General features: G+C 63.0%; 56 protein-coding genes (2 of these 56 running past the window's edge). 25 read left to right on the forward strand and 31 right to left on the reverse strand.

Annotation, left to right across the window (positions count from 1 at the left end):
• Positions 1-1,695 carry the 5' portion of a DNA translocase FtsK gene (locus tag ASD07_RS20975; RefSeq protein ID WP_055934714.1) on the reverse strand. 696 nt of this gene lie to the left of the window's left edge, so only the first 1,695 of its 2,391 coding nucleotides appear in the window; it begins with the start codon at positions 1,693-1,695; its stop codon lies beyond the left edge, outside the window.
• Positions 1,696-1,873: 178 nt separating this feature from the next.
• Here ASD07_RS20975 and trxB point away from each other — a divergent pair, with 178 nt between their 5' ends.
• From trxB to ASD07_RS21000, 5 genes are all read left to right on the forward strand, one after another.
• Entirely contained in the window at positions 1,874-2,824 is a 951-nt protein-coding gene (gene trxB, locus ASD07_RS20980; RefSeq protein WP_055934716.1) for a thioredoxin-disulfide reductase, read from the forward strand.
• On the forward strand, positions 2,821-3,507 hold the full coding sequence (locus ASD07_RS20985) for a Smr/MutS family protein (RefSeq protein WP_055934718.1): 687 nt from the start codon (positions 2,821-2,823) through the stop codon (positions 3,505-3,507). Before trxB ends, ASD07_RS20985 begins: the two co-directional genes overlap by 4 nt.
• Positions 3,508-3,589: 82 nt before the next feature.
• Entirely contained in the window at positions 3,590-4,216 is a 627-nt protein-coding gene (locus ASD07_RS20990; RefSeq protein ID WP_055934721.1) for a trimeric intracellular cation channel family protein, read from the forward strand.
• A 142-nt stretch (positions 4,217-4,358) separates the two neighbouring features.
• Entirely contained in the window at positions 4,359-5,540 is a 1,182-nt protein-coding gene (locus ASD07_RS20995) for a GGDEF domain-containing protein (protein ID WP_055934722.1), read from the forward strand.
• The gene (locus ASD07_RS21000) at positions 5,537-6,712 is read left to right on the forward strand and encodes a GGDEF domain-containing protein (protein WP_055934724.1); all 1,176 of its coding nucleotides are present in this window, start codon (positions 5,537-5,539) and stop codon (positions 6,710-6,712) included. The genes ASD07_RS20995 and ASD07_RS21000 overlap by 4 nt, the downstream gene beginning before the upstream one ends.
• Here ASD07_RS21000 and ASD07_RS21005 read toward each other — a convergent pair whose 3' ends face one another.
• The gene (locus ASD07_RS21005; RefSeq protein ID WP_055934726.1) at positions 6,713-7,051 is read right to left on the reverse strand and encodes a P-II family nitrogen regulator; all 339 of its coding nucleotides are present in this window, start codon (positions 7,049-7,051) and stop codon (positions 6,713-6,715) included.
• A 20-nt stretch (positions 7,052-7,071) separates the two neighbouring features.
• Positions 7,072-9,126, reverse strand: a complete 2,055-nt coding sequence (locus ASD07_RS21010) for an NAD(+) synthase (RefSeq protein WP_055934728.1) — start codon at positions 9,124-9,126, stop codon at positions 7,072-7,074.
• Positions 9,127-9,227: 101 nt separating this feature from the next.
• Between ASD07_RS21010 and ASD07_RS21015 the strand changes: the two genes are divergently transcribed.
• Positions 9,228-10,361 (forward strand): GNAT family N-acetyltransferase, encoded by a 1,134-nt coding sequence (locus ASD07_RS21015; RefSeq protein WP_055934730.1) that lies wholly within the window; start codon positions 9,228-9,230, stop codon positions 10,359-10,361.
• On the opposite strand, the gene ASD07_RS21020 is transcribed toward ASD07_RS21015, so the two are convergent.
• Together ASD07_RS21020 and ASD07_RS21025 are read right to left on the reverse strand one after the other, a co-directional pair.
• Positions 10,356-10,703, reverse strand: a complete 348-nt coding sequence (locus ASD07_RS21020) for a hypothetical protein (RefSeq protein ID WP_055934732.1) — start codon at positions 10,701-10,703, stop codon at positions 10,356-10,358. The genes ASD07_RS21015 and ASD07_RS21020 overlap by 6 nt on opposite strands.
• A 20-nt stretch (positions 10,704-10,723) precedes the next feature.
• Positions 10,724-11,290 (reverse strand): hypothetical protein, encoded by a 567-nt coding sequence (locus ASD07_RS21025; protein WP_055934734.1) that lies wholly within the window; start codon positions 11,288-11,290, stop codon positions 10,724-10,726.
• 180 nt (positions 11,291-11,470) lie between these two features.
• Here ASD07_RS21025 and ASD07_RS21030 point away from each other — a divergent pair, with 180 nt between their 5' ends.
• A complete protein-coding gene (locus ASD07_RS21030; RefSeq protein WP_162246593.1) occupies positions 11,471-13,495 on the forward strand; it encodes a C1 family peptidase in 2,025 nt (674 codons plus the stop codon).
• Positions 13,496-13,555: 60 nt separating this feature from the next.
• Here the strand turns inward: ASD07_RS21030 and ppa are convergent, their stop codons facing one another.
• The 5 genes from ppa to hemC all read right to left on the reverse strand — a co-directional run bounded on the left by ppa (position 13,556) and on the right by hemC (position 18,338).
• Positions 13,556-14,092 (reverse strand): inorganic diphosphatase, encoded by a 537-nt coding sequence (gene ppa / locus ASD07_RS21035; RefSeq protein ID WP_055934738.1) that lies wholly within the window; start codon positions 14,090-14,092, stop codon positions 13,556-13,558.
• A gap of 84 nt (positions 14,093-14,176) precedes the next feature.
• On the reverse strand, positions 14,177-15,373 hold the full coding sequence (locus ASD07_RS21040) for a heme biosynthesis protein HemY (protein WP_082507482.1): 1,197 nt from the start codon (positions 15,371-15,373) through the stop codon (positions 14,177-14,179).
• Complete coding sequence (locus tag ASD07_RS21045) at positions 15,373-16,554, reverse strand: uroporphyrinogen-III C-methyltransferase (protein WP_055934740.1); 1,182 nt, start codon at positions 16,552-16,554, stop codon at positions 15,373-15,375. Before ASD07_RS21045 ends, ASD07_RS21040 begins: the two co-directional genes overlap by 1 nt.
• The gene (locus ASD07_RS21050) at positions 16,551-17,315 is read right to left on the reverse strand and encodes a uroporphyrinogen-III synthase (RefSeq protein WP_055934742.1); all 765 of its coding nucleotides are present in this window, start codon (positions 17,313-17,315) and stop codon (positions 16,551-16,553) included. The genes ASD07_RS21045 and ASD07_RS21050 overlap by 4 nt, the downstream gene beginning before the upstream one ends.
• Before the next feature lie 33 nt (positions 17,316-17,348).
• Positions 17,349-18,338 carry a hydroxymethylbilane synthase gene (hemC, locus tag ASD07_RS21055; protein ID WP_055935383.1) on the reverse strand — a complete coding sequence of 330 codons (990 nt, stop codon included), beginning with the start codon at positions 18,336-18,338 and terminating at the stop codon, positions 17,349-17,351.
• A 165-nt stretch (positions 18,339-18,503) separates the two neighbouring features.
• Here hemC and ppc point away from each other — a divergent pair, with 165 nt between their 5' ends.
• Together ppc and ASD07_RS21065 are read left to right on the forward strand one after the other, a co-directional pair.
• Positions 18,504-21,320, forward strand: a complete 2,817-nt coding sequence (ppc, locus tag ASD07_RS21060; RefSeq protein WP_055934743.1) for a phosphoenolpyruvate carboxylase — start codon at positions 18,504-18,506, stop codon at positions 21,318-21,320.
• 95 nt (positions 21,321-21,415) lie between these two features.
• Positions 21,416-22,042: a head GIN domain-containing protein gene (locus tag ASD07_RS21065; RefSeq protein WP_055934745.1), complete on the forward strand. Its 627-nt coding sequence runs from the start codon at positions 21,416-21,418 to the stop codon at positions 22,040-22,042.
• On the opposite strand, the gene ASD07_RS21070 is transcribed toward ASD07_RS21065, so the two are convergent.
• A complete protein-coding gene (locus tag ASD07_RS21070) occupies positions 22,026-22,697 on the reverse strand; it encodes a GNAT family N-acetyltransferase (RefSeq protein WP_055934747.1) in 672 nt (223 codons plus the stop codon). The genes ASD07_RS21065 and ASD07_RS21070 overlap by 17 nt on opposite strands.
• Positions 22,698-22,707: 10 nt before the next feature.
• On the opposite strand from ASD07_RS21070, the gene ASD07_RS21075 reads away from it, so the two are divergent.
• The 3 genes from ASD07_RS21075 (at position 22,708) to ASD07_RS21085 (ending at position 25,352) form a co-directional block, all read left to right on the forward strand.
• Complete coding sequence (locus ASD07_RS21075) at positions 22,708-23,049, forward strand: zinc ribbon domain-containing protein YjdM (RefSeq protein ID WP_055934749.1); 342 nt, start codon at positions 22,708-22,710, stop codon at positions 23,047-23,049.
• A gap of 78 nt (positions 23,050-23,127) precedes the next feature.
• Positions 23,128-24,237 carry an HAF repeat-containing protein gene (locus tag ASD07_RS21080; RefSeq protein ID WP_055934751.1) on the forward strand — a complete coding sequence of 370 codons (1,110 nt, stop codon included), beginning with the start codon at positions 23,128-23,130 and terminating at the stop codon, positions 24,235-24,237.
• Complete coding sequence (locus ASD07_RS21085) at positions 24,237-25,352, forward strand: hypothetical protein (protein WP_055934752.1); 1,116 nt, start codon at positions 24,237-24,239, stop codon at positions 25,350-25,352. Before ASD07_RS21080 ends, ASD07_RS21085 begins: the two co-directional genes overlap by 1 nt.
• 21 nt (positions 25,353-25,373) lie before the next feature.
• Here the strand turns inward: ASD07_RS21085 and ASD07_RS21090 are convergent, their stop codons facing one another.
• Positions 25,374-25,574: a hypothetical protein gene (locus ASD07_RS21090; protein ID WP_055934754.1), complete on the reverse strand. Its 201-nt coding sequence runs from the start codon at positions 25,572-25,574 to the stop codon at positions 25,374-25,376.
• Positions 25,575-25,699: 125 nt separating this feature from the next.
• On the reverse strand, positions 25,700-28,168 hold the full coding sequence (gene rpoD / locus ASD07_RS21095; RefSeq protein ID WP_055934756.1) for an RNA polymerase sigma factor RpoD: 2,469 nt from the start codon (positions 28,166-28,168) through the stop codon (positions 25,700-25,702).
• Positions 28,169-28,518: 350 nt separating this feature from the next.
• On the opposite strand from rpoD, the gene ASD07_RS21100 reads away from it, so the two are divergent.
• Complete coding sequence (locus ASD07_RS21100; protein ID WP_055934758.1) at positions 28,519-28,995, forward strand: ProQ/FINO family protein; 477 nt, start codon at positions 28,519-28,521, stop codon at positions 28,993-28,995.
• The gene (locus tag ASD07_RS21105; protein WP_055934760.1) at positions 28,995-29,645 is read left to right on the forward strand and encodes a 3'-5' exonuclease; all 651 of its coding nucleotides are present in this window, start codon (positions 28,995-28,997) and stop codon (positions 29,643-29,645) included. Before ASD07_RS21100 ends, ASD07_RS21105 begins: the two co-directional genes overlap by 1 nt.
• Here ASD07_RS21105 and ASD07_RS21110 read toward each other — a convergent pair.
• Positions 29,596-31,023: a PLP-dependent aminotransferase family protein gene (locus ASD07_RS21110; protein ID WP_055934762.1), complete on the reverse strand. Its 1,428-nt coding sequence runs from the start codon at positions 31,021-31,023 to the stop codon at positions 29,596-29,598. The genes ASD07_RS21105 and ASD07_RS21110 overlap by 50 nt on opposite strands.
• Before the next feature lie 91 nt (positions 31,024-31,114).
• Here ASD07_RS21110 and ASD07_RS21115 point away from each other — a divergent pair, with 91 nt between their 5' ends.
• Together ASD07_RS21115 and ASD07_RS21120 are read left to right on the forward strand one after the other, a co-directional pair.
• On the forward strand, positions 31,115-31,807 hold the full coding sequence (locus ASD07_RS21115; RefSeq protein WP_055935385.1) for a c-type cytochrome: 693 nt from the start codon (positions 31,115-31,117) through the stop codon (positions 31,805-31,807).
• 12 nt (positions 31,808-31,819) lie between these two features.
• Positions 31,820-33,103, forward strand: coding sequence for a cytochrome c (locus tag ASD07_RS21120; protein ID WP_082507483.1), 1,284 nt, complete (start codon positions 31,820-31,822; stop codon positions 33,101-33,103).
• An 86-nt stretch (positions 33,104-33,189) separates the two neighbouring features.
• On the opposite strand, the gene ASD07_RS21125 is transcribed toward ASD07_RS21120, so the two are convergent.
• Positions 33,190-34,302: a type IV pilus twitching motility protein PilT gene (locus tag ASD07_RS21125; protein ID WP_055934763.1), complete on the reverse strand. Its 1,113-nt coding sequence runs from the start codon at positions 34,300-34,302 to the stop codon at positions 33,190-33,192.
• Positions 34,303-34,380: 78 nt separating this feature from the next.
• Complete coding sequence (locus ASD07_RS21130) at positions 34,381-35,016, reverse strand: hypothetical protein (protein WP_055934765.1); 636 nt, start codon at positions 35,014-35,016, stop codon at positions 34,381-34,383.
• A gap of 147 nt (positions 35,017-35,163) precedes the next feature.
• On the opposite strand from ASD07_RS21130, the gene ASD07_RS21135 reads away from it, so the two are divergent.
• Positions 35,164-35,934 (forward strand): head GIN domain-containing protein, encoded by a 771-nt coding sequence (locus ASD07_RS21135; RefSeq protein ID WP_055934767.1) that lies wholly within the window; start codon positions 35,164-35,166, stop codon positions 35,932-35,934.
• A gap of 87 nt (positions 35,935-36,021) precedes the next feature.
• On the opposite strand, the gene ASD07_RS21140 is transcribed toward ASD07_RS21135, so the two are convergent.
• Genes ASD07_RS21140 through purU form a run of 7 tightly spaced genes read right to left on the reverse strand, consistent with a single transcriptional unit; the run spans position 36,022 to position 41,747 of the window.
• Complete coding sequence (locus ASD07_RS21140) at positions 36,022-38,256, reverse strand: TonB-dependent receptor (protein ID WP_055934769.1); 2,235 nt, start codon at positions 38,254-38,256, stop codon at positions 36,022-36,024.
• A 9-nt stretch (positions 38,257-38,265) separates the two neighbouring features.
• The gene (locus ASD07_RS21145; protein WP_055934771.1) at positions 38,266-38,652 is read right to left on the reverse strand and encodes a YcnI family protein; all 387 of its coding nucleotides are present in this window, start codon (positions 38,650-38,652) and stop codon (positions 38,266-38,268) included.
• Between the two features lie 10 nt (positions 38,653-38,662).
• Entirely contained in the window at positions 38,663-39,109 is a 447-nt protein-coding gene (locus ASD07_RS21150; RefSeq protein WP_055934773.1) for a copper chaperone PCu(A)C, read from the reverse strand.
• Positions 39,110-39,144: 35 nt separating this feature from the next.
• Positions 39,145-39,558 (reverse strand): DUF2946 domain-containing protein, encoded by a 414-nt coding sequence (locus ASD07_RS21155; protein ID WP_156398122.1) that lies wholly within the window; start codon positions 39,556-39,558, stop codon positions 39,145-39,147.
• A 21-nt stretch (positions 39,559-39,579) separates the two neighbouring features.
• Positions 39,580-40,299, reverse strand: a complete 720-nt coding sequence (locus ASD07_RS21160; protein ID WP_055934777.1) for a M48 family metalloprotease — start codon at positions 40,297-40,299, stop codon at positions 39,580-39,582.
• 31 nt (positions 40,300-40,330) lie between these two features.
• A complete protein-coding gene (locus ASD07_RS21165; protein ID WP_055934779.1) occupies positions 40,331-40,867 on the reverse strand; it encodes a YaeQ family protein in 537 nt (178 codons plus the stop codon).
• A gap of 10 nt (positions 40,868-40,877) precedes the next feature.
• Entirely contained in the window at positions 40,878-41,747 is an 870-nt protein-coding gene (purU, locus tag ASD07_RS21170) for a formyltetrahydrofolate deformylase (protein ID WP_055934781.1), read from the reverse strand.
• A gap of 103 nt (positions 41,748-41,850) precedes the next feature.
• Here purU and ASD07_RS21175 point away from each other — a divergent pair, with 103 nt between their 5' ends.
• The 3 genes from ASD07_RS21175 (at position 41,851) to ASD07_RS21185 (ending at position 43,867) form a co-directional block, all read left to right on the forward strand.
• A complete protein-coding gene (locus ASD07_RS21175; protein ID WP_055934783.1) occupies positions 41,851-42,861 on the forward strand; it encodes an NADP-dependent oxidoreductase in 1,011 nt (336 codons plus the stop codon).
• 51 nt (positions 42,862-42,912) lie between these two features.
• Positions 42,913-43,458 carry a hemerythrin domain-containing protein gene (locus ASD07_RS21180; RefSeq protein WP_055934785.1) on the forward strand — a complete coding sequence of 182 codons (546 nt, stop codon included), beginning with the start codon at positions 42,913-42,915 and terminating at the stop codon, positions 43,456-43,458.
• 121 nt (positions 43,459-43,579) lie between these two features.
• A complete protein-coding gene (locus ASD07_RS21185) occupies positions 43,580-43,867 on the forward strand; it encodes a KGG domain-containing protein (RefSeq protein ID WP_055934787.1) in 288 nt (95 codons plus the stop codon).
• A gap of 11 nt (positions 43,868-43,878) precedes the next feature.
• Here the strand turns inward: ASD07_RS21185 and ASD07_RS21190 are convergent, their stop codons facing one another.
• The 8 genes from ASD07_RS21190 to modA form a co-directional block, all read right to left on the reverse strand.
• Positions 43,879-44,877, reverse strand: coding sequence for an alpha/beta fold hydrolase (locus ASD07_RS21190; protein ID WP_055934789.1), 999 nt, complete (start codon positions 44,875-44,877; stop codon positions 43,879-43,881).
• Entirely contained in the window at positions 44,867-45,886 is a 1,020-nt protein-coding gene (locus ASD07_RS21195; RefSeq protein ID WP_055934791.1) for a hypothetical protein, read from the reverse strand. The genes ASD07_RS21190 and ASD07_RS21195 overlap by 11 nt, the downstream gene beginning before the upstream one ends.
• A 1-nt stretch (position 45,887) precedes the next feature.
• Entirely contained in the window at positions 45,888-48,086 is a 2,199-nt protein-coding gene (locus tag ASD07_RS21200) for an FAD-binding protein (protein ID WP_055934793.1), read from the reverse strand.
• 4 nt (positions 48,087-48,090) lie between these two features.
• The gene (locus tag ASD07_RS21205) at positions 48,091-48,453 is read right to left on the reverse strand and encodes a DUF805 domain-containing protein (protein ID WP_055934795.1); all 363 of its coding nucleotides are present in this window, start codon (positions 48,451-48,453) and stop codon (positions 48,091-48,093) included.
• 78 nt (positions 48,454-48,531) lie between these two features.
• The gene (locus tag ASD07_RS21210; RefSeq protein ID WP_055934798.1) at positions 48,532-49,332 is read right to left on the reverse strand and encodes a TOBE domain-containing protein; all 801 of its coding nucleotides are present in this window, start codon (positions 49,330-49,332) and stop codon (positions 48,532-48,534) included.
• Complete coding sequence (locus tag ASD07_RS21215; protein ID WP_055934800.1) at positions 49,325-50,005, reverse strand: sulfate/molybdate ABC transporter ATP-binding protein; 681 nt, start codon at positions 50,003-50,005, stop codon at positions 49,325-49,327. Before ASD07_RS21215 ends, ASD07_RS21210 begins: the two co-directional genes overlap by 8 nt.
• Positions 50,002-50,676, reverse strand: coding sequence for a molybdate ABC transporter permease subunit (gene modB, locus ASD07_RS21220; RefSeq protein ID WP_055934802.1), 675 nt, complete (start codon positions 50,674-50,676; stop codon positions 50,002-50,004). The genes ASD07_RS21215 and modB overlap by 4 nt, the downstream gene beginning before the upstream one ends.
• Before the next feature lie 3 nt (positions 50,677-50,679).
• Complete coding sequence (gene modA, locus ASD07_RS21225; protein WP_055934804.1) at positions 50,680-51,420, reverse strand: molybdate ABC transporter substrate-binding protein; 741 nt, start codon at positions 51,418-51,420, stop codon at positions 50,680-50,682.
• Positions 51,421-51,530: 110 nt separating this feature from the next.
• Between modA and ASD07_RS21230 the strand changes: the two genes are divergently transcribed.
• The 5 genes in view from ASD07_RS21230 to cydX are tightly spaced (at most 12 nt apart) and all read left to right on the forward strand, a layout consistent with a single transcriptional unit that may run on beyond the window.
• Positions 51,531-52,115: a GbsR/MarR family transcriptional regulator gene (locus ASD07_RS21230; protein ID WP_055934807.1), complete on the forward strand. Its 585-nt coding sequence runs from the start codon at positions 51,531-51,533 to the stop codon at positions 52,113-52,115.
• Positions 52,112-52,321: a cytochrome oxidase putative small subunit CydP gene (cydP, locus tag ASD07_RS21235; protein WP_055934811.1), complete on the forward strand. Its 210-nt coding sequence runs from the start codon at positions 52,112-52,114 to the stop codon at positions 52,319-52,321. Before ASD07_RS21230 ends, cydP begins: the two co-directional genes overlap by 4 nt.
• Positions 52,305-53,861 (forward strand): cytochrome ubiquinol oxidase subunit I, encoded by a 1,557-nt coding sequence (locus ASD07_RS21240; protein WP_055935389.1) that lies wholly within the window; start codon positions 52,305-52,307, stop codon positions 53,859-53,861. The genes cydP and ASD07_RS21240 overlap by 17 nt, the downstream gene beginning before the upstream one ends.
• A complete protein-coding gene (gene cydB, locus ASD07_RS21245) occupies positions 53,858-55,000 on the forward strand; it encodes a cytochrome d ubiquinol oxidase subunit II (protein ID WP_055934814.1) in 1,143 nt (380 codons plus the stop codon). The genes ASD07_RS21240 and cydB overlap by 4 nt, the downstream gene beginning before the upstream one ends.
• 12 nt (positions 55,001-55,012) lie before the next feature.
• A protein-coding gene (cydX, locus tag ASD07_RS21250; protein WP_055934817.1) for a cytochrome bd-I oxidase subunit CydX crosses the window boundary here: on the forward strand, positions 55,013-55,094 show its 5' portion. Its footprint extends 71 nt past the window's final position; 82 of the gene's 153 nt are visible here — the first part of the coding sequence; it begins with the start codon at positions 55,013-55,015; its stop codon lies beyond the right edge, outside the window.

Genomic DNA, 55,094 nt, shown 5'->3' on the forward strand with positions numbered 1-55,094 from the left:
AGGCGTGATCGAGAACGGGTTCGGGATCTTTTCTTCGCGCTTGTCCGCCTCGGCGATCTTGGCGTTGTAGCCCGCCAGGTTACGCACGCCCAGCTTGGACATCAGCTTGTAGCGGCGCTCCATCTCGTTCACCGCCCAGTTCAGGGCGTGGCCGGCCTGGCGCATATCGGTCACTACCGGTGCCAGCAGGTGCGGAATGCCTTCGTACACCGACATTTCCAGCATCTTCGGGTCGATCAGGATCATGCGCACATCATGCGGGTCGGCCTTGTACAGCAGCGACAGGATGGTGGCATTAATACCAACGGACTTACCGGACCCGGTAGTACCCGCGACCAGCAAGTGCGGCATCTTGGCCAGGTCGGCCACCACCGGCTTGCCGGCGATGTCCTTACCCAGCGCCACGGTCAGCGGCGAATGGTTGTCGTTATAGACTTTGGAGCCGAGGATCTCGGTCAGGCGCACGATCTGGCGCTTCGGATTCGGCAGCTCCAGTGCCATATAGTTTTTACCCGGGATGGTTTCCACCACGCGGATCGAGGTCAGCGACAGCGAACGCGCCAGGTCGCGCGCCAGGTTGACGATCTGGCTGCCCTTGACGCCGGTAGCCGGCTCGATTTCGTAGCGCGTCACGACCGGGCCCGGGTAGGCGGCCACCACCTTGGCTTCCACGCCAAAGTCGGACAGTTTTTTCTCGATCAGGCGGCTGGTGAATTCCAGCGTTTCCACCGCCACGGTTTCCTGCTGCGGCGGCGCATCGTCCAGCAGCGACAGCGGCGGCAGCGTGGTGTTCTCGATTTCCTGGAACAGCGTGCCCTGCTTTTCTTTGATCACGCGCTCGGACTGCACCACCTGGGTGATTTGCGGTTCGATCTTGACGATAGGTGCAGGCGGCGCATCCGGCGGCAAATCGGCCGGCTTCGGATGCTTTTCCTCGTGCTTGACGCGTTCCTTGACCACCTTCTCTTCGCGCTTGACCACGGCCACATCGCCCTGGCGACGGTCTTCGCGGTCTTCCATGCGGGCGCGGATCCAGTCGATGCCCATCTCGATGACTTCACCGATCCGTTCAGCCACCGACATCCACGACACGTGGAAGAACAGGCTGAAGCCGGTGCCGAACAGCAGCAGCAGCAGCAGCGTGGCGCCGGTGAAGCCCAGGCCCACGTGGGCGCCATGGCCGATCAGCTCACCCAGCACGCCGCCCGGTACGCGCGGCAACTGCACTTTCATGGTGTACAGGCGCAGGAATTCCAGGCCCATCGAACCGACCAGCATCAGGCCGAAGCCAATCACGCGGATCAGGCCTTCCTGCTTGTGTTCCGGGTCTTCTTCCTTCTCCAGCACGAACTTGCGGGTCAGGCGGCGATAGCCCTGCCACACCACGCGCAGCATATAGACGCACCACCACCAGGCCGAAAAGCCGAAGATGAACAGCATCAGGTCCGACAGCCAGGCGCCGCCGCGGCCGCCCAGGTTGAACACCTTGGGCACCACGTTATTGTGCGACCAGCCAGGGTCCAGCCGGTTATAGCTGGCCAGGATCAGGATGAAATAGACGCAGACGACAAACAGCGCGAAAAAGCGCGCCTCCGACAGCAGTCGCACCAGCCGATTGGGTAATGGCTGGCGTTCGGTGACATTGCGAGTGTAGCCGGGAGAAGCCTCCTGGCTCTTTTGACTCTTCTTACTCATTGCTTGGAGGCAAAAATTCCATAATTGCGCTTATTCTAAGGCATATCAAGGCCAAACGGCCCCACGGTACATGTGAAATGCACGCTTCGCATATAATTTCGGTTTGCTTGGGCCCGGACTTGTAGCATTCCTGTCCGCACCCATATTCGAGACATACTAACTAGGTAAAGAATCCGCCATGACTACTACCAAACACGCCAAAGTCCTGATTCTCGGCTCCGGTCCAGCAGGCTACAGCGCCGCGATTTACGCCGCACGCGCCAACCTGAACCCGATGCTGGTGACCGGCGTCGAGCAAGGCGGCCAGCTGATGACCACCACCGACGTGGAAAACTGGCCAGCCGACCCGATGGGCGTCCAGGGTCCGGACCTGATGCAGCGTTTCCTGCAGCACGCTGAGCGCTTCAAGACCGAAATCGTGTTTGACCACATCCACACCACGCACCTGAACGAAAAGCCGATCCGCCTGGTGGGCGACAGCAATACCTACACCTGCGACACCCTGATCATTGCCACCGGCGCCTCGGCACAGTACCTTGGCCTGCCGACCGAGCAGGAATTCATGGGCCGCGGCGTATCCGCCTGCGCCACCTGCGACGGCTTCTTCTACCGTGGCCAGGAAGTGGCCGTGGTCGGCGGCGGCAATACCGCTGTTGAAGAAGCCCTGTACCTGTCGAACATCGCCACCAAGGTCACCCTGGTGCACCGCCGCGAGAAATTCCGCGCCGAGCCGATCCTGGTCGACCGCCTGATGGCCAAGGTCGCCGAAGGCAAGATCGAACTGAAACTGAACGCCACCCTGCACGAAGTGAAGGGCGACCAGTCCGGCGTCAACGCCATCACCGTCAAGCATAACGACGGCGGCCTGGCCGACATTTCCGTTCACGGCCTGTTCATCGCCATCGGCCACAAGCCGAATACCGGCATCTTCGAAGGCCAGCTGGAAATGAAGGATGGCTATATCAAGACCCGCACCGGCACCGAAGGCATGGCCACCGCCACCTCCGTGCCGGGCGTGTTCGCTGCCGGCGACGTGCAGGACCACATCTACCGCCAGGCCATCACCTCGGCCGGCACCGGCTGCATGGCCGCACTGGACGCGCAGCGCTACCTGGAAGCGCAAGAGTGAAAAGCTTCGCCGACCTGAAAGGACTGGGCAAGCAGCTCAAGGAGCAGGAAGAGCAGCGCGCGCTCGAGCAGAAAGAGCGCGCCAGGCATGAAAAGGCTGCTTCCGCCGCTGCCAATGTGTTCCAGTCCTCCATGGCCGGCGTGCAGAAGATGAAGCCGTCCGACCGCTACGTGCCGCCCGCCAAGGGCCCGGCCGTAGCGGGCCGCCCTGCCCCATCCGGTTCGCGCAAGCCGCAAACGGCCGAAGAGCAGGCGGCCGACGACGCCGCCGTGCTGCGCGAGTCGATGCTGTCGGATATGTTCGAGGTCGACCATTACATGGAAGAAGACCCTTCGCTGAACTACAGCGCGCCCGGCGTCGGCCCGGACGTGATGAAGCGGATGCGCAAGGGCCATTGGCCGGTCCAGGATGAACTGGACCTGCACGGCAAGCGCCGCGACGAAGCGCGCCAGGCGGTGGACGACTTCCTGCTCAAAGCCAGGCAGCGCAACTACCGCTGCGTGTGCGTGATCTACGGCCGCGGCTTCGGTTCGCGCGGCGGCGAGCCGGTGCTGAAATCCATGGTCCACTCCTGGCTGGTGCAGACCGACGGCGTGATCGCCTTCTGCCAAGCCCGCGCCGAAGAAGGCGGCGAAGGCGCCATCATGGTGCTGCTGCGTTCCGCCCTGTCTCCCCAGCGCTGATCAGCCCCTGTTCCGTTGCCGCTGCTGCGCCGTGGCGGGCGCAGCTTGCAGGTTCCGCTATCAGGATGCTAATCTGCGCCTCATGCAAATCGTCCCCGCCGTTTCCCTGATCACCATCATTGAGGTCGTAGCAATCCTCGTCGGGGCCTTTTCCGGATTTATCGAAGCGCGCCGCAAGCGCATGGACATTGTCGGCGTCTTTATCGTCGCCTTCATCACCGCCTTCGGCGGCGGCACCGTGCGCGACATCCTGCTCGACAAGCGCCCCCTGTTCTGGGTGGCGCACCAGGAATATACCATCCTGCTGTTCGTGGTCGCACTGGTCGCTGCACCCTTCGTCAAGCATATCCGCCATATCGTTTCCGAGCGCCTGATCGTGATTGCCGACGCGGTCGGCCTTGGCCTGTTCGCCGTCGCCAGCGTGGCGCAAGCGCTTGCGGCCGACATGCCGATCTTCGTGGCCGTGATGATGGGCGTGGTAACGGGTATTTTCGGCGGCGTGCTGCGCGACATTATCTGCAACGAGGTGCCGATGGTGTTCCGCGATGGCAAACCGTATGCGATTTGCGCCTTCTTCGGCTGCTGGTTCTACATCGCGCTGCAATACACCCAGGTTTCGGACGACGTGGCCCTGTGGTCCAGCGCTGGCCTGATCACCGTGATGCGCCTGCTGGCCTGGCGTTTCGACCTGAAGATCAATCGGCCGTAGGGCTATCGCCAACATACTTTCAATTGGAAAGTTAAAACTTAGCAATAAGAAACAACTGATACAATGGCGCAACTTTCCATGATGCGCTTGCCTGTCCGTGTTTACCTTTGATGTCGCTACTGCAACTAGTCTGGTCGGCTTTTTGTCGATCCTGATTGCCTGCGCCTTCCGGGGCTTGCACGGCCGCGCCCTGGCCGGCACTCCCGGCGGGCAATGGGCCGTGTCGGCCCTGAGCGGCGGTGTGGCGGCGCTCATTGTTGCTAATTCGGCCACACTTCCCGGCTACATCGGCACCATCGCCGACAATGCGCTTTCCATCGTCAGCCTGGTCTTTATCCATCGCGGCACCGCCATGCTGGTCGGGGCACGCTACCGCGACCATTATTATGTGCTGTGCGTTGGCGCAGCAGTCGCGGCGTTCGCCTGGTTCAGCTACGGCTACCCGAGCGTGCAAGCGCGCATCGGGCTGGTGTCGGCCTGCCGCGCCGCATTCTACTGTGCCACCCTGCTGCTGCTGCTCAAGCGCCCCGCCCTGCCCGCCGGCACGCGCTACCTGGTCGACATCCTGGCCCTGGCAGCCATCTGGAGCATGGTGCGCCTTTGCGCCGCCCTGTTCTCGGGCGATCATGTCGACACCTTCCTGGCAGGCGGCACCTCGTTCGCCGTCATGGTCGCGGTAAGCGGCATCCTGCACGTGCTGGTCAACGCCTTCCAGTTCCGGCTGGAGAGCGAAAAGATTCGCGACGAACTTGCCGCCCACGCCGGGCACCTGCAGCAAAAGCGCGACATGCTGAAGAACGTGGTGACCGAGCGTACCGCGGAGCTGACCAGGCAAGCCACCACCGACAGCATGACCGGCATCGCCAGCCGGCGCCACTTCATGGAGCGCGGCAACGACGAAATCGACCGCGCCCGCCGCTACCACCTGCCGCTGACGGTCCTGCTGCTGGACATCGACCACTTCAAGCAGATCAACGACCGCTTCGGGCATCCGGCCGGCGACAAGCTGCTGCAAGTGGTTGCGCAAGCCTGCCAGTCCAATGCCCGCAATGTCGACCTGCCTGGCCGCCTCGGCGGCGAAGAATTTGCCTTGCTGATGCCTGAAACCAGCGCCGTTGCGGCCCGCCTCGCGGCCGAGCGGCTGCGGCGCGCCATCAGCGCCATTCCGCCCGCGCTGTCCGGCGTGCCGCACCAGGTCACCGCCAGCTTCGGCATCGCCACGCTGAAATCGTACGATGCCTCGATGGACGGCCTTGTCGCCCGCGCCGACGCCGCGCTGTATCGCGCCAAGAACGGCGGCCGCAACCGCGTGGAGGCGGCGTGAATACCCTGCACCCTGGAACTTGCGAACTGACCCTCGGCATTGCCTGCTTCGCGATCGGCATCGCCTTCATCGGCTTGCACGCAGTACGCGATGGACGTTCGGCCGGCTCGAACTGGAGCCTGGCAGCTATTTGCCAGGGCTCGGCCTGGATACTGGCCAGCATGGGCGGCGAATTGCCGGCATTTCTCACAATCGTGCTGCCGACCGTACTGGGCGCCGCGAATGCCGTGCTGTTGCTGCGCGGCGCAGCGAGCTATATGCCGGCTCCGTCGCCATGCCTGCTCAAGCCGCAGCCCTGGACAGGACTCCTGCTGGCGACCGCCCTGCTCTACGCCTTATCCGGCGCAACCGCCCGCGTGCCCTTGCTGCTGGCGTCGATCGCGCTCCTGGCCTTCCATGCGCCGCGAAATGGCCGACTGATCTTGTGCGCCTTGTTCGGCATCGACGCCGCCTGGCAGTTACTTGGTGCTGCGGCAGGCATGGCCGGCATGGCTGCGGTCGGCGAACTGCTGCGCGGCGCCCTCACCATTCTCGTGATCGCCGCACAATTCCGCATCGAGAGCGACAATGCGCGCACCTCTCTCCAGGCACTGGCCGACGCGCTGGAAGTGGAGAGCCTGCAACTGGAAAAAACCATCGAGGCCCGCAACCGTGAACTGCACGAGATCGCGACCACCGATTTCCTGACCGGCATTGCCAACCGCCGCCAGTTCATGGCGCGCGCCGAAATGGAACTCGAACGCTCGCGGCGCTATGGGCACAAGCTCGCGCTGCTGATGGTCGATATCGACCACTTCAAATCGATCAACGACAGCTTCGGCCATCCCACCGGCGACCAGGCGATCATCGCCATTGGGCGCCATTGCGCCACTGCCTGCAGGCGCAGCGACCTGGCGGCCCGCCTGGGCGGCGAGGAATTTGCGATTTTGCTGCCATCCACCGGCGAGAATGAAGCGCGGATTGTGGCAGAACGCCTGCGCGCCGGAAGCCAGGCGCTGCAAGTTCGGCATCAAGGCCGGGCCGTGCCGCTCAAGCTGAGCATCGGCATTGCCTGCCTGGAGGAGGAAGACACCGGGCCGGACACGCTGCTGGCGCGCGCCGACCAGGCTTTATACGAGGCCAAGAACGCCGGCCGCGATTGCGTACGCGTTGCTGCTAAAGCTGCAGCGTGATCAAACCGCGTCCGGTCCCGTTTCACCGGTGCGGATGCGGATCACCTGCTCGATGTTCTGCACGAAGATCTTGCCGTCGCCGATCTTGCCGGTGCGGGCCGCCTTGATGATCGCATCGACAGCGGTATCGACCACGCTGTCGTCCACCACCACTTCCACCTTCACCTTCGGCAGGAAATCGACCACATATTCCGCACCGCGATACAGCTCGGTATGTCCCTTCTGGCGGCCGAAGCCTTTTACCTCGGTCACGGTCAGGCCGGTCACGTTCACTTCGGCCAGCGATTCGCGCACTTCGTCCAGCTTGAATGGCTTGATGATGGCGGTAATTTGCTTCATTGCGTTCTCCTTATAGTGGTTTAAGCGTCAGGCACGCTCTTCAGGTTTTCCAGCCATGCTGCGGCTTCCGAGTCACTCGGCGCGCGCCAGTCGCCGCGCGGCGACAGCGAACCGCCGGAACCGACTTTCGGCGCGTTCGGCACGCAAGTGCGCTTGAACTGGGAAGTCTGGAAGAAGCGTTTGAGGAAGATGCCCAGGTTGTGTTTGATGTCTTTCAGCTGGTACTGGTTGCGCGCCACGTGCTCGTCTTCCGGCCACTGGCCGACGTCGCGGTCGGCCCACGCATGGTGCGCCAGGAAAGCCACCTTGGCCGGTGAAAAGCCGAAACGCAGCGTGTAGTACAGGTTGAAGTCCTGCAGCTCGTAAGGACCGATAAAGTCCTGCGTCACTTGCGCCGGCGCCGTGTCGCCGGACTTGCCGGGCACCAGCTCGGGGCTGATTTCAGTATTCACCACGGCCAGCAGCACGCTCGAATTGACGTCGCCGAACTGCTTGCTCTCGGCCACCCAGCGCACCAGGTGGGTGATCAGGGTCTTCGGCACGCTGGCGTTCACGTTGTAATGCGACATATGGTCGCCCACGCCGTAGGTACACCAGCCCAGCGCCAGCTCGCTCAGGTCGCCGGTACCGATCACGATGCCGTTGTGGTGGTTCGCCATACGGAACAGGTGATTGGTGCGTTCGCCCGCCTGCACGTTCTCGAATGTGATGTCGTATTGCTCCTTGCCCTCGCTGTAAGGGTGGCCAAGATCCTTCAGCATCTGGATGCAGCTTGGGCGGATGTCCACCTCCATCGCAGTGCTGCCGACGAATTCCATCAGGGCGCGCGCCTGGTCCAGCGTGCGGCTGCTGGTGGCGAAGCCCGGCATGGTGGCCGCGATGATATTGGTACGCGGCAGGCCGAGATGGTCCATCGCCTTGGCGCAAACCAGCAGCGCATGGGTCGAATCGAGGCCGCCCGAGACGCCGATCACCACCTTCTTGATGCCGGACGAGGACAGGCGCTGCACCAGCGCGCTGACCTGGATGTTATAGACCTCCATGCAGCGCTTGTCGCGCAGTTGCGGGTTGGAGGGCACATATGGGAAGCGCGCCACATTGCGCTCCAGCGGCAGCACGCGGTGCGCCGGCAATTCAACCGGGAAGCGCGCGGTGCGGAACTGCGCCACTTCCGCCTTGTGGCGGCGGGTCGAATGGCCGAAGGTGGTGGTGCGCATGCGTTCGCGCGACAAGCGCTCCAGGTCCACGTCGGCAAAGATCAAGTGCGATTCTTCGGCAAAGCGCTCCGACTCCGCCAGCATTTCCCCGTTTTCGCAAATCAGCGCCTGCCCATCCCAGGCCAGGTCGGTGGTCGACTCGCCGCGCCCGGCCGAGGAGTACAGGTAGGCGGCGATACAGCGCGCCGACTGCTGTCCAACCAGTTGGCGGCGGTAATCGGCCTTGCCGACCAGGATATTCGAAGCCGACAGGTTGACCAGCACGGTCGCCCCGGCCAGCGCAGCAAAGGACGAAGGCGGGATCGGCACCCACACATCCTCGCAGATCTCGATATGGAATTTGAACAGCGGCAGGTTCTCCAGCGCGAACAGCTGGTTGGCGCCGAACGGCACCTGCTGGCCGAGCAGGGAAATTTCGCTGGAAATCGCCTCATCGGCCGCGCTGAACTGGCGCGCCTCATAAAACTCGCCGTAATTCGGCAGGTAAGACTTGGGCACCACACCGCGGATCACACCGCCCGACACCACGATCGCGCAGTTGAACAACTGATGGTCGACCCGCAGCGGCGCCCCCACCACCATCGCCGTCGGAATGCGGCTCGAAGCCTCCACAACGGACTGCAAAGCCTGCAGCACGCCATCCAGCAAGGCACGCTGGTGGAACAAATCGTCGCAGGAATAAGCCGACAGGCCCAGCTCCGGGAACGCCACCAGCAGCGCGCCCTTGGCAGCCGCCTGCTCCGCCAGTTCAATCGTCTGCGCCGCATTAAACAGCGGATCGGCCACCCGGCAGCGCGGCACGCCAACCGCCACACGGGCAAAATCATGGTGGTACAAATTATGGAAGGAATGCGACATAGCTCAGCAAGGCCAATGGTGATGGCGAAGATTTTAACATTGCAGCGAAATGTCCACTTTCGTTCCTGACCCCGAAGTGGACATTTCGTTAGAATAGCCGGATGGAATATCGTACCAGCGTCCTTTCTTCCCTTGCCGATGTCGCCCCTGCCGATTGGGATCGGCTGACGGAGGGCAATCCCTTCCTGTCACACGCCTTCCTGCACGCCCTGCACGAATCGGCCAGTGCATGCGCTGAAACCGGTTGGCAACCGCAATTCCTCGCCGTGTGGGATGGCAACAGCCTGGCTGCTGCCATGCCGCTATACGTCAAATCCCATTCTTACGGCGAGTATGTGTTTGACTGGGCCTGGGCCGAGGCCTACCATCGCAACGGCATCGAGTACTATCCCAAGCTGCTGTCGGCCATTCCCTTCACGCCCGTCACCGGCCCGCGCCTGATGGCCCGCGACAGCACGGCGCGCGCCGCGCTGCTCCAGTTCCTCAGCGAGCAGCAAAGCGTGGCCGGCATGTCCTCCACCCACATCCTGTACCCGCCTGAAGACGAGGCGCGGCAACTGGCGCAGGCTGGTTTCATGCTGCGCAGCGGCGTGCAATTCCACTGGCTGAACCAGGGCTACGAAAGTTTCGAACAATTCCTGCAAACGCTGGAGCAGAAGAAGCGCAAGAACATTCGCGCCGAACGCCGCAAGGTGCGCGATGCCGGCGTCACATTGCGCCAGGTGCGCGGCAGCGAGGCAACGGAGGCCGACTGGCGCTTCTTCCACCGCTGCTACGGCAACACCTACGCCGAGCACCGCTCGTCGCCTTACCTGAACCTGGATTTCTGGCTGCGCCTTGCACGCACCATGCCCCAGCACCTGCTGCTGGTCATGGCGGAGATCGACGGCCGGCCGGTAGCGGCATCCCTGGTGGTCCACACCGCCGATACCCTGTACGGCCGCTACTGGGGTGCAATGGAACACATCCCTTGCCTGCATTACGAGGCCGCGTATTACCAGCCGCTCGAATTCTGCATCGCCAACGGCATCAAAACATTTGAAGGCGGCGCCCAGGGCGAGCACAAGATGGCGCGCGGCTTCCTGCCGCAAAAGACCTGGTCAGCGCACTGGCTGGCCCGCCACGACTTCGCCGACGCAGTGGAGCGCTTCCTCGCGCGCGAAGCGGGCGGCATCGACGACTACCTGGATGAACTGAACGAACACAATCCGTTCCGCCAACAGGCCGGCCTATAGCACCTTCCAGCCCAAGGCCTGGTTGACGGCCGAGCCGAACACCCTGGCTATCGCATTCCAGATGTTTTCAGCCAGTTGCAGGCCGATGATGGCCACCGAACGGATTCGCAGGCGCGCCACCATCTTCTGGTCTTCCATATAGATACGCGCATCGTCTTCGGTGAAATTTCCCTTGGACTTTTGCTTGGCGATCAGCTCCACATCCGAGCGCAGGTTGTCGGCAATATTCTTGACGATGTCGCCCAGGGTATCCCAGGCCTGGTCGTTCCTGGCTGCGTCGCGGGCGGCCTTGATTGCGGCATCAGCCACTTGTGAAAAGTCGACCCCGTTGATCTTGTTCATGCTCGTCCTCCCCGCTCATCTCATTTCTTTTTGACCGATTCGGCTTTCAGGATGGCGTACGTCGCGTTAAACAGCGTCCGCTTGCGCAGCTCCCATGTCAATGGGTTGAGCACCCCGTCCTTGTCCTCCTCGTGCTGCTTCTGCCAATTCATCAAGAGGCATTTCAGGTCAACATAGTTCTTCACCGTCAGGCTGCTGGAGCCTCGCTTGAATTCCGTATCGAGCTCTTCGCAAGTCGAGGGCAGGTTTTTACTGATCAGATCATCCACCTTCGACTGTATTTTTTCGCCCACGCTGCTGGTACGGGAATTGGCCAGCGCCTCCAGGATCAACAAGTCGGCATCGGTGTCCAGGTCACGGTAACGGGATGCGAAGCGGCTCACATGGCCCGGGCGGCTGGCCGGAGGCCCTTTTGCATCCTGCGAGCTTTTGGCAATGCCATCCTCCACCATCGCGACAGCTTTCTTGTACAGCTGTCCAGTGTCGTTCACCAATTTCTCGTCGTAAGGCTGCACCAGGGTTGTCGCGCAAGCCATCAGCGAGAAAATTGGCAATACACATGCAAGGCGATGCAGCAAGCTGGCCATGACCGTTCCCCCTGGAAAAAAGCACCCTACAAACATATGCCGGCCGGCCGAGCTTTATTCTCCCCAAATGTCACAACGATGGCATAGCAACAATTGATTCTCCCAATTAGACATTGATCAACGGTAGGCGTAATTCTTTCGACCTCTGTTTGATGTTTATCAAATGAAAGGATGGATGCCATGCCAAAGACCCATGCCAAACTGGGCAAGCAGCTGATCTCCCTCGATGCCCGTCCCGACCGCCTGGACTTGCGCGACCTGCCCTACCGCTGCCTGATCGAGAACCTGCCTGCCGAGCATCCTCCTGCGGCAATGATCGATGGCAAACTGCCGGGCTACCTGAAATCGCATTTGATGCTGGACCAGGGGCGCGAAGGCGCCTGCACCGGCTTCGGCCTGGCCGCCGCCATCAATTTCCAGCTATGGGCCCGTGCCGGTTTCGCGGACCAGCACAGTGACCGGGTCAGCCCGCATATGCTGTACCGGCTGGCCCGCTTTTACGACGAATGGCCGGGGGATGATTATGAAGGCTCCAGCTGCCGCGGCGCCCTCAAGGGCTGGCAGAAGCACGGCGCCTGCACCGAAGGCTTATGGCCAGTCAATGGCCCTGAAGATGAAAAATGGCGCAGCGATGCGGTCACGCGGCCAGTCGGCATCTACTACCGGATCGACAAGAACTCCATCGTCGACATGCAATCGGCCCTGCACAATATGCATGCGATCTACGTTTCGGCCAATGTGCACACCGGCTGGACCAAGGTCGACACCAAAGGCGCGCCGACACACGCCGGGCTGCCGCTGATCGAGCACCAGCCCAAGTCGATCGGCGGACATGCCTTCGCCATCGTCGGCTACAACAAACGCGGCTTCATCGTGCAGAATTCCTGGGGCACCGATTGGGGCGCTTCCGGCTTTGCCATCCTGACGTACCAGGACTGGATCGAGAATGGCAGCGACGCCTGGGTCATGGGCCTTGGCGTACCGATCGCGCGCGACGATGCCCGCTCCCCGGCCTTCCGCGTGCGCTCGAAGCGCCCGGCCGGCAGCGCGCCGGGCACCAGCTGGGGCCCTGTCAACGATCCACTGGACGCGCGCCAGAATACCTGGCCGCAAGAGGAAGCTTACCGGCACACCATCGTGACCGGCAATGACGGTGTGCTGCAGAACCGCCTGCCGCAAGCGGCCAATCCGGCCGACAATGCCCGCCTGGTTTGCCATGCATGGCCGAAGCAGGCGCTCGCCGGCAGCGCAACGCGCGACCTGGTGCTGTTCCTGCACGGCGGCCTTGGCAGCGAAGCTTCGTCGATCGAGCGGATCCGCATCATGGGGCCATGGCTGAGCGCCTGCAACACCTACCCCCTGTTCGTCAGCTGGAAAAGCGGCTGGAAGGAGATCCTGCAGGACATTGTGGCCGACAAGGCGCACCAGCTGTTCGGCGCGACGCCGGCGCAGGGCATCGGCGACCACCTGATCGAAAAATGGGACCGCGCTGTTGAAAAACTGACGCGCGAGCTGCTGGTGCGCAGCATGTGGAATGAGATGAAGGAGAATATTGCGGAAGGCATGCGCAAGGAGTCCGACGCCGGCTTGAGCGCCCTCGCCCTCAGCCTGCAGCAGCTAAGCGGCGACATCAAGGACCTGCGCATCCACCTGATCGGCCATTCGGCAGGCTCCATCATCGGCGGTCACCTGCTGAGCCGCTTCACCGAGTTGGGAGTGAAGGCGGCCAGTTGCACGCTGTATGCCCCGGCCTGCGATATTGCCTTCGCCAATACGCACTACCGCAAGGCCGTCGAAGCCAATACGCTGGCCAGGGACCGCTTCACCATCCACACCCTGAGCGACCGCCTGGAGCTGGACGACACCACCGGCCCTTACCGCAAATCCCTGCTCTACCTGGTCAGCCGGGCGCTGGAACGCCTGCACAAGACCCCGTTGCTGGGCATGCAGCTGGCGCATGATCCCGAATGCAGCACGGGCAAGTACTGGCATGAAGACACGCTGGACGAACTCAAAAAATGGCAGGAGTTTTACCAGCGCGATAGCCTCGACCTGCTCAGCAAACGCCAGGTCAGCAATGGCATCAAGCTGATCGACTCCTCGCACGGCTGTTTCGACAATGCAGTGGACATCATCGCCGGCACCGTCGCCGCCATCACCGGCACGGCAAAAGACAAGCTGCCGCCCGGTCGGCTGGATTATTGAACGTCCCGTCCCAAAGTAAAAAAGCGCCCTGCGGGGCGCTTTCTTCATGCGGGCTTGAAATCAGCCCGCTTGCTTGGCGGCTTGTGCCACGCCATGCATGATTTCCTTCTTGGCTTCTTCCGGACCGTGCCAGCCGTCAACCTTGACCCACTTGCCTGGTTCCAGGTCCTTGTAGTGCTCGAAGAAGTGCTGGATCTGTTGCAGGCGCAGGTCTTGCAGGTCTTCCGGCTTCTGCCAGTGCTTGTAGATCGGCAGGATCTTATCGACTGGAACGGCCAGCACTTTGGCGTCCTGGCCCGCTTCGTCGGTCATCTTCAGCACGCCGATAGCGCGGCAACGCACTACCACGCCTGGGATCAGCGGGAATGGGGTGATCACCAGCACGTCGACCGGGTCGCCGTCGTCGGACAGGGTATTAGGGATGTAGCCGTAGTTGCACGGGTAGTGCATGGCGGTGCCCATGAAACGGTCGACGAAGATGGCGCCGGATTCCTTGTCCACTTCGTACTTGATCGGATCCGCATTCATCGGGATCTCGATAATCACGTTGAAATCGTTCGGCAGGTCCTTGCCGGCCGGTACTTTATTCAGGCTCATGTTTTTCCTCGGGTTAATGCTTTTTGGGACAGTCTAACCTTGCAATTATAGCGAAGTGCGCGCCGCTTGTGCGGCGCAGCACCATCACAAGATAGTTGCCAAGGCGCACTGGCGATAGTGGTTCGCCGCTTCTTCGGGCTGGGACAGCGCTTCGTGCAACTGCGCCAGCTTGAGGTGGGATTCGCGCACCATGCGCGATTCGGAGGCATCGGACAGGGCCTGCTCCAGGTAGCGCTGCGCCTTGCCCCACAGCTTTTGCTTCAGGCACAGGGAACCCAGGGTCAGCGCCAGTTCGGCGTCGTTCGGGCGCTCGCGCACCCAGCCTTCGCAATGCTCGATCTGCACCAGCAGCGCCGCCGAACCGACCGGAGCGGCGGCATCGCGGTAGGCGCGCAGCACGCGTTCGTCCCAGTTGGCTGCCAGCGATTCTTCGCACACCACGCGCGCTTCGTCGTGCAGGCCGCGCGCATTCAGGGCGGTGGCGGCACGGCAGGCCACGTATGGCTTGAGGCGGTCGGCGCTCGGGATGGTGCTCCAGACACGCTGCAGCGATTCGGCGTCGTGCGAGCTGTCGGACATCAGGTCGTCGTAAGCCAGTTCGCGCAGGCGCGCCGAGAGGGCCGGATGCAGGGCTTTGTGCTTGTCCAGCAGGCGCACCAGGCGCAGCACTTCCGGCCAGTTCTTGGCTTGCTGCTCGGCCTTCAGCGACCATTGCAGGGCGTGGATATGGCGGGTGCCGCTGGCATTCAGTTCGCGCACGGCTTCCAGCGCCGCCTCCGGCTGGTGGTCGTCGACCAGCAGTTCGGTTACGGTCATCAGGCGCGCGGTTTTCATGCCGTTGTCGCTGGCGATGCGGGCCAGCCACTGGTCGCGGCGGGCCTGCTGGCGCATGCGGTGTGCGGCGCGGGCGCCGATCAGGGCGGCAACGCCGGCGTTTTCCGGCAGTTCGGCGGCACGCAGCGCCGCTTTTTCGGCATGGCCGAAGCGGCCCTCGAACAGGGCTTTCAGTGCATCGCGCAAGCCTTTGTTGCCGTCGCGTTCACGCTTGTTCTGGCGGTAGGCCGCCACTTTGCGCGGCATGTCGACGGTGGCATTGAAGGCGCGCACCAGGAAATGCACCAGCAGGAAGGCCGCAACCAGCAGCACCATGAAGAAGTTGAGCGACAGGTCGACGCGGTACGGCGGGTAAAACAGCACCACATTACCCGGGTTGAAGCGTGCCGTCACGGCGATACCGATGGCCGCAGCCATCATGACAACGAGCCAGATAAAGAGACGCATTATGGCTTCGCCTTGTAGTTGCGCACCGCGTTCAGGCTATCGGCCAGCGTCGGCATTTCGATCTGCAGGTTGCTGCCCTGCAGCTGGCGCAGCAGCTGCTGCGCGGTCTTGGTCTGGGCGGTCTTGGTGTCGAAGTAGCGCGCCAGCGATTCCTGCGCGGCCAGCAGGTCGGCGCGGAAGGCGGCTTCGTTACGGGACAACAGGGCCATGCGCGCGTTCAGCAGGCGCAGTTTCAGGTTCTCGCGCAGGAAGTAGGCTTCTTCCGGCGCCAGCATGATGGCGCCGGGCGTTTCGACGCGGCGCACGCGGATCAGGGTCGACACTTCCGACCACATGTCGCTGCTCCAGTCCTGCCACACGTTTTTCAGGCGGTTGCCCCAGCTGTCTTCATCTTCTGCCGGTGCCGCTGCAGCTTCCTTGCCAGTTGCGCCTTTGCCTTTGGCTTTGGCCGGCGCATGGGCCTTGCGCTCCGGCTGTGCCGGCGCGGTTGGCTTGGCGTCGGACAGCATCGGCAGCCCATCGACCTGGGCGATCACGTTATCCAGGCGTACGGCCAGGCCGACGTTGTCGACGTTCGGCAGCGCCTTCAGGCGTTCGATATCCTTGGCGATGGCGCGGCGGATGGTGATGAATTGCGGCTTGTCGGAACGGGACAGGCTGCGGTCGGCATTCTGCAGCGCGATCAGCGCACCCGGCACATTGCCGGCCAATTGCAGTTGCTGGCTGGCAGTGGACAGCACTTGCTCGATTTCAGCCAGCGCCCACTCGTCGCGGTTCTTCGACATGTCCTGGTACAGCTGCTCCAGGGCGAGCTGCTGGGCCTGGGCTTCCTGCTGGCGGTTTTCCAGCACGCCTACCTTGAGCTGGATTTCCTTGCTCGTCTCCTGGACGTTTTTCGCCAGCTGGCTGGTCTGCCCATTCAGCGAATCGCCCTGCTGCAGCCGGCGCGCCATCTCTTCCCGCAGGCGGAACACCTGGTTCTTCGAGTAGAAGGCCTGCGCTGCCAGCAGGATGCCGAGCACTACCACGGCAATGGTCAACGGCTGGCGCAGCGCGTCGCGCTCCTGTGCCGGCGGGGTCGCTGGCGCAGTCTGGGCGGCATTTGAAGTCTCGACGACCGGCGCAGTTTGCGGATTTGGCGGGACGTCTTTGTTGTCTGTTTGGTTAGGCAAATCGTTCATGGACGTGATTGTAACGCGGCGAGTACCCGTTCGTCGCCTGATCCTGTGAGAGTCACATTCGGGAAGCCCAAATCCCTTGCTGTTTCAGCAATACGGGGATGGGGGACAATCAGGTGATGATGTTGCAAAGATGCAACGATTGTCAACTTGTTTAATTCTTTTAGCAGCCCGACAAGGCCGCGCAGCGCTTCGGAGCTGGTGATGATCCAGTCGGCCGGCGTGGCGGCCAGCGCTGCCAGGCGCTGGCCCAGCGCCGGCGTCAATTGCGGCACGGCGCGGCGGTACGCTGGCAGCACGGTCACCTCGGCGCCGGCGGCGCGGAAGGAATCGGCCATCAGTTCGCGCCCGGATTCGCCGCGCACGATCAGGACCCTGGCGCCGCGCAGGGCTGGCAGGTCAAGAGCTTGCAGCAGGTGCTCCGTGTCGCTCTGGGCCGGGTCGGCGGGGCTGGCGACCTGGCTGGCTGGGACGCCTTGGGCGATCAGCGCCAGTCGGCTGGCCTCTCCCACGACGGCTGCTTGCAGGCCTTGCGGCCATGCCGGGATATGGGCAAAGGCCGCATCAATGGCGTTCGGCGACACGAAGGCGACCAGCTGGTAGCTCGCCAGGGCGGCCAGCGCGTCGCGCAGCGGCGCCTGGTCCGGCAGCGGGCTGATTTCCAGCAGCGGCAGCAGCTCGACCTGGCGGCCGAGGGCGCGAATGCTGCTGGCCAGCGGCTCGGCCTGCGCGATCGGGCGGGTGAGGACGACTGGGTGCGGCATCAAAACCGGCAAGTCGATGTCTGACCCGCAGGGTCAGGCACCTGCGCTTGGAGCGGCGTTGGGATTCATGGCGTCGGCCTGCTCGGCCAGGCAGACGGCGAGGATGGCCTCGGCGTCCTGGGCGCGCAGCTGCTCGGCGACGTTGGCGCCCAGGGCTTCCGCCTCGGTTGCCGCGCCGCTCACTTCGGCGCGGGCGACGCGGGTGCCGTCCGGGGTGGCGACCATGGCGCGCAAGTGCATCTGGCCGCCGTCAACGGTGGCGAAGGCCGCCAGCGGTACCTGGCAGGAGCCGCCAAACACCTTTGATACCTTGCGCTCCGCCGTCACGGCTTGCGCGGTCGGCAGGTCGTTCAATGGCGCCAGGATTGCCTTCAGATCCAGCCCGTCGCTACGCTCGGCGATTTCGATCGCCATCGCGCCCTGCCCTGCGGCCGGCAGCGAGTCTTCCGGCGCCAGCAGCGATTTGATGCGCTGCGGCAGGCCAAGGCGTTTCAGGCCGGCGGCGGCCAGGATGATGGCTGAATAATCGCCGCGATCCAGCTTGCCCAGGCGGGTATCGAGGTTGCCGCGCAAAGGCTTGATCACCAGGTGCGGGTAGCGCGCCGAAATCAGGGCCTGGCGACGCAGGCTGCTGGTGCCGACAATGGCGCCCGCCGGCAATTCGGACAGCGATGCGTAATCGTTCGAAACGAAGGCATCGCGCGGGTCTTCGCGCTCCAGCACGGCCGCCAGCGTGAATCCTTGCGGCAGCTCCATCGGCACATCCTTCAGCGAATGGACGGCCAGGTCGGCGCGGCCCTCTTCCATCGCCACTTCCAGCTCCTTCACGAACAGGCCCTTGCCGCCCACCTTCGACAACGCCCGGTCCAGGATCTGGTCGCCGCGGGTTGTCATGCCCAGGATCTCGATGCTGCACTGCGGATATAATTGGGACAAGCGAGCGCGGACGTGTTCGGCCTGCCACATGGCAAGGCGGCTTTCGCGCGATGCGATCACCAATTTGGAAGGGAGCTGTTGGGCCATTTCAGGAGTATTCAAGACCAGTTCTTTCGCTGTTGCTAGCGCCAAACCGGCGTTCACCAGTTTATTGCGCATGATTGGGACCACAAATTCTAGCATGCGCGCCCCTATGCAGACCGCGGCCACGAGCCTTTTGCACGACCATTCTTATCTTTTGACTGATTAACTATGGCAAATCAAGTAAGTGCAACAGACGCAGCACACCAGAGCGCCGATAAAGACGCGCCGTTGAAGGAAGATATCCGCCTGCTGGGCCGCCTGCTGGGCGACGTCCTGCGGGAACAGGAAGGAGAGGAAGTATTCGCCGTCGTCGAAACGATCCGCCAGACCGCTGTCCGCTTCCGCCGTGAAGCCGACGCCGGCGCCGCCAAGGAACTGGACGGCATGCTGAAGATCCTGACGCGCGAACAGACCATTACGGTGGTGCGCGCCTTCTCCTACTTCTCCCACCTGGCCAATATTGCGGAAGACCAGCACCACATCCGCCGCCGCCGCGCCCACTTGCTGGCCGGCTCGGCACCGCAAAAAGGCAGCATCGGCTTTGCGCTCGACAAGCTGAAAGAATCCGGCGTCGAACTGGACACCGTGACCAGCTTCTTCAAGGAAGCCCTGATTTCCCCCGTCCTGACCGCCCACCCGACCGAGGTGCAGCGCAAGTCCATCCTGGACGCGGAACATGATATCGCCCGCCTGCTGGCCCAGCGCGACCTGCCGCTGACGCCGAAGGAACGCAGCACCAACCTGCACATGCTGCGCGCCCGCATCGCGACGCTGTGGCAGACGCGCATGCTGCGCTATTCCAAGCTGACCGTGGCGGACGAAATCGACAACGCCCTGTCCTACTACCGCATCACCTTCCTGCGCGAATTGCCGGCCCTGTACGACGACATCGAAAGCGAGATCGCCGAGCATTACGGCCCGGGTGCGCCTGCCATCGACGCCTCCTATGTGCAGATGGGCAGCTGGATCGGCGGCGACCGCGACGGCAACCCGAACGTCAATGCCGGCACCATGCAGCATGCGCTGGAACGCCAGGCCACCACCATCCTCGACTTCTACCTCGACGAAACCCACGCCCTGGGCGCCGAGCTGTCGGTGTCGACCCTGATGATCGGCTGCTCGCCGGCGCTGCAAGCCCTGTCCGACGCCTCGACCGACACCTCCGACCACCGCAGCGACGAGCCTTACCGCCGCGCCCTGATCGGCATGTACGCCCGCCTGGCTAGCACCGCGCGCGCCCTGGGAGCGACCAACATCCTGCGCAAGGAAGTCGGCCACGCCGAGCCCTACCCATGCCCGGCCGATTTCTCGGCCGACCTGCAGGTGCTGATCGAGTCGCTGGACGCCAACCACGGTTCCGTGCTGGCGCGCCCGCGCCTGACTACCCTGAAGCGTGCCGCCGACATCTTCGGCTTCCACCTGGCCTCGCTCGATATGCGCCAGTCGTCCGACATTCACGAGCGTGTTCTGGCGGAACTGTTCGCCAGGGCCGGCGTGCAAGCCGATTACCCATCGCTGGATGAAGATGCCAAGGTCAAACTGCTGCTGGCGGAGTTAGCGCAACCACGCCTGCTGTATTCGCCGTACATCGAGTATTCGGACGAGACCACCTTCGAGCTGGCCATCCTGCGCACCGCGCACGACATCCGCCAGCGTTACGGCAAGCGCGCCATCCGCAACTACATCATTTCACACACCGAGACTGTGTCCGACCTGCTGGAAGTATTCGTACTGCAGCAGGAAACCGGCCTGCTGCGCCAGGGCGCCGACGGCGAGCGCACCTCGGACCTGATGGTGATTCCCCTGTTCGAAACCATCCCCGACCTGCAGCGCGCCGCCGGCATCATGGAAGCGCTGATGGCGGTGCCGATGGTGCAGAAACTGATCGCCAGACAAGGCCAGATCCAGGAAGTCATGCTGGGCTACTCCGACTCCAACAAGGACGGCGGCTTCATGACCTCGAACTGGGAGCTGTACAAGGCGGAACTGGCCCTGGTCGAGATCTTTGCCAAGGCCGGCGTCAAGCTGCGCCTGTTCCACGGCCGCGGCGGCACCGTCGGCCGCGGCGGCGGCCCAAGCTACGAGGCCATCCTGGCGCAGCCCAAAGGCACCGTCAACGGCCAGCTGCGCTTGACCGAACAGGGCGAAATCATCGCCTCAAAGTTCTCCAACGCCGAAATCGGCCGCCGCAACCTGGAACTGCTGGTCTGCTCGACCCTGGAAGCGAGCCTGATGCCGCCGCCGGCCGACGCCTGCCACGGCCAGCGCCTGGCCGGTTTCGAAGCGGTGATGGCCGAGATTTCCGAGCTGGCCTACAAGGCTTACCGCAACCTGGTGTATGAAACCCCGGGCTTCACCGACTACTTCTTCTCGGCCACGCCGATTGCGGAAATCGCGGAGCTGAACCTCGGCTCGCGCCCGGCTTCGCGCAAGTCGACGCGCCGCATCGAGGACCTGCGCGCCATCCCGTGGGGCTTCAGCTGGGGCCAGTGCCGCCTGCTGCTGCCGGGCTGGTACGGTTTCGGCTCCGCCATCGGCGCCTGGATCACCGCCGGCGACAAGGAAGAACGCACGGCGCAGCTGCGCGACATGTTCCAGCACTGGCCGTTCTTCGCCACCCTGCTCTCGAACATGGACATGGTGCTGGCCAAGACCGACCTGGCGATCGCCTCGCGCTACGCCGAGCTGGTGACGGACAAGGAACTGCGCGAGCGCATCTTCAAGCGCATCACCGAGGAATATCACCAGACCCTCGGCTGCCTGGAATCGATCACCGGCACCAGCGACCGCCTGGCAGGCAACCCGCTGCTGGCACGCTCCATCACCAACCGCTTCCCTTACCTGGATCCGTTGAACCACCTGCAGGTGGAACTGATCAAGCGCCGCCGTGCGCTGGGCGAAGAAGAGCGGGCAGACCCGCGCGTCAATCGCGGCATCCACCTGTCCATCAACGGTGTCGCGGCAGGCCTGCGCAACACCGGCTAAGCGCCTTTGGCAAACGGGCCCGGCGAAAACCGGGCCCGCTTAGCAAAAAAGCCATAACTAAGTCATAATCATGCGCTCTGATTTGAGGAGATCGTATGTTTCGCCTGACGCTGTTAGCTGCACTGCTTTTGCCCTCCCTCGCCCTGGCCGGCGACCAGGCCCGCAAGTTCGACACCTTCTACGGCATCAATGTCAAAGGCCCGATCAGCGTCTACGTTGACGTTGGCAAGGAGCAGTCGGTCAAGGTCAGCGGCCAGAAGGAATACATCGACAAAGTCAGCACGGTAGTTGAAGGCGGCGTCCTGCGCGTGGTCTACGAAAACACCAACAAAGCCCCGGTGAACGTGAAGGACGGCGACAAGATCACCGTCACCGTACCGGCGCTGACCAGCTTCCGCGTCCTGGGCGCCGGCGAATCGCGCGTCACCAACATCAACGGCGAACGGATCGACATCAGTTTCGAAGGCGCCGGCGCGCTATATGCCAGCGGCAAGGTCAAGCTGCTGCGCATGAAAGGCCAAGGCGTCGGCCAGGCCAACCTCAAGGATTTGCAAGCCGAACGCGCCGACGTCAACTTCACCGGCATGGGCGACATCAGCCTCTACGCCAGCGACACCCTGAACCTGATCGTGGAAGGCATGGGCAACTTCACTTATTACGGCAACCCGAAGCACGTCAACAAGTCGGCCAAAGGCATCGGCAACGTCAGCCCGGGCAAATAAGGCGCGCGTGCGGCAGCTCGCGGGTGGCCACATATCCCATTGAGCGGTACAGCGCCTGTGCTCGGGCGTTGGCCGCACCGACATGCAGCATGGGACGCACGCCTTGCTGCTGCATGCCGTGCATGATGAACTCCACCAGCTTGCGCGCATAGCCGCGGCCCGTGAACTCGGGATGCGTGCAGACCGCGCTCACTTCGCGCATGTGGCCAAGGTCCATGCGCTCCCCGCTCAGCGCCACCAGCCGGGCGCCATTGTCGTGGATGCCGGCGTACCTGCCCATGTCACCGGTGCGCGGCCTGAAGTAGCCGGGGAAAGCGATATTGGTCAGTTCCACCATTGCCGGATCGTCGGCCGCCAGCACACGGATCATCGCCGCGTCTGGCGCCGCGAGCGGGCCGCCTTGGTAGACCATTTGCAGCACGCCGGACAGCGGCTGCAGCGACCAGCCTTGCGGCAGCGACGGCATCGCACCGAGGAAATAATAGCCATCGCCCACAACGGCCAGGTCTTCGGCGGATAGCGGCACGCCCTGCTCCGCCACCGCGCAGAACGGCGCCACATCGGCCGGATAGCGCCGGGCCGGACCTGTTGGAATGTTAAAATGCTGCTGTGCGCTGTTCAGCGCTGCCCAGATCGGGTTTTCCAGTTCCTGCATATGAGTCCCAATGTCTAATTTCCCAGCCTGCCCAAAATGCCAGTCCGAGTATACCTACGAAGACGCCGATAACTATGTTTGCCCTGAATGCGCCCACGAATGGCCGAAGCAGGCCGCCGAAGCAGCCGGCGAATCCGCGCGCGTCTACAAGGACTCGGTCGGCGCCATCCTGCAAGATGGAGACACCGTCACCGTGATCAAGGACTTGAAACCAAAAGGCTCCGGCGGCGTGATCAAGCAGGGCACCAAAGTGAAGAACATCCGCCTGGTCGACAGCGATCACGATATCGACTGCAAGATCGAAGGCTTCGGCGCCATGAGCCTGAAATCGGAGTTCGTGCGCAAAGTTTAGGCATTACAATTTGAGAATATTTTTTACTAATTCTCATATATAGTCGCCGGAACAATTCTTATTCACCGGAGACTGCCTATGAAGCCTGCTTCGCTTGCCCTGGCCATCGCACTGGCCCTGCCCTTCGCCACCACCCAGGCCCGCGGCCCGATGGGGGAACTAAGAACAGAGTCCAGCAGCATGACAGGCGTCAACGCAGCAGGCGAATGGGTCGGAGAAATCAAGGATGAAGACGGCCGCCGCCGGGCCATCATGATGTCGCAAGGACGCCATATCGAAATCGGCACCCTGGGCGGCAGCGACAGCACCGCCAACGCCATCAACAACCAGGGCGTGGTCACCGGCGGCGCACTCACCGTCAGCAACGCCTGGCATGCATTCCGCTACGACGAAGCCCAAGGCATTCGCGACCTCGGCACGCTTGGCGGCAGCAGCAGCGTCGGCACCGCACTCAATCAATCCGGCCACATCGTCGGCTATGCCGACACCGCGGACGGCAATTACCACGCCTTCATCGACAACGGCAGCCGCATGCAGGACCTGGGAACCCTCGGCGGCAAAAACAGCTATGCGACCGCCATCAACGGCGACGGTTACGTGGTCGGCGCCGCGCAGCTGCCGAACGGCTACCGCCGCGCCTTCCTGTACAAACCGGGCAGCGGCATGATCGAGCTGCCAACGCTGGGTGGCCGCATCAGCGTGGCAACCGGGGTGAACGACCACGGTGTGGTGGTCGGCGCGTCCGAGATGCCGAACGGCGCCTGGCACGCCTTCATGTACGAGAATGGCCGCATCATCGACTTGGGCGCCATGATTGCCCGGGGCTCCAGCTTCGCCAACGGCATCAATAACCATGGCGACATTGTCGGCACCGTGAAAATCAAAGACCACGACTCGCCGCATACCTTCATCTACAAAAATGGCCAGATGCAGGTACGCTCGGCCTTCGGCAGCCTGTACCTGACTCGCGACATCACCGAGGAAGGCAAAGTAATCGGCTCCGCCTACACCGGCCACGTGCTGAAATCCGGCTCCGTCGATTCGGTCCAGACGAAACGGGGCCTCACGGCGCTTGACTGGCTGACCCTCGGCCTCCTTGCCATCCTCGCCGCCGCGGGCGCATTCAAACTGCGCGACCGTATTCGCAAAGGGATCAATTACAGCAGCAAGATGCTGTCGCTGGCCTGATGCGCCGCGCCCTCCATGCGATCGCGCTGACAGCGATGCTATGCGCCAGCGGGGCTCACGCCGGCCCGTTCGGCGGCTCAATGTTCGAGTCCATTGTCGCCAAGGACATGAACGCGTCCGGCGATACTGTGCTGGAATCCATTACCGGCTACGGCGCCCGGCAAGCCTTCCTGCGCTCAGGCGGCCAGCGCTACGACATCGGCACTTTCGGCGGCGAAGAAAGTACCGCTGCCGCGATCAACAACGCCGGCGTCGTCACCGGCTCCGCCCAGGCGGCCGACTACACCTGGCACGCCTATCGCTTCGACAAGCGCAACGGCCTGCGTGAGCTCGACACGCTGGGTGGCGCCAGCAGCGCAGGCACCGCGATCAACGAACAAGGCCACATCGTCGGCCACGCCGACACCTACGACGGCGCCTACCACGCCTACATCGACACCGGCATCACCATGCTGGACCTGGGCACCTTCGGCGGCAAGAACAGCTACGCGCTGGGCATCAACGCTCATGACGCCGTGGTGGGCGCCGCCGATCGCGCCAACGGTTTCCGACGCGCTTTCATTTACAAGCCCGGCATCGGCAAGATCGAGATCCCGGACGTCGGCGACCGCCATAGCGTAGCGATGGCCGTCAACGACCACGGCGTCGTAGTCGGCACCATGCAGATGCCCGACCGCAGCTGGCACGCCTTCAGCTACGACGGCGTACGCACCACCGACCTGGGTGTAATGATGAATCGCGGGAACAGCTTCGCCACCGCCATCAACAACAACGGCGACATTATCGGCAACGTCCGCGTCTGGGGCCGCGACGCCCCGCTGGCCTTCGTCTACAGCAAAGGCCAGATGCAAGTGCGCGACAGCTTCGGTCGCTTCGACCTCGCCCGCCGTATCACCGACGACGGTCAGATCATTGGCGCCGGCGCCATGGCCAGGCAAATGCGCGCCGCCCGCGTCGCCCACAACCAGCTGGAATCAATCGGCTGGCCGGAACCGGTGGACATGCTGACCTGCGCTTTCCTTGCCGTGCTGGCCACCTTCTTCCTCTACAAGATCCGCGAACACCTGCGCCAAGGTATCGACTTCAGCAAGCGCCTGATGCTCTCTATCGCATAAGAGGAAGTTGAGAGACCTTGGTCAAGAAGACTTACGTTCGACGATTTGTGCAATGAGTTCGGGAGGGATCGGCTGGCCATTCGCGCTCATTTGCCGGATGGTCTCATGCAGCATCTGAAGCCGTGAGATTTTTACCACGGCCCAGGCAACGATGCCGACAATAGGAACGCACATTGCAAGGACCGGGATGAGTACTGGAGACAGGTTGGAAAAGAAGTTCATGCTTGCTGGGCGCGGTTGATCGAAGGGGCTATCCAGTGTAGATGCGCGATTGCTTTTACGTCAAGCATTGGTGCTTATCGAAAGGGAGGCCGAAGCCTCCCTTTTTTCCTCGCGCCGACGGCCGATTACTTCTCCGTCAGGAACGTCTTCAGCTTGTCCGAACGGGATGGCTGGCGCAGCTTGCTCATGGCCTTGGCTTCGATCTGGCGGATACGTTCGCGGGTCACGTCAAACTGCTTGCCCACTTCTTCCAGCGTGTGGTCGTTCGACATCTCGACGCCGTAACGCATGCGCAGCACCTTGGCTTCGCGCGGGGTCAGGGAGTCCAGCACTTCCTTGATCACATTGCGCATCGATGCATGCAGCGCGGCGTCCAGCGGCGCCAGCGTGGTGTTGTCTTCGATGAAGTCGCCCAGCTGGGAATCGCCATCCTCGCCCATCGGGGTTTCCATGGAAATCGGCTCTTTGGCGATCTTCATGATTTCGCGCACCTTGGATTCCGGCATTTCCATCTTCAGCGCCAGGGTTGCCATATCCGGCTCGGAACCGGTTTCCTGCATGATCTGGCGCGAAATGCGGTTCATCTTGTTGATGGTTTCGATCATGTGCACCGGCACGCGGATGGTACGGGCCATGTCCGCGATGGAACGAGTGATCGCCTGGCGGATCCACCAGGTCGCGTAGGTCGAGAACTTGTAGCCGCGGCGGTATTCGAACTTGTCGACCGCCTTCAGCAGGCCGATATTGCCTTCCTGGATCAGGTCCAGGAATTGCAGGCCGCGGTTGATGTACTTCTTCGCGATCGAGATCACCAGGCGCAGGTTGGCCACGGTCATTTCACGCTTCGCGGTACGGGCACGCTTTTCGCCGGCAGCCATCTGCTTGTTGATCTTGCGCAGGTCGGCCAGCGGCAGCGCCACGCGCTCCTGCAGGTCGATCATCTTGTTCTGCAGTTCCTTGATGGCAGGGACGTTACGGCCCAGCACCGCGCTGTACGGATAGCCGGCAGCCACTTCGCCATCGACCCAATCCAGGTCGGTTTCATTGCCAGGGAAGACCTTGATGAAGTGCGCGCGCGGCATGCCGCAGCGGTTGACGCACAGTTCCAGCACGGCGCGCTCGATCGAACGCACCTGCTCCATCTGGCCGCGCAGGGTGTCGCACAGCTTTTCCACCACTTTCGCGGTGAAGCGGATGCCCAGCAGCTCGTTGGAGATGATGTCCTGCGCTTTCACGTAGGCAGCGTTGCCGTAGACGGCCTTGCGCATCTTGTCGAACTGGCTCGAGATCAGGGAGAACTTGGCCAGCGCGTCAGCTTTCAGCTGCGCCAGCTGTTCGGTCGAGTAGCCGGCGGCGCCGCCGTTGACGTCGCCGTCTTCTTCCTCTTCGTCCAGCTCTTCTTCCTCTTCTTCATCGTCGGCAGCTGCGGCAGGAATCTTGGCCGGCGCAGGGGTCGGCGCGTCTTCGTTCAGGTCCACGAAACCGTCCACCACGTCGTCCACCTTCATCTCGTCCTTTTCGATCTTCTCGGCCAGGGTCAGGATCTCGGAAATGGTGGTCGGGCAGGCCGAAATCGCCTGGATCATGTCGCGCAGGCCGCCTTCGATACGCTTGGCGATCTCGATCTCGCCTTCACGGGTCAGCAGCGCCACGGCGCCCATTTCACGCATATACATGCGCACCGGGTCGGTGGTACGGCCGAAGTCGGAATCGACGGTCGACAGCGCGGTGGCGGCAGCAGCCTCCACCTCGTCGTCGCTGGCGGCGGTCGGCACGTTATCGGACAGCAGCAGCGCTTCCGCATCCGGCGCGCGCTCGTAGACGGCGATGCCCATGTCGTTGAAGGTCGCGATGATGCCTTCGATCGCTTCCGGGTCGACGATGTTTTCCGGCAGGTGGTCGTTGATCTCGGCGTACGTCAGGTAGCCGCGGTCCTTGCCCAGGTTGATCAGGTTCTTGAACTGGGTGCGGCGCTTTTCCAGCTCCTCCGCATTGGAACCGTCAGCCATGCCGAAGGCGTCGACACCCTTGGCCTTGCGCTCGCGCGCCTTGGACGCGGCCTTCAGTTCGGCGCGTTCCACGGCGTTCAGGGCCGCCACTTCGTCGTTTTCCGGGGTGAATTCGCTTGGCTTGCGGCCGCGGCGGCCCGGCACCTTCACTTGCGGCAGCAGGTAGCCGGAGGTGTCGATCGATGCCAGCACGGCGGCGTCGCGCACTTCCGTCACAGCGGCCGGGCCGGTGGTCACGATCACGGGCGCAGGTTCGGCAGCCTTAGGCTTGCGGCCGCGCTTTGCAGGCGCCGCCACCGGCGCTTCTTCGGCGACGACGGCCAGCGACACCGGCTTGGCAGCAGCGGTCTTGCGGGCGCGGGTCTTGGCGGCCGATTCGTCGGCAGCGGCTTCCAGCGGCGTTTCCACCATCGGCACGGCAGCCAGGCGGCGGGACTTTTTTACGACCATGACTTTTCCTGCTTCCTCTTGAGCGTTGTCGATCACATACGAAAGGCTGGTCTTTGGCACAGCCAACGGAGCGCTGGTAGTAGCGGAGCCTGTGGATTTCTTGGCGGACAACGTCAGGGTCTTAGGTTTCGTCATTCAATATCTCTCTCAGCGCGCCCGAAGGTGCACTTATCGAAGGCTCGCGATGGCCCGGTTTCAGGGATAATCAGGAAAAGAAAAAGCCCGCACGACCGGGCCCGATTCCGATGATTCAGTGATTAGAGAGGGCACATGCCCTGGAACTGGACTCAACAGGGCAGCGCGGCCCCGGCCGAAAACTCTTTACCAAACTGAATTCGCACCGTCCTGCATTTGGCGCGTCTGCCATTATACAAGGGTTTGGGCTGGACTGCACCCATTAAATCGATATCAAAACCACATCATGAGCGAAAACACAATGCGCCAGGCGCGTGCCTCGTGGTATGCTGGCGGCTCTTGATTAATCTATGAAGTCGATGAACACTAGCACTACCCCCCAGCAGCCGGCCGAAGGCCAAGCCGCCGCACCTGCCGCCCCCAATTCTGCACGCGCCCTGCTCAAGCAATTGCAGCAACAGTATGCCCCGTTCCGCGACAGCATGCCGCTGTCGATCGGCATCGACAAACAGCTTATCGCCGCGATGCCGGAGCTTAACCGCAAGCTGATGCGCGCGGCCCTGGGCATCCACACTTCCTCGCAGCGCTACCTGCGCGTGATGGAAAAAGCCACCGTCCGCTACAACCTCGATGGCAGCACCGGCGCCGAAGTCACCGACGAACACCGCAAGCACGCCAAGGAAACCCTGGCGGAACGCTACAAGAAAGAAGTGGAACGCCGCAAGGCCGAACGCGCTGCCGAACGTGAAGCTGCCGCCGCCGAAGAGGCCGACCGCCGCCGCACGGAGAAGCTGCAGGCGCTGACCGCCAAATTCTCCAAGAAGTAATGGGCGGCGCGCCAGAAGCCGTCCCCGAACTGCCTCCTTATGAGGGCATCCGGCTGGCCGACGTCAGGCTCGTAAAAACCGCCGCCGATGCGGAGGCGGCGCAAGCGGCCTTGCTGGCGGCGGATGCGATTGGTTTCGACACCGAATCCAAACCCACTTTCGTCAAGGGTGAAAGCTCGAACGGCCCGCACCTGATCCAGTTTGCGGACGACCGCCATGCCTGGCTGTTCCAGGTTGGCGATGCCTTCCCCCATTTGGCGACGGTCAAGGCGATCCTTGAATCCGACATGACGCTGAAGATCGGCTTCGGCCTGTCCGACGACGTCAAGCGTGTGCGCGCCAAACTCGGGATCGAGCCACTGAAAGTGGTGGACCTGGGCGTGGTGCTGCGCGTGCCGGGGCAAAAAAACGACCTGGGCGCCAAGAGTGCCGTCGCCAAGTATTTCGGGCGGTCGCTGACCAAGTCGAAGAAGATCTCCACCACCAACTGGGCCACGCCGCGGCTGAACGAAAAGCAGATCCTGTACGCGGCCGACGATGCGCAAGTTGCGCTGCGCGTGTATCGCCACTGGATCGGCATCGGCAACGTGCTGCCGCCGATCAAGCCGTCGAAGCGCCCCAAGCCCGGCAAGCCAGCCGCCCCAGCATAGCAATCGCATCCGCTTGGCGCTCATCCCAGGCATGCCCGTAATTCAGGCGGATACAATTGCGGAATGCGCGCTTCGCGCTGAACATCGGCCCTGGCGCAATACTGATCCCCTGCGCCAGCGCCTGCCGATGCAACTCCAGCGCATCAACTGACTCCGGCAGCACCAACCACAGGAAATACCCGCCCTGCGGCTGCGTCACCCGCGTCCCCAACGGGAAATGCGCCGCGATCGCCGCCAGCATCTGCCGCTGCTGCCCCGCCAGCGCACTGCGCAACTGCCGCAGGTGCCGCTCATACCCGCCCTGCCCCAGATACTCCGCCAGCGCCAGCTGCGAAGGCATCGCCGCAGCCAGCGACGTGGTCAGCTTGAGCCGCTCCACCTGCCGCGCAAAGCGCCCCGGCGCCGCCCAGCCAACGCGGAATCCAGGCGCCAGGCATTTCGAAAACGAACTGCAATGCATGACAATACCCTTGCTGTCGAAACGCTTGGCCAGCGCCGGCCGCTGCGCACCGAAATACAGCTCGCCGTACACGTCATCTTCGATCAGCGGCACATCATGGGCCGCCAGCAGTTCAACCAGCGCCTGCTTTTTCTCAGGCGTCATCAGGCTGCCCAGCGGATTCTGGAAGCTGGTCATCAACCAGCAAGCACGCGGCTTATGCTGCGCCAGCGCCAGCGCCAGTGCGCCAAGGTCGATCCCGTCGCGCGGATGCGTCGCCACTTCCACCGCCTTCAGGCCCATGCGCTCCAGCGCCTGCAAGGCCGCATAGAAGCTCGGCGACTCCACCAGCACGGTGTCGCCCGGCCGCGCCACCGCCTGCAGGCAAAGATTCAGCGCTTCCAGTGCGCCGTTGGTGATGATGATGTCGTCCGGTGACACCTGCAGGCCATCGAGCTGGTAGCGCAAGGCGATCTGTCGCCGCAGCTCGGCATTCCCCGGCGGCAGGTCGGCAACCGTACTCCAGGGGTCGATATGGCGCATGCTGGCCGTCACCGCGCGGGCCAGCTTTTCGAGCGGGAACAGCAAAGGACTGGGGAAGGCAGAGCCGAGAGGCACAATGCCCGGCGCGCGGCTGGCTTCCAGCACCTGGAATACCAGCTCACTGACGTCAACCAGCGTGCAAGCGGCATCGGGCTGCGACAGCTCGGGTTCCGGCGTTGCGGCAAAGTGCCGGGACGCCACATAGTAGCCCGAGCGCGGGCGCGACTCGATCAGCCCGCGGGCCTCGAGCTGGTAGTACGCCTGGAATACCGTGGACGGGCTGACACCGCGCCGTTCCTGCTGTTGCCGCACCGAGGGTAGTTTTTCGCCCGGCCGCAGCACGCCGGATGCCATCAAGCCCGCCAATTCGTCTGCCAGCGCTTCGTAAAGCTTCAAACTGATACCCTCTTTCCGTGGCCATTCTGAGCCTGTTTTTCTCTGCCGCGCAGGCGTATCCTTGACCCATCACAAGAAGAACGGATTCATCATGCGACTTTCCCTACGCATTCTCTCATTTAGCGCCACTCTTGTGGCCGCATCCGCCCCGGCCGCCCCGGCCAGCCTGTCGGACACCGTCGAGCAGCGTGTCGCCGCCTGCATCGCCTGCCACAAGGCCAATGAGCAAGGCGACGCCTTCTTCCCGCGCCTCGCCGGCAAACCCGCCGGCTACCTGTACAACCAGCTGCTGAACTTCAAGGAAGGCCGCCGCCAGTACCCGATGATGACCTATATGGTGGAACAACTGCCGGACGCCTACCTGCGCGAGATCGCACAGTACTTTTCCGAACAGCACGCCCCTTATCCGCCGCCAGCCGCCACCAGCGCCACGGCGCAAATGATCGAGCGCGGCCGCGTGCTGGTGCACCAGGGCGACCCATCGCGCAAAGTGCCGGCTTGCATCGCCTGCCACGGCGACGCAATGACCGGCGTCGCACCCGCCATCCCCGGCCTGATTGGACTGCCGCGCGACTATATCAACGCGCAATTCGGCGCCTGGCGCAACCAGAAGCGCAAGGCGCACAGGCCGGACTGCATGGCCGAAGTGGCCAACCGCCTGAGCGAAGCCGACGTCGCGGCCGTCTCCGGCTGGCTCGCCGCGCAACCGGCCGATCCCAACGCACGCCCTGCAACCTCCCTGCCCAAGCCGCTGCCGATGGAATGCGGCGGCGTCCCGCAATAAGAAGAGCCGATCATGAACCGCAACACAAAAATCGCCATTGCCGTACCGCTTTTGCTCATCGTCGCAGCGGTCGGCTTCATCTGGCCCAGGCACGACAAAGGCCCGGCGCCAAGCGACGCATCGAAGAACATGCCCACCGCGGAGAAAGTTGCGCGCGGCGCCTACCTGGCCAAGGCCGCCGACTGCATGGCATGCCACACCACGCGCGGCGGCGCCGCCTTTGCCGGCGGCCGCGCCCTGCAAACACCGTTCGGCAACGTGGTCTCGCCCAACATCACCGCCGACAAGGAAACCGGCATCGGCAACTGGACTGCCGACGATTTCTGGAACGCCCTGCACAACGGCAAAGCCAAGGACGGCCGCCTGCTCTACCCCGCCTTCCCGTACACGAACTACACGGCGATGACGCGCGACGACTCGGACGCGATGTACGCCTACTTCCAGTCCATCACGCCGGTGAAGCAGGCCAGCCAGCCGCACACATTGCGCTTCCCCTACAACCAGCAAGCCATGCTGGCGGTATGGCGCGCCCTGTACTTCAAGCCCGCCGTGTACGCGCCGGACACCGGCAAGTCCGCAGAATGGAATCGCGGCGCCTACCTGGTGCAAGGCCCCGGCCACTGCATCGCCTGCCACAGTGAACGCAATGCGCTGGGCGCCAGCGACAAAGGCTTGTCGGGCGGCCTGATACCGGTGCTGGGCTGGTACGCGCCCTCGCTCACTTCCGACCGCGAGGCCGGCCTGGGAGACTGGGAAATAAAAGACATCACCGACCTGCTGAAGACCGGCATCTCGCAGCGCGCCACCGTATTCGGCCCGATGGCGGAAGTGGTACGCGAAAGCCTGCAGCACCTGAGCGATGAAGACGCCCGCGCCATGGCGGTGTATTTAAAGTCGCTGCCGAACGAAAGCGGCCAGCGCGCGCCGTACGAACGCTCGAAAGAGCCTGAGGCGGCAGCCTGGCTGGCAGCCGGCGAGAAGATCTACGGCAAGCAATGCCTGGACTGCCACGGCGAAAAAGGCGAAGGCATCGCCCCGCATTACCCGCCATTGGCCGGCAACCGCGCGCTGACAATGGATGAAGCGGTGAACCCGATCCGCATCGTACTGAATGGCGGCTTCGCCCCCGGTACGGCAGGCAACCCGCGGCCTTACGGCATGCCGCCGTTCAGCCATTCACTGAATGATGTGGAAGTAGCACAAGTAGTATCCTACCTGCGCTCAGCATGGGGCAACAACGCCCCGCCGGTCGAAAGCACCACGGTCAACCGCTACCGCAACGTGCCCCTAGAATAATAAAAGTCGGGGTCCGGTCTGGCTTCTCGAGGAGCTTTGCGCTTCGCGCAATGTCCGCTTGCCAGACCTGACCCCGACTTTCTTTTTTATACCATGTCGGCGAAACCGAGGCGGTCGGTGGTGGCGTGGCGGGCGTCTTCGATGCTGACCTTCTTCTCGGCCAGCAGCTTGCGCAGGCATTCGTTCATCGTGTAGCAGCCTGGGGCGGTCTTGTGCTCCATGACGTTGCGCAGTTCGGCTACGCTGCCATTTTCGATCACAGCGGCCACTTCCGGATTGACGGTCAGGCTTTCCGTGGCCAGGAAGTAGCGGTCGCCATCCATGGCAGGCATCAGCGCCTGGCACAGCACGCCGCGCAGCGCATGGGCCAGGGCCTGGCGCTGCGGTTCGGTGTTGCCCAGCAGGCGGATCATCTTTTGCAGGCCCAGCTCGGTCGAGCGTGCGTGCAGCGAAGCCAGCACCAGGGGGCCGGATTCGGCCAGCGCCAGCGCTTCGTGCGCGGTTTCGGCGTCGCGGATCTCGCCGATCACGATCACGTCCGGGCGTTCGCGCAGAGCGTCCTTGGCGCCCAGGTCGAAGGTTTCCACGTCGCCGTCGAAGCCCACTTCGCGCTGCGTGATCACGCATTTGCGCTGCGGGATCAAGGTCTCGACCGGATCTTCAATGGTAATGATGTGGCCCGAACGGTTCTTGTTGATATCGTCCAGCATCGAGGCGATGGTGGTCGACTTGCCCTGGCAGGTGTCGCCAATGATCAGCACCAGGCCGCTCGAAAGCTGGGCGAACTTCTCTTCCGTCGGGCGCAGGCCCAGGCCGGACAGCAGCAACGGCTCTTTCGGGAAACGGCGAATCACGCAGCCGAGGCGCTTCTTGCCCTGGAAGCTGAAGCAGTTGGCGCGGATGCGCGCGGTATGCAGGTCTATTGCGCGGTCGAAAGCGCGATCCTGGATGCGTTCGCGCCAGTTTGGTTCCACCACTTCAAAGAATTCTTCCAGCTCTTCGCGCGTGATCGGGGAATCGGTCACGGCCACCAGGCCCTTTGGCTGGCGCAGCAGCAAGGGGCTGTTCTGGTGGATCAGGATGTCGGAGAAGACCAGCTTGGAATTCAACAGGTGCAGGATTTGCTCGACCAGAGTGCCAAAGACCGGGTGGTCTTCGTTCTCGATATACGTGAGGGTGCGAATTTGCGAGTATTCCATAGTGCCTGTGCTCTCCAATTGGTTCGCATGATTTTATTGCATTTGCTCTAGGAAATGTAAGTGGTTGGTGAACAACATTTATTTCGGATATTCAAATCCAGTGCGGATATCGCAAGGAAATCTGCGACCGCGCTCGCTTACCGTCAGGCGTTGCGGCGGCTCCTCGCCTGCCAGCGCACGCGACTTGACGTGCAAGCCCTCGCCTTCCCGGATCAGTTTGTCTGCGCGCTCGTAAACATTTTGACAACCCGTTTCCGCGATCAGGGCCTGCACAATGCCGATTTTCCACGCCTCCACAGCGGCTGACTGGAACTGGCACACCAGGTAGCCATCCTTGCCGCCATAACTATGCACCAGCAGGCCGGACAGCCCGTCTTCATCGCCAAGCACGATCGGCACCAGTTCATCGGGACGGGCCGATTGCAGCGCATGGCTACGGCGCGCAATGGCGGCGCGCACGCGCCGCTTCACCATGGCGTGATCGATTGGCTCGTCTTCGCGCAGGGTCCAGACGCGGGCGGCGATCTGTGATTTGGCGTTATAGGCGGCGCGCGCCAGGAATTTGCGGGAGGAAGACAGTACCGTGGCAGTCGCGCCGGGCTTGTTTTTCTCAGCGGGACGCCCGTCGACGCGCTCGATGGCGGACAGGTAGATGTAGGGGTCGCCGGCAAGGATGGAATTCTCCTTGCCCTGTTTGATGATGATTGTAAGCATGGACGAAATGATACAGGAGCCGCGCCCTGTCCCCGGCATTTGCATTCTGTCCCTGCGAGGCGGCGCCCTGTCGCACCAGGCGCGCACCATGGCGCCGGCTTCGATACGATGTGACCATCGAATAATGATTCACAGAGGAGAAACAAGATGAAGATGTCCGCCGCAATGCGCAACGCCCTGGTCGCCGCTTCCGTTTTTGCTGTTGCCGCACCGGTCGCCGTCGTGTCGGCCGCTCCACTGGGCTGGTTTGCCGGCGAACGGGTGCAGGGCAACGGCAAAATTTCCAGGCAGGCACGCGAAGCGGTCAACTTTACCGGCCTCGGCCTGGGCCTGCCGGGCAATGTGGAAGTCCGTATCGGCACCACCGACAGCGTGAGTATCGAGTCGGATGACAACATCTTGCCGCTGATTGAAACCGTGGTCGAGGACGGCACCCTGCATATCCGTCCCATCCGCCCCAACCTGCAATTCGATACGCGCACCCTGAAAGTCGTGATCACCGCCAGGAAACTGGAGCGCATTTCGGTGGGCGGCTCCGGTTCGGTCGATGCGGAAGGCCTGCGCGGCGGCAAGCTGTCCTTCAATGTGGGCGGTTCGGGCTCCATGAACCTGCGCAATATCGAAGGCGAGTCGATCACCGTCTCGCTGGGCGGCAGCGGCAACCTGAAGGCAAGCGGTTCGGCCGACAAATTGAAGGTGTCGATCGGCGGCTCGGGCAAAGTCAGCACCGGGCAGCTGGCGACGCGTGAAGCTGCAGTCAGCATCGGTGGTTCGGGCCAGGCGGTAGTGTGGGCCAAGCAAGCGCTGTCCGTCAGCGTGGCCGGCTCTGGCGACGTCAGCTATTACGGCGAACCGCAGCTCACCAAGAGCGTCATGGGCTCCGGCAGCGTGAAGCGCCTGGCCGGCGGCCCGAACTAACTAGGGCTTCATTCCGGAAAATCTGGCAGCGCAGGGCTTCGGCCCGGCGCCACGCCCCGGCTAAGCGGGGCGTGGCGCCGGGTAGCGTCAGAGGTCGAACTTGAGTTCGGCGCTCAGGGTGCGCTGGGCATATGGGTGGAAGGCCCAGTATTTCTCGCCATTCAGGTTGTCGACACCGACCCACGCGCTCCACTGCCGGTTGATCCGGTAGCGCACGCGCACATCGGCAACCAGGTAATCCGACACGCCCATATACGTTGAGCCATTCGGATCGCTGTTATCAAGCGTGCCGAACTGCCTTCCGCTGTAGCGCACGCCGACGGTGCCGGTCCAATGCTGGCCTACATGATATGAAGCCAGAAAATTCGCGCGCCATTTCGGCACCCGCGGCTGGCGCTTGCCGACACTGGAAGGCATGGCATCGTTCGAGGCGATCGCCGAATCCGCGTAGGTAAGGCTGCTTTGCAGCGTCAGCCCATGCAGCAGGACATCTTCCGCCTGCTGCGACAGTTCCACCCCGCGGGTGCGGATCTTGCCGACGTTCTGCACCGTGTTGACGGTAGCAGTCAGCGGCTGCGAATACAGCGCATCGCGTGTGACTTCGCCGAACAGCGTGGCGCGCGCACTTCCCTTTGCTGTCATATGCTCCGCCGTCAGCTCGCTGGTCCAGGATTTCTCCGCGCGCAGGTTCGGGTCGGTGTTGACGATCTTCTCGTCCACAATCGAGCCCCGGAACAACTCCGCTGCCGTCGGATTGCGCACTGCGCGCCCCGCAGAGGCCTTCAGCGTCCAGGCCTCCCCCGCACGCCATGCCAGCGCAGCCTTCGGCGACCAGGCTGCTTCGCGGCGGTCGGTGAAAGGCAGCAGCTTTCCTGCCGCACCCGAGATCTCGCCGCCATACGCGCGCCAGGTTTCATGCCGCAGGCCCAGGGTCGCCTTCCACTGCGGCGACAAGCGCCAGGTATCCTGGCCGTACACGCTCTCGAGGCGCGTATTGCCATTGAAGGTCGACACATGCTTGCCGCCTTCGCCCGCAATCCAATCCGCCACGCTGGTCACATGCGTGCGCAGCTTGGCGCTCTCACGCTGCGCACCAAACTCCACCTGGTGCGCAGCATCGGCGCGCCAGTTGCCGCGCAGCGCCAGCGTATTCCAGCCGCTGCCGCCCATATCAGTCAGGTTGCCCCGCCCGGCTCCCGTCGGCACGCGTGCCAGGTCGCGTGAATAGTCGTAGGCGCTGCCGGCGATCTCCCAATTGAAAGCGCCGCGTCCATGCGTCTTCAACGACAGGCCGTGCACGACATGCTCCAAGTCCGCGCGCGCCCCGGCAAAATCCGAAGGCAGCAGCGTAAAGCGCTTGCCGCCCATATTGATCGTGCCGCTGGTTACCGCATTGCCGGCGCCGTCACGCAAATACGATTCGACGCTGCGCACCACGTCGTTCTGCCACCAGCCCAGCGTGTAGCTGGCACGCAGCGTCGGCGAGAAATCGTAGGCCAGCTTCACCTTGGCGTGGTCCTGCACCGTGTTCACCTGGCCCGTGCTGCCGAGAATGTACCAGTCCTTGCCTGACGGGTTGCGGTCGGCGATGGCGCCTGTCACCGGTATGCCAGCCGGCTCGCCCGGTTTCGGCGCAACGCCGGCCGACTGCAGCTTGTTGGCGAAGGCGATCGGCTGGCCGTCGCTATCGAGCCGGGACAGGTTCACCCACCAGGAAAGCGCGCCGGAGCGGTCGCCCAGCGAAGCGCTGTACTGGCGCCCCGTATGGCGCGAATCCGTCGCATACTGCTCGAAATCCTGGCCCACCCATGACAGCTTGGCATGCGCCTCGAGCTTACCCGGCATGCGCGTCTGGAAATCCACCACGGCACCCGCCGAGTTGCCGGCGTACGCTGCCGAGAACGGGCCATACAGCACATCGACGCGCTCGATCTCCTCCGGCGTCACCAGTCCCCAGCGCGGCGTATAAGTCGCGCCATTGCCCAGCAAGTTGGACAGCAGGATGCCATCGGCGTACACCAGCGAACGAGCGCTGTTGCCGGTACCTGAAGCGCGGCTGGCCAGCACCGCATGGTCATAATCGCCGATAAAGCGCTTGCGCACGTTCAGGCTTGGAAGATACTTCAGGGCGTCTTCGCTGTCGAAAGCGTTGATGCGGTCTTCAACCTGCGCGCCGGTAATGCCTTCGATCGTGGTCGGGATCTGCGTCGGTAATGAAGTCGGCCGTCCGCCATTGATCGTCACCACGTGGTCCGCTTGCGCCGGGCAAGCGAAGCCCAGCGCCGCCAGCATTGCTGCCAGCGGTTTGTATTCGAATTTCATGATCAGCCCTTAGCGCGTTTCGACAGTGGCGTCCCAGTTCGCAGTGCCGAACTGGCAGGACTGAACGATTTTCACGGTATGGCTCCCTGCCGCCGGCAGCTTGCCGAAGATAATAAATTCGTCGTAGAACTCGTCCGGCAGCGGGCCGCCGCGCCAGGTCACACTCTCTGGTGTGCGCTCGATGCTCCAGCCATTCTTCAACATCGGCCGCATCGGCGCAAACCCTTCCGGCAGGCGGATGCTGACCGCAGTCGTTGGACTGCCGTTGCAGCCATGGCCGACACGGAACACCAGTTTCTGGTAGCTGCCCGCAGCGAACTCGCGCTGTTCCAGCGAGATATGGGCGTGCGCAGACGTTGCCGCCAGCAATGCTGCGGCGATCAGGAATTTTTTCATGGCCGGTTCCTTAGTGCTTGGGAGCGGTGTACGACAGGGGCTTGACCGGAACTTGCACTTCCACGGTCTGCGGCTTCTTGCCCTTGCCCTGGATTACCAGCGTCATGGAGACGGTTTCACCCGCCTTCATCTGGCGCTTCAGGTCCATCATCATGATGTGATAGCCGCCGGACGCCAGCGCCACGGTTTTACCGGCCGGCAGGTCGATGCCCTCGACCGCAGACATCATCATGCGGTCGCCCTGCATGGCCATCTGGTGGATTTCAATAATGCCGGCGGCTGGCGAGCGCACTTCAACCAGTCGCGCATCCTGTTTGGAAACCAGCTCCATGAAGGCGCCGGTCGCCTGCGCGGCCGGCACGGTAGCGCGAATCCATGGCTCGCGCACGGTAACTTGGGCCGCGGCGGAGGCGGCGAAGGCGATCGACATGGCGAACGCGAAGAACTGCTTTTTCATTTTTCACTCCTTGATTCGTTAAATGGGGGACGAAATCAGGCGTGTGCAGGCGGTCCTCGCGGATGGGACGCCGACCACAGCGGCAGCGGTTGTGGCGACTGGTAGAACAGGGTCGGGCGCAAGGCGGCGCCATCGAGCGGTAAAGGCAGGACAAGCCTGGACGGCGGCAGGCCAAACCAGCCCGCATGCGGCAGGCAGTAGGAACAGTCTTCCATGCCCATCTGTGCCATCGGCTGCGCCGGCGATTGCGCTTTGCTGCGGTCGGTCAAGGCGACGAAGGTGGCGTAATCAAGCTCGCCCACGCCGTTTACCCGGGTGCCGTCGTTCAGGCAAATCTCCCAGCTGCGCGGCTTGCCGTTTACCGCATGCGAAATCGCCGGAGCAAGCGCGTTCAGCAGGATGGCGAAACACGCGATCCAGATCCAGCGCAAGCGGGTTGACGATTTCATATGCATGGCGGGCATTATAGCCTAGCGAGACGCTTCCATTTGCGCAGCCAGGTCGCGCGCGGCATGCCAGCGGCTGGCCGGCGAAGGATGGTCGAAGCGTTCGAAGTTGGGGGAATGGCTGTGCCTTGCCAGCTTGCGGAAATAGGCCGCCAGCGCCAGCGGCGGCCAACCGGCACGCGCCGCAAACAGCAGGCCTTCGCGGTCGGCTTCCAATTCCTGCTGCTGGTTGAAGCTTGCCAGCTTGCGCATCAGCGCGCCGTCGTTGTCGATATCGTCTTCGAACTGGGCGAAGGACTGCATCGCGCGCCCGGGCTCAAGGCGCAGCGCTTCTTCGAATTCCTTCAGGTTGTGGCGCAATACCGTGTGCATGATTTCATGCGCCAGCAGCATGGCCAGCTCCGCATCGGTCAACGACAATTCGGCGACGTAGGCGCGGCTGACCAGCATTTTGCCGCCAGCCATGGCGAAGGCATTGGCATCGCCATCGGTGGTGGTGTGCAGCTCCCAGTCCCAGGCGGCCGATTCCGGATACTCGCGCTTCGCTTGCTCGATCAATGGGCGCGCCAGCGCTGCCACCCGCGCACCGAAACGCTGGTCGTCGTCAAGGCGGTAGCCCCTGCGCAACTCGTCGATCTGCGCGCGATACAGTTTCGCCGAACCGGCCATGACTTCGGCCAGCGTCACTGCCTGGGCCGCGGCCCCCTGGGCGATGAATAAAAAGGCAATAAGGTAGCGCAGCATGATGAACCCATTCTGCCACCGATTTGCCGGATTATGCCTTCCAGACTTCGCGCAGGATTTCCACGGTCGTGCTGCCGTCGGTCAGCCAGATCTGGCCGTCCTGGATCGTGCACTGCAGCTGCATCGAGCGCTGCGCCATTTTTTCCAGCGCAGCGCTGGCGTCGGCGTCGATGTTCACCACTCTGACGTTCTTGGCGCGGTCGATCTTGCTGGCGATCTGCTTCCACCACACGTGCGAGGCGGAGCTGTAGGAATACACCATCACCTTATCCGAGCGGCCGGCGGCCTTCAGGATGCGGCGCTCGTCCGGCTGGCCGACTTCGATCCACAGCTGGATCGCGCCGGTCAGGTCCATCTGCCACAGGTCCGGTTCTTCGGTGTCGGAAATGCCTTTCGCATTCACCAGCGCTTCGTCGGCGTGGATCGCGAAAGCGACGATGCGCACCATCAGGCGTTCATCCGTTTCGGACGGATGGCGCGCCAGGGTCAGCAGATGGGTTGCGTAGTAATTGCGGTCCATGTCCGCAATGGACAATTCCGCCTTATAAATCGTAGATTTCAGTGCCATTACTTATTGATTATTTGAAGATTACAGTGCGATCGCCGTTCAGCAGGATGCGGTGTTCGACGAACCATTTCACAGCGCGCGCCAGCACCACGCATTCAACGTCGCGGCCGATCGCGGTCAGCGCATCCGAATCCATGGCGTGGTCGACACGCTCCACGTCCTGCTCGATGATCGGGCCTTCGTCCAGGTCGCCGGTCACGAAGTGGGCGGTGGCGCCAATCAGCTTCACGCCGCGCTTGTGCGCCTGCGCATACGGTTTGGCGCCCTTGAAGCTGGGCAGGAAGGAATGGTGGATATTGATCGCCTTCCCTTTCAGGCGTTCGCACATCGACGGCGACAGGATTTGCATATAGCGCGCCAGCACCACCAGGTCCACCTGGTGGTTTTCCATCAGCTCGGCGATGCGGGCTTCCTGCGCCAGCTTGGCTTGCTCCGGCGCGCCGCTTGCCAGCGGCAGGTGGTGGAACGGGATGTTGTAGCTGGCCGCCAGCTGGTAGAAGTCCATGTGGTTCGAGACGATGGCCGGGATCTCGACCGGCAGCAGCCCGCTCTTGTAGCGGAACAGCAGGTCGTTCAGGCAGTGGCCGATCTTGGACACCATCAGCATCACGCGCGGCTTGGCGTGCGCATCGTGCAGCGCCCATTCCATGCCCATGGACTGCGCCACCCTGGCGAAATCCTCGCGCAGCAGCGCGTCGCTGAACGCCGCGTCCTCGCGCGCAAAGTGCACGCGCATGAAGAATCGTTGCGTTTCCGCGTCACCAAACTGGGCGGAATCGATGATATTGCAGCCATGTTCAGCCAGGAATCCCGATACACGATGGACGATGCCGCGTTGGTCGTGGCAAGAGAGCGTGAGGATGTATTCTGGGTGATTCATGGCACGTTCAGGTCATGGGCGGGACGGTATTGTCGCATGAACATTGCCACGGCTGCCAAATTCCGGAATAGAATGACCGTACTATTCCTAAAAAGGAGCAAATATGGAGAACACCCAGTTTCGCCTCGCCGCCCGCCCGGTCGGCTTGCCCAAGGACAGCGACTGGCAAATCACCAAAGAGCCGGTACGCGAGCTGGCCGACGGTGAAGTGCTGGTCAAAACGCTCTACCTCTCGCTCGACCCTGCCATGCGCGGCTGGATGAACGATGCCAAATCCTATATCCGCCCGGTCGGCATCGGCGAAGTCATGCGCGCCGGCGGCCTGGGCGAAGTGGTGGCCTCCAGATCGCCCCGCTTTGCCGTCGGCGACAGGATCGGCGGCGGCTTCGGCGTGCAGCAGTACTGGATCGGCGCCGCCGACGACCGCCATGCCGGACTGCATAAGGTCGACACCCGCCTGGCCCCCGCCACCACCTGGCTCAACACCCTCGGCATGCCCGGCATGACCGCCTACTTCGGCTTGCTGGAAGTGGGCCAGCCGAAAGCCGGCGAAACCGTGGTCGTGTCCGGCGCAGCCGGTGCGGTCGGCCAGACCGTCGGCCAGGTGGCCAAACAGCTCGGCTGCCGCGTGGTCGGCATTGCCGGCGGCCAGGAAAAGTGCGATTTCGTGGTCAAGGAGCTCGGCTTTGACGCCTGCATCGACTACAAGGGCGGCGACGTGCGTGCCGGCCTGAAGGAACACTGTCCAAATGGCGTTGACGTATACTTTGACAACGTTGGTGGCGACATCCTCGATATCGTTCTCACGCGCATCAACCTGAAGGCCCGCATCGTGATCTGCGGCGCAATTTCGCAGTACAACAACACGACTGCGGTCAAAGGCCCAGCCAATTACCTGTCCCTGCTGGTGAACCGCGCGCGCATGGAAGGCATGGTCGTGTTCGACTACGCCGACCGCTACCACGTAGCCGTTGCCGCGCTCGGCAAATGGCTGCAGGAAGGCAAGATCAAGAGCCGGGAAGATGTCGTGCAAGGCATCGAGAAATTCCCTGAGGCGCTGACGATGCTGTTCGAAGGCAAGAACTTCGGCAAGCTGGTGCTGCAAATCGCTTGATCGCTCCCTCCTGCGGCGGCGCGGCCCAACCGACGCAGCGAAGGAGCCAGCATGAGCCAGCAAAACCAGAGCGCCACGGCCAAGGATGCCGTGGCGCTTCTCACCTCCGACCACGACAAGGTCAAAAAACTATTCCGCGAGTTTGAAAAATGCGATGCCTCGCACCAGGGCTTGAAGCATGACCTGGCGCAGCAGATCTGCATGGACCTGACGATCCACGCCACGCTTGAAGAAGAAATCTTCTACCCCGCCGTGCGCGCCGAAACTGGCGCACAGCAGCAAGTCGATGAAGCGCTGGAAGAACACGGCACCATCAAGGAGCTGGTCGAGCATATCCGCGGCATGGCCGCCGGCGACAGCGAACTCGATAGCACGGTGCAGACATTGCGTGAATGCGTGGAGCACCACGTCACTGAGGAAGAACAGGAAATGTTCCCCAAAGTGCGGCAAAGCGATGCCGACCTGGCGCAATTGTGCGAACAGTTGAAAGACCGCAAGGAAGAACTGGAGCACGATTTCGGCGCCCAGCCCGTGCGCGGCAATAACACTGCCGAAGCGGAAGGCGAACGTTCGGCCACCGGCCAGGCCGGATCCTGAACCCGAAAAAATAATTTGAACTTTTACCGCCGACTTTCCCTCAAAGCCCAAGAAGCAGCCGCGACGCTGCTTCCGGCCCGGGCCCGCGCCCGGATTCTTGGGCAATTGAGGGAGGTGGATCATGGCTACACCGGACGAGCAGGTCAGGAGCGGCAATGGCAAGCGCGGCTTCGCGGCAATGGACAAGGAAACCCAGCGCATGATTGCCAGCAAGGGCGGCCAGGCCGCGCACCAGAAGGGCACGGCGCACGAATTCACCTCGGAGGAAGCGCGCCGCGCCGGTCAAAAAGGCGGCGAAGTGGTGAGCCGCAACCGCGAGCACATGGCTGAAATCGGGCGCAAGGGCGGCGAGAGTCGCCAGACCGCGCGCAGTGGCAACCGGCAGGGGGGGAAAGACGAGGCAGGCTGAACGCGGCACGCTCAGCGGCCGGGCCTGGCATCCTGCAGGATGCGGGCCAGCGCTTGCTGGAACAATTCCGGCTCTTCGATCTGCGGGTTATGCCCCGCGCGCGGAATGCGCACGATTCGCGCGCCGGGAATCAGGCGTTGCAGGTTTTCCGCCTGCGACAGGGGCGTGATCGTGTCGGTCTCGCCCCACAGCAAGGTTACCGGCCAGGCGATCCTGCCGTAGGCGTCGCGCAAGTCGCTGGCGGCATGGCCGCGCCGCGCCAGCAATTCCGGCAGCCAGGCCGCGACCTGCTGGTAGCTGCCTTCCAGCATCAGCGGTTGCTGGTACACCTGCTGCCAGGCTGGCGTGGCTTTCTCTTTTTCGCTGATGAAGCTTTTCAGCAGGGTCCCGGTGTATTGCGGCTTGGTCAGGAATCCGGCGGCCAGCGGCTGGCTGACCCAGCGCCAGCGCAGGACGGCCTGCAATATGCTGTCGCCCTGCTCCTGGGGCTGGTCCAGGCCCAGCGCGGCATCCACCAGCACCAGGGCCTGCACCCTGCCCTCGTCCGGCGTGGACAGCAAGGCTTCCATCAACGGCGCGGCACCGAAGGAATGCGCCACGAACACGGCGCGGCGGATGCCGGCATTATCCAGCGCCCTGCGCAGCCGCGCAGCCTGTTGCTGCTTGTCGTATTCGCCCGATTCGGGCGGAATCGAATAGCCGAATGGCGGCATGTCGAGGGCGACCGCCTGGTAGCCCAGGCCGGTGGCGGTCTCCATCGAGGCCCGCCAGGTTTCGCTCCACGAGCCCGTGCCATGCAGGAAAACCACGGCCGGCGCCTCGCGGCTGCCGCTGCGCTGGATGAAGATCCGCGCATCGCCGGCATCGACAAACTCGCCGCCTTTGGGGGCGAGCGCTGCGCGGTTGCCGGTCTGGCGTGCCTGCGCCTGCCACACGGCGACCGTGCCCCACACGGCCGCGCCGCCGGCCAGGGCCAGCAGCGCATAGGCCAGCAGGCGCTTAATAGTCATACACGTGTTCGACTTCTATCCCCTGGCGCGGCGCGTCGACCAGGTAGCGTGACAGCGCTGCCACCCGCATCACCAGCGCCACCCGCTTGCGCCCCGGCTCGGTCAGGATCGGCTGTTCGAACAACACCCGGGTGTCCGGCGGCGCTGCCGTGCCCTGCCCGCGCGTCAGCACCGTCACCAGGATCACGCCGCTATTGCCGGCGATGTCCTGCAACTGCACATCCTGCAGCCCCAGGCGCGTCGCCGCCAGGCGGAAGTCGTAATAGCGCGGCAGTTCCAGTACGGCGCGGCCATCGTCGAGCATGCGCAGCAACTTGACGTTTTGCATGTCGGCCAGGTCGTAAGGCTCGTGGTCGGCCACCACCTGCGTCGTCATCAGGGCCGGTTCGTAAGCTGCGCTGGTTCCCAGCTTGATCAACTGGCCGTATGCGGCCTTGACCAGGTACTCGGTGGTCAGCGCATAGCGCCGTTCCAGCTTGCGCAGCATATTGGCGCCGAACAGCGGTGTATCGGACCACAGCCCTTTCAGCTTGGCGCCGAAGTTGTACAGGTACCATGGCTCCTTGCGGATGAAATCGACGTAATCCTGCGCCACGCGCGCGCCGTATTCATCCTCCGGGGTCAAGGCCGAGGCTGTCGCCCAGCTGATGCGGCCCAGCGTGTTTTCGTACAGCGAGCGCAGGCCGTATTCCAGCGTGGTGCTGCCGCCGATCACGCCAATCATCACGTGGTAGCCCGCATTGGCCGGGTACTTGGCGCGCACCTGTTCTTCGGTCACCGCCGCATAGCTGCTCCAGATCTGGCCCACATGCCCGAGGAAAGGGAAATTGTGGGCCGGGTGCTGCTTCACGTAGCGCGCGTATTCGGCCGGGCTATGCACCAGGAACCATTCCGGGAACGTCAGGAAAGTCTGCTCCACGCTGCGCCGCTGCTCCGCCGCAATCGGGCTTTCGGCGGAACTGGTCAGGCAAGCCACCAGCAGGCTCAATGCCAGCAAGAGTTTGCGCATATCAGATCCGTTTGAAAGCCATCAGGACGTTTGCGGACGGATCGCCATCCTGCACGATGCGCTCGCCCGTATGCTCGAAGCCGGCCGCTTCCACGCGCTTGATCCATTCGTCGACCGAAGCGAAGAAACGCAGCTCCGTCGAATTGACGGCCCATGGCTCGCCCAGGCCGGCGTTGAACACGCAGTGCGCCAGGCTGACGAAATCGTCCATCGTGCGGTCTTTCACATCGTGGTCGCGCACCACGAAGTAGCCGCCCGGGCGCACGATATTTGCCACCGACGCCAGGAACGGCTTCAGCTTCTCCGGTTGCATATGGTGCAGGCCGACGAAGCAGCTCACCAGGTCCGCGCTTTGCTCCGGCAGGTCGATCGGCGCGTAATCTTTCATGTGCACGAACTTGCCGACCTGCATCAGGCCGCCGCGTTCCACGATGTCGACCGGCGAATAGCCCGGCGCCTTGTCGTGCACCAGCGTCACCTTGCCCCTCAGCTTGAGGTGCTTGCGCAGTGCGTTGACGTAGCGGCCGGTGGTGCCGATCTCCACGTAGTCGCGCAAGGGCTGGTCGCCCAGCAGGCGCTTGGCCTGGCTGCCCATCTCCTGCTTCTGCACCACCAGCGACGGCAGCGCATAGCGCAGCAGCGACAGCGGCGGCGTAATGCCCGGCAGGCCGGCTTGCAAAGCGCGGTAGATCGATTCTTCGTCGTGGTTTTCGGTGGTCGCCTTGCGAATCAGGGTGTGGAAGCGATCTTCCGGGAACAGGTTGAAGATGTTCTGCAGGAAGGCGTAGAACTTGTCCGCCTCGCGCTCGCTGCCATACACGGAATGGAACAGCGAAAGGCGCGCCGCCTCCCCGTTCGGATTCAGGTCCAGCGTCGGCGCATAGTATTTATCCCACAGCGCGCCGCGCAGGCGGTACTCGGGATCGAGTTCGCGCTTCATCGCGAACAGTTCTTTCGCGCGCGGGTAGGCGCGGTGGAATTGTTCATGCGTGCCGTGCAGCTGGTATGGCAGGTAGTAGGTGCCGCCGCATTCCAGCACGGCGTCGATCAGTTCGCGTGTCCATACCCCGACGCGTTCGCGCGCATTGTCGCGCGTGCGCTGCTTGTGGTACAGCACGAAGGCGAAGGTTTCACCGCGCGCCCACGACAGCAGCGTGCCCGGGTCGGACAGTGCATGGCGGATCGAGATATTGATCGTATTGACGCGGTGCTTGGCAAGGATGGCCGACATCTTCGGCACGAATTCGTCCATGCGCGTGCAAGGCACGAAATACTCCTGCAGCACGTAGGTGCGCTCGGAGCGGCCCAGAGGTTCCAGTTCCGCCGTGTCGTAGCCGGCCTCGTAATTGCGCCAGTGGACCTTCTTCTTCCGGTACAGCAGCGGGTCGAGCAGGTATTCGCGGCGCCATTTGCCGAACGGCGATTCGGACACCGACCACAGGAAATACAGCTCCGCCAGGTAGGCGCGGTTCAGCGGCTGCAGGCGCGGCTTGTCGGCCGGCAGGTCGGTCACGGTCCAGCTCACGGCGCGCGCCCGGGTGTACTGCGGCGGATACAGGTCGGCGTTATGGAAAGTGATTTCCTTGCGGCCGCGCACATTCACATCGAACCAGGCCGGATAATCCTTGGTCGCCAGCGTCACGCTGCCGCGCTGCACGCGCGTATTCGGCACCAGTTCCAGTTCGGCTTCGGCGATGATGCCGATTGCGCCGTAGCCGCCGATGGCCGCGTAAAACAGCTCGCTGTTCTGCTGCGGGCTCGCTTCGCGCACTTCACCGCTGGCCAGCACCAGCGTAATCGAGCGCACCGACAGCACCACCGGGCCCAGGCCCATATAGCGCCCATGGGCGTTGACCGAGAGCGCGCCGCCGACGGTGAAATTGGCATAGGTCTGCATGATCTTCACCGACAGGCCGTGCGGGTCGATGAAGCGCTGGATATCGCACCAGCGGATGCCGGCCTGCACGCGGATCAGGCGGTCCGCCGGCGAGAATTCGAGCACGCGGTTCATGCCGCGCAAATCGAGGTGCAGGCTGCCCGGGCTGGCCGTATGGCCGCCCATGCTGAAATGGCCGCCGCCGATGGAAATCGGCAGGCTGGTCTTGCGCAGCGCGTCCTGCAAATCCGCCGTGGTGCTTGGTGTCGCTACGGCGTAGACATTGATCGGATTGAGCTGGGTAACGTCGTTTACGGTTGGCATAGTCTTACTTTGCGATGTTCACTTGCAGGTAATCGTGGCGCGACAGCGGATCGTCGCCATAACGGTTCTTGCCTTCCCCGCCGCGGCGGCCAAGCAGGAGCAGTACCCAGAGCGGGCCCAGGACCGGGATCAACAGCAAAAGAAGACTCGGGCCGGAGCGGCCGATATCGTGCAGGCGCTGGGTGGAGACGGCCAGCGCGCCCCAGGTGAATGCCAGCGCGAACACTGCGGCGCCGGGATCGCCCAGCATCTCATTGGCAAGCATGCCGAAGGCCAGGCAAACCAGGCCAAGTGCGATGATGCGTGTCAGCCAGGTGCGGCGATTGATGCGCCCCTGGCATCGGAAATATTTTGCTAGCAGTTCCATTTCATTTCCCACAAAGGACGGGGCAGGCCCGAAAAGGGGACTAGCTTAGCAAATCCTCATAAAGTTGCATAACGGAATTCATAACGGAACACCGATGATCACGCTGGATGCCTTGAACAGGGCCGTCGCTTCCACGCCGACTTCCAGTTCCATCGATTGCTCGCTGTCGCGCGTGACGGTAGCCGCAATTGTGCCGCCGCCGGGCAAGGCGATGGTCACCTCGGAATTAACGGCGCCAGGCTGCACGCGGCATACCGTGCCGCGCAGCTGATTTCGCGCCGACAGTCTGGCGGTTTCGCCGGTCGCCAGGATGATCGAAGAAGCCTTAACTAAAGCGAAAGCTTCAGTTCCTTCTTGCAAACACAGGCTTTCTGCGCTCTCGTGTGTGATGATTGCAACAATCTCCTGCCCGCCAACAATACGCAGGATGATTTCGTCATTGACCGCACCGCGCTTGATGCCCGCCACGGTGCCCGAGAATTGATTGCGCGCGCTGGTTTTCATTTTCATCGATTGCAACAGGAGGTAATCATCTGCCAACCCTTGCGATTGGCGGCTCAGGTGTTTCATGAACACGCTGTGCTCATATTCGATGCGGCGGAAGTTCGCCACCAGTTGCGCGCCGCGGTGCGTCAGCCGCGTGCCGCCGCCGCCCTTGCCACCTGCCGAACGTTCCAGCAGCGGCTCGCCGGCCAGGTTGTTCATCGCATCGATCGCATCCCAGGCGGCCTTGTAGCTCATGCCGATTGCCTTTGCGCCTTGCGTGATCGAGCCGTGTTGCGCGATGCTGGCCAGCAGTTCGACGCGCTGGTGGCCGCCGAAGTCCTGGCCATCGAGCGTGATCCATACTTCGCCTTGCAGTGCCACCTGCTTAACCATTGCCGCCCTCCCCGGCCACGCGGCCGTTCGCCATCGTCAATACATGGCCGCCGAACGTAGCGGCATCGTCAGGATCGTGCGTAATCAGCAGCATCGGGATATCAAGCCGCCGTTGCAATGCATCGAGTTCGGCGCGCATACGTACGCGCAGGGCCGGGTCCAGTGCGGCGAAAGGCTCGTCGAGCAGTAATGCGCTCGGCTCCGCCACCAGGGCGCGCGCCAGCGCCACGCGCTGCCGCTGGCCACCGGACAATTCCGCTGGCCGCTGGTGCGCCACTTCGGCCAGCCCGAAAGCATCCAGCCAATAGCGCACCGCTTCCGGCTCGCCGCGCGGCGCTGGGTTGAACCAGCCGTGCCGCAAGCCGAAACCGATATTCTGCCGCACGTTCAGGTGCGGGAACAGGGCATAGTCCTGGAACAGGTAGCCCACGCGCCGCTTGCGCGCAGGCACATCGATGCCCGCGCGGCTATCGAACAGCTTCTGCCCATCGACTTCGATCACGCCGCTGTCCGGCCGCGCCATGCCGGCAATCGCCTTCAGCATCTGGCTCTTGCCCGCGCCCGAAGCGCCATAGATCACTACGCGCTTGCTTGCAGATTCAAATTGGGCATCAAGCTGGAAGCTGCGCTGGCCGGAATGCAAGGTCTTGCGGATGTTCACGCTGATCGTCATGCCGCCCCCTGCGCACGGTTCGGCACCAGCCGGTTGGCCGCGACCAGCACGATAATGCAGGTCACCGACGTGATGATCACCAGCAGGTTCGCTGTATCGTCCTGCCCCGCCTGCACTGCCTCATAAACGGCAATCGACAGCGTCTGCGTCTTGCCGGGAATGCTGCCGGCCACCATCAGCGTGGCGCCGAATTCCCCCATCGAGCGCGCGAATGCCAGCAAGGTTCCGGCCAATACGCCGCGCCACGCCAGCGGCAGGCTGACGCGCAGGAAAACAGCCAGCGGCGGCACGCCAAGCACGCTGGCGGCCTGCTCCATCTGTACGTCGACCGCTTCGAATGCCGAGCGCGCGCCTTTCAGCACCAGCGGGAAAGCCACGACCGCGGCGGCGATGACCGCACCCTGCCAGGTGAAAATCAGGTTGATGCCGAAATGCTGCTGCAGCCAGTGGCCAAGCGGACCATTGCGGCCGATCAGCACCAGCAGGTAGTAGCCAAGCACCGTCGGTGGCATCACCATCGGCAGGGTGAGCACGGCATCCAGCACATCGCGCCCGGGAAAACGGCCGCGTGCCAACAGGTAGCCAAAGCCGACGCCCAGCACCAGGTCAATCAAGGTCGCCCACAACGCCACCTTCAGTGACAAGCCAAGGGCAATCAGCGCAGCATCCATGCTTTATGGTTTTCCGAATCCGAAACGCGCCAGGATGGCCTGGCCGCCCGGCGACAGGATGAACTCCGCAAAGGCGCGGCCGCCTGCCGCATTCGGCGCATCCTTGATCACAGCCAGGGGATAGGTGATTGGGCCGCCGCCCGGCACGACCATTGCCGTGCGCACCTTCTCCGCCTGCGAGGCGACATCGGTCTGGTACACCAGCCCCGCCTCGACCTCGCCGCGCGCGAGGTAATCAAGGCTCTGGCGCACATTGGTACCGAACACGAACTTCGGCTCCAGCTCGCCCCACAGCCCCACTTTTTCCAGCGCGCCCCTGGTGTAGCGGCCAACCGGCACGCTGGCCGGATTGCCGGTGGTCAGGCGCTGGACTGCCGGCTGGCGCAAGTCGGCCAGCGTGCGCAGGTCCAGCTTGCTGCCGAAGGGCACGGCGACCACCAGGCGGTTGCTGGCGAAGTTGCGGCGGCTGCCCGGCGCCACGTGCGGCTGGGCCTTATCCATGGCCTCCTGGTCGGCGGACGCGAACAGGTCGACCGGCGCGCCCTTGGCAATCTGGGCCACCAGTGCATCGGATGCGGCGAAGTTCAGCAGGACCTTGTCGCCCGGATGGGATGCTTCGAAAGCAGCGGCTGCCTCACGGAAAGCGTTGTTGAGACTGGCCGCGGCGGATACAGTGATATCGGCAGCAGAGGCGGCGCCGGCGGCAAACATCAACAGGACAGCAGCGACACGTTTCATCAGCATTCCTTTCCAAAAGCGCAATATACATGATTATACAGCGCAAAGTTTTTTGAATCCTTTTATAATTTCAGGAATTACTGAAAATTCAAAAACTCAAGGAAGTAGGTCAAGCAATGGTGAACCTGAGCCCCCTCGCACAAAAATTCATCCTCCACTTTGGCGAAATGGGCAGCCGCTGGGGGATCAACCGCACCGTCGGGCAGATCTATGCCCTGCTCTATGTCAGCAACCGCCCGCTGAACGCCGACGAAATCGCCGAACACCTGGAATTCTCGCGCTCCAACGTCTCAATGGGCCTGAAGGAGCTGCAGTCCTGGCGCCTGGTCAAGCTGCTGCACCAACCGAACGACCGCCGCGAATATTTCGAACCGCCGAAAGACGTGTGGGACATCTTCAAGGCCCTGTTGGAAGAACGCCGCCGCCGTGAAGTCGAACCGACGCTGTCGATGCTGCGCGACGCCATGTTGGAATCGGCCGCCACGGCGGAAGACCGCTACGCCCAGGAACGCATGCGCGAAATGTACGAGCTGATCGAGCTTTCCAGTTCCTGGTTCGACGACGTGCAGCGCCTGTCGCCGGACACCCTGGCCTCGCTGATGAAGATGGGTTCCACCGTCAAGAAGCTGCTCGACGTCGGCGACGTCGTGCGCGGCAAATTCCGCTCCAGCCGCAGCGAGGCTGAAGAGGACAGCAAATGAAGCCCCCCGGCCGCCGCGGCCTGGCACTGACAATCACGATCGCACTGGCCGTGAAGGCCGTGCTGCTGTACGGCCTGTGGTACGCCTTTTTCTCGCACCCGCAAACCAGGAAAATGCGGCTGCCGACCGGGCAGGTGGAGAACCATCTGCTCGCAGCGCCCGCGCCAACCCTTCCAGAAAAGGTGAATGATGGCACCCGTCGATGAAGTTGTCGCCCTGTCCCGGCTGCAGTTCGGGCTCACGGCTCTCTACCATTTCCTGTTTGTCCCGCTCACGCTGGGACTGTCCTGGATCCTGGTCATCATGGAGTCGGTGTACGTGATGACCGGCCGCGAAATCTATCGCGACATGACCAAATTCTGGGGCAAGCTGTTCGGCATTAACTTTGCCATGGGCGTCACCACCGGCATCACGCTGGAATTCCAGTTCGGCACCAACTGGGCCTACTACTCGCACTATGTGGGCGACATCTTCGGCACGCCATTGGCGATTGAAGGGATGATGGCCTTCTTCCTTGAATCGACCTTCGTCGGCCTGTTCTTCTTCGGCTGGAGCAAGCTGTCCAGGCGCCAGCACTTGTTTGTTACCTTCCTGGTGGCCCTTGGCTCCAGCCTCTCTGCGCTGTGGATCCTGATCGCCAACGGCTGGATGAACCACCCGGTCGGCGCGGAGTTCAATTACGAAACCATGCGCATGGAACTGACCAGCATCGCCGACGTGATCTTCAACCCGGTGGCGCAAGTGAAGTTCGTGCACACCGTGGCTGCCGGCTACGTGACGGCCTCGATGTTCGTGCTTGGCGTCTCTGCCTGGTACCTGCTGAAGGCGCGCGACGTGGCATTTGCCCTGCGCTCGTTCGCGATTGCGGCCGGCTTTGGCCTGGCGTCGACACTGTCCGTGATCGTGCTGGGCGACGAATCCGGCTACACGGCAGGCGAAGTAAACAAGGTCAAGCTGGCGGCGATTGAAGCCGAATGGCATACGGTCCCGGCCCCTGCCGGCATCACCGTCTTCGGCCTGCCGAACGACAAGGAAGAGCGCACCGATTACGCGATAAAGATCCCCTACGTACTGGGCCTGATCGCAACGCGCTCGGTCGATAAGCAAGTCACCGGCATCAAGGATTTGAAGGACGAGCATGAGGTCCGCATCCGCAACGGCATGAAGGCGTACGCCGCCCTGCTCCGCCTCAAATCGGGCGACAGGTCGCCGGCAGCGGTGGCAGCCTTCAAGGCACTGCAGGACGACCTGGGGTATGGCCTGCTGCTGAAAAAGTACACGCCGAACGTGGTCGACGCCAGCGACGCGCAGGTCAAGATGGTGGTGGACGACACCATTCCCAAAGTGGCCCCCTTGTTCTGGGCCTTCCGCGGCATGGTGGGCTTGGGACTGGCCTTCCTGTTCATCTTCAGCGCCTCGTTCTACTTCCTGGTCCGCCAGCGCCTGGCGCCGCAGCGCTGGTTGCTCAAGCTGGCCGTATTCGCGATCCCGCTGCCGTGGATCGCGGCGGAACTGGGCTGGATCGTGGCCGAATACGGCCGCCAGCCCTGGACGATCGCTGGGATCTTGCCGACACACCTGTCGGCCTCCAATATCCAGCCGTCGAACCTGTATTTCAGCCTGGCCGGCTTTGCCCTGTTCTATACGGTCCTGCTGGTGATTGAAATGAAGCTGATGTTCAAGTACGCACGCCTCGGCCCAAGCGCCCTGCACACCGGCAAATACCATTGGGAGCAACAATCATGATCTTCGATTACGAAACTTATAAAGTGATCTGGTGGTGCTTCGTCGCAGTGCTGCTGCTTGGCTTTGCGCTGACCGATGGCTTCGACTTCGGCGTCGGCATGTCCCTGCCCTTCCTCGGCAAGGACGATATTGAACGCCGCGTCATCATCAACACCATCGGCCCGACCTGGGAAGGCAACCAGACCTGGTTCATCGCCGCCGGCGGCACCTTGTTCGCCGCCTGGCCGCTGGTCTACGCGGCTGCGTTCTCCAGCCTGTACATTGCGTTGATCGTCGCCCTGTTCGCCCTGTTCTTCCGACCGGTGGGCTTCGACTACCGCAGCAAGATCGCCGACCCGCGCTGGCGCAATACCTGGGACTGGGGCCTGTTCATCGGCGGTTTCGTGCCGCCGCTGATCTTCGGCGTCGGCATGGGCAATGTGCTGCAAGGCATACCGTTCCGCTACGACGACCTGCTGCGCCTCGAATACACCGGCAACTTCTTCCAGCTGCTGAACCCGTTCGGACTGCTGTCCGGCGCGCTGGCCGTCGCCATGCTGGCCATGCACGGCGCCACCTTCCTGCACCAGAAAACGGAAGGCGTGATTGCCGAACGCGCGCGCCGCATGGCGATGATCGCCGCCGCACTGACCATCGTCTTGTTCGCCGCCGCTGGCGTCTGGGTCGCCACCGCGCTGCCAGGCTACCGCATCACCGCCATGCCTGATGCCGGCAGCGCCTTCATGCCGCCTGCGAAAACGGTGGTGCTTGCAGCCGGCGCCTGGAGCGACAATTACTCGCGCTGGCCGCTGACGCTGGCCTTCCCCGCCGCAGCCATCTCCGGCGCCGTGCTGGCGATCGTGCTCAGCGCCGTACGCCGCACGGTTGCAGCCTTCCTTGCCAGCGGCATGAGCGTGGCAGGGATCCTGCTCACCGCCGGCGGCGCCATGTTCCCCTTCGTGCTGCCATCCTCGCTGGCGCCATCGCACAGCCTGACCGCGTGGGATGCCACCTCCAGCCACAAGACGCTGGCAGTGATGTTCTGGGTGGTGGTGGTCATGCTGCCGATTATCGTGATGTACACAAGCTGGGTGTACCGCGTAGTGCGCGGCAAAGTCACCGCCGCCCACATCCACGAAAACGAACACACCGCTTATTGAAAGGAGTCAGCCATGTGGTACTTCACCTGGATCCTCGGCATCTGCGTCGCAGTCTTTGCCGCCATTATCAATGTGATGTGGCTGGAGGCAAACT

This window comes from Duganella sp. Root336D2 (genome assembly GCF_001425005.1).
In the GTDB taxonomy this organism is placed as follows: domain Bacteria; phylum Pseudomonadota; class Gammaproteobacteria; order Burkholderiales; family Burkholderiaceae_D; genus Rugamonas.

What these genes read in the sequence shown, in the direction of transcription:
- modB (WP_055934802.1), bottom strand. Translation starts at nt 50,676, where the DNA reads ATGGATGCTGCGCTGATTGCCCTTGGCTTGTCACTGAAGGTGGCGTTG.
- ASD07_RS21200 (WP_055934793.1), bottom strand. Translation starts at nt 48,086, where the DNA reads ATGCCAACCGTAAACGACGTTACCCAGCTCAATCCGATCAATGTCTAC.
- ASD07_RS21005 (WP_055934726.1), bottom strand. Translation starts at nt 7,051, where the DNA reads ATGAAGCAAATTACCGCCATCATCAAGCCATTCAAGCTGGACGAAGTG.
- cydB (WP_055934814.1), top strand. Translation starts at nt 53,858, where the DNA reads ATGATCTTCGATTACGAAACTTATAAAGTGATCTGGTGGTGCTTCGTC.
- ASD07_RS21125 (WP_055934763.1), bottom strand. Translation starts at nt 34,302, where the DNA reads ATGGAATACTCGCAAATTCGCACCCTCACGTATATCGAGAACGAAGAC.
- ASD07_RS21160 (WP_055934777.1), bottom strand. Translation starts at nt 40,299, where the DNA reads ATGCTGCGCTACCTTATTGCCTTTTTATTCATCGCCCAGGGGGCCGCG.
- ASD07_RS21015 (WP_055934730.1), top strand. Translation starts at nt 9,228, where the DNA reads ATGGAATATCGTACCAGCGTCCTTTCTTCCCTTGCCGATGTCGCCCCT.
- rpoD (WP_055934756.1), bottom strand. Translation starts at nt 28,168, where the DNA reads ATGACGAAACCTAAGACCCTGACGTTGTCCGCCAAGAAATCCACAGGC.
- ASD07_RS21090 (WP_055934754.1), bottom strand. Translation starts at nt 25,574, where the DNA reads ATGAACTTCTTTTCCAACCTGTCTCCAGTACTCATCCCGGTCCTTGCA.
- ASD07_RS21210 (WP_055934798.1), bottom strand. Translation starts at nt 49,332, where the DNA reads ATGGTTAAGCAGGTGGCACTGCAAGGCGAAGTATGGATCACGCTCGAT.
- ASD07_RS21190 (WP_055934789.1), bottom strand. Translation starts at nt 44,877, where the DNA reads ATGACTATTAAGCGCCTGCTGGCCTATGCGCTGCTGGCCCTGGCCGGC.
- modA (WP_055934804.1), bottom strand. Translation starts at nt 51,420, where the DNA reads ATGCTGATGAAACGTGTCGCTGCTGTCCTGTTGATGTTTGCCGCCGGC.
- hemC (WP_055935383.1), bottom strand. Translation starts at nt 18,338, where the DNA reads ATGGCCCAACAGCTCCCTTCCAAATTGGTGATCGCATCGCGCGAAAGC.
- ASD07_RS21130 (WP_055934765.1), bottom strand. Translation starts at nt 35,016, where the DNA reads ATGCTTACAATCATCATCAAACAGGGCAAGGAGAATTCCATCCTTGCC.
- ASD07_RS21185 (WP_055934787.1), top strand. Translation starts at nt 43,580, where the DNA reads ATGGCTACACCGGACGAGCAGGTCAGGAGCGGCAATGGCAAGCGCGGC.
- ASD07_RS21140 (WP_055934769.1), bottom strand. Translation starts at nt 38,256, where the DNA reads ATGAAATTCGAATACAAACCGCTGGCAGCAATGCTGGCGGCGCTGGGC.
- ASD07_RS21030 (WP_162246593.1), top strand. Translation starts at nt 11,471, where the DNA reads ATGCCAAAGACCCATGCCAAACTGGGCAAGCAGCTGATCTCCCTCGAT.
- purU (WP_055934781.1), bottom strand. Translation starts at nt 41,747, where the DNA reads ATGAATCACCCAGAATACATCCTCACGCTCTCTTGCCACGACCAACGC.
- ASD07_RS21230 (WP_055934807.1), top strand. Translation starts at nt 51,531, where the DNA reads ATGGTGAACCTGAGCCCCCTCGCACAAAAATTCATCCTCCACTTTGGC.
- ASD07_RS21215 (WP_055934800.1), bottom strand. Translation starts at nt 50,005, where the DNA reads ATGACGATCAGCGTGAACATCCGCAAGACCTTGCATTCCGGCCAGCGC.
- ASD07_RS21150 (WP_055934773.1), bottom strand. Translation starts at nt 39,109, where the DNA reads ATGAAAAAGCAGTTCTTCGCGTTCGCCATGTCGATCGCCTTCGCCGCC.
- ASD07_RS21050 (WP_055934742.1), bottom strand. Translation starts at nt 17,315, where the DNA reads ATGCCGCACCCAGTCGTCCTCACCCGCCCGATCGCGCAGGCCGAGCCG.
- ASD07_RS21025 (WP_055934734.1), bottom strand. Translation starts at nt 11,290, where the DNA reads ATGGCCAGCTTGCTGCATCGCCTTGCATGTGTATTGCCAATTTTCTCG.
- ASD07_RS21020 (WP_055934732.1), bottom strand. Translation starts at nt 10,703, where the DNA reads ATGAACAAGATCAACGGGGTCGACTTTTCACAAGTGGCTGATGCCGCA.
- ASD07_RS21040 (WP_082507482.1), bottom strand. Translation starts at nt 15,373, where the DNA reads ATGCGTCTCTTTATCTGGCTCGTTGTCATGATGGCTGCGGCCATCGGT.
- ASD07_RS21155 (WP_156398122.1), bottom strand. Translation starts at nt 39,558, where the DNA reads ATGAAATCGTCAACCCGCTTGCGCTGGATCTGGATCGCGTGTTTCGCC.
- trxB (WP_055934716.1), top strand. Translation starts at nt 1,874, where the DNA reads ATGACTACTACCAAACACGCCAAAGTCCTGATTCTCGGCTCCGGTCCA.
- ASD07_RS21115 (WP_055935385.1), top strand. Translation starts at nt 31,115, where the DNA reads ATGCGACTTTCCCTACGCATTCTCTCATTTAGCGCCACTCTTGTGGCC.
- ppc (WP_055934743.1), top strand. Translation starts at nt 18,504, where the DNA reads ATGGCAAATCAAGTAAGTGCAACAGACGCAGCACACCAGAGCGCCGAT.
- ppa (WP_055934738.1), bottom strand. Translation starts at nt 14,092, where the DNA reads ATGAGCCTGAATAAAGTACCGGCCGGCAAGGACCTGCCGAACGATTTC.
- ASD07_RS21135 (WP_055934767.1), top strand. Translation starts at nt 35,164, where the DNA reads ATGAAGATGTCCGCCGCAATGCGCAACGCCCTGGTCGCCGCTTCCGTT.
- ASD07_RS21120 (WP_082507483.1), top strand. Translation starts at nt 31,820, where the DNA reads ATGAACCGCAACACAAAAATCGCCATTGCCGTACCGCTTTTGCTCATC.
- ASD07_RS21080 (WP_055934751.1), top strand. Translation starts at nt 23,128, where the DNA reads ATGAAGCCTGCTTCGCTTGCCCTGGCCATCGCACTGGCCCTGCCCTTC.
- ASD07_RS21085 (WP_055934752.1), top strand. Translation starts at nt 24,237, where the DNA reads ATGCGCCGCGCCCTCCATGCGATCGCGCTGACAGCGATGCTATGCGCC.
- ASD07_RS21070 (WP_055934747.1), bottom strand. Translation starts at nt 22,697, where the DNA reads ATGCAGGAACTGGAAAACCCGATCTGGGCAGCGCTGAACAGCGCACAG.
- ASD07_RS21010 (WP_055934728.1), bottom strand. Translation starts at nt 9,126, where the DNA reads ATGTCGCATTCCTTCCATAATTTGTACCACCATGATTTTGCCCGTGTG.
- cydP (WP_055934811.1), top strand. Translation starts at nt 52,112, where the DNA reads ATGAAGCCCCCCGGCCGCCGCGGCCTGGCACTGACAATCACGATCGCA.
- ASD07_RS21175 (WP_055934783.1), top strand. Translation starts at nt 41,851, where the DNA reads ATGGAGAACACCCAGTTTCGCCTCGCCGCCCGCCCGGTCGGCTTGCCC.
- ASD07_RS20990 (WP_055934721.1), top strand. Translation starts at nt 3,590, where the DNA reads ATGCAAATCGTCCCCGCCGTTTCCCTGATCACCATCATTGAGGTCGTA.
- ASD07_RS21240 (WP_055935389.1), top strand. Translation starts at nt 52,305, where the DNA reads ATGGCACCCGTCGATGAAGTTGTCGCCCTGTCCCGGCTGCAGTTCGGG.
- ASD07_RS21075 (WP_055934749.1), top strand. Translation starts at nt 22,708, where the DNA reads ATGTCTAATTTCCCAGCCTGCCCAAAATGCCAGTCCGAGTATACCTAC.
- ASD07_RS21180 (WP_055934785.1), top strand. Translation starts at nt 42,913, where the DNA reads ATGAGCCAGCAAAACCAGAGCGCCACGGCCAAGGATGCCGTGGCGCTT.
- ASD07_RS21145 (WP_055934771.1), bottom strand. Translation starts at nt 38,652, where the DNA reads ATGAAAAAATTCCTGATCGCCGCAGCATTGCTGGCGGCAACGTCTGCG.
- ASD07_RS21045 (WP_055934740.1), bottom strand. Translation starts at nt 16,554, where the DNA reads ATGAACGATTTGCCTAACCAAACAGACAACAAAGACGTCCCGCCAAAT.
- ASD07_RS21205 (WP_055934795.1), bottom strand. Translation starts at nt 48,453, where the DNA reads ATGGAACTGCTAGCAAAATATTTCCGATGCCAGGGGCGCATCAATCGC.
- ASD07_RS21105 (WP_055934760.1), top strand. Translation starts at nt 28,995, where the DNA reads ATGGGCGGCGCGCCAGAAGCCGTCCCCGAACTGCCTCCTTATGAGGGC.
- ASD07_RS21165 (WP_055934779.1), bottom strand. Translation starts at nt 40,867, where the DNA reads ATGGCACTGAAATCTACGATTTATAAGGCGGAATTGTCCATTGCGGAC.
- ASD07_RS21100 (WP_055934758.1), top strand. Translation starts at nt 28,519, where the DNA reads ATGAAGTCGATGAACACTAGCACTACCCCCCAGCAGCCGGCCGAAGGC.
- ASD07_RS21065 (WP_055934745.1), top strand. Translation starts at nt 21,416, where the DNA reads ATGTTTCGCCTGACGCTGTTAGCTGCACTGCTTTTGCCCTCCCTCGCC.
- ASD07_RS21195 (WP_055934791.1), bottom strand. Translation starts at nt 45,886, where the DNA reads ATGCGCAAACTCTTGCTGGCATTGAGCCTGCTGGTGGCTTGCCTGACC.